This is a genomic window from Olleya sp. Ti.3.14 (assembly GCF_038154885.1).
Lineage (GTDB): Bacteria > Bacteroidota > Bacteroidia > Flavobacteriales > Flavobacteriaceae > Olleya.
In genome coordinates this window covers 1-57,671 of the sequence record NZ_JBAKAO010000004.1, presented here as the reverse complement: position 1 = coordinate 57,671, position 57,671 = coordinate 1, and the positions used below count along the sequence as shown (strand labels likewise).

Genomic DNA, 57,671 nt, shown 5'->3' with positions numbered 1-57,671 from the left:
AATTGTTGGAGCGCGCAAAAAAGGGAATTCTGTTTAAGCCAGAAATAAAAAAAATAGTAGGTCCTAAAATAGAAAAGCTTCCTAAGTATGAAGGTATAAAGCGAATTACTAAACTTTTAGAAATTCTAGAATTGTTGGCAATAACCAATGATTATACATTACTTAATGAAAACGGTTACGTTTTTGAAACCCAACCGCAAGACACTAATAAGATTGATAAAATTTATAAATACGTTAATAAAAATTTTCAAAATCATATTACATTAGATCAAATAGCGCAGGAGGTAAGTCTTACTGTGCCAGCTTTTTGTCGTTATTTTAAAAAGATTACAGGAAAAACATTTACGCAGTTTGTAAACGAATATCGTGTCTTTTATGCTACAAAATTACTAACAGAAAGCCAAAGTAGTATTACAGATATATGCTTTGAATGTGGTTTTAATAACTTTTCTCATTTTAACAAAGTCTTTAACGAAGTGGTTGGTAAAAGCGCATCAAAATATAGAAGCGAAATAAAATCCATGGTGCAGTCTTAAATTTGTAAATTTTGTTATTTTCGTGACTTATTTAATAATTTAATCAATCAATAATTTATTTATGAAACTAAAATTACAAATTACATTACTTACTGTTTTAGCTGTTTTTATGAGCTGTAGCGAAGATTCTGCTACAGAAGAATTTAACCAAGCAAATCAAAATGCATCAGTTAAATTAATCACTAATTTGTCTGTTGTGTCTGCTCAAGATGCTTCAGAAAACCAATCTGTTACCATTAATTATAACGGAAATAATCAGGTCGCTAACATCACAGATGGTGTAGAAACTAGCATATTAGTTTATGACAATGACAACTTAACAAATGTAACAGGAGAAGGTGAAACATTAAATGTAGAAGAATTGTATGAATCGCCTTATGATGCTTTTGAAACAGGAGAAGTTTTGCAATATGATAGTAACATGAATCCTGTTAGTATTAGATTTTTAGAAGAAGAGTTTGACTTTGTTGCCAATACAATGAGTGTAGTGGAATATTTTGCAGAAATTGAATACGACGCAACACCAAATCCATTTTTTTACACGCTAGAAGCAGCCGGAATTATTGATGTGTTGGATAATGTAGATTTAAACTTTAGTATGGATGTTCAAGCACCAGAAATTGTACAAGCTAGATTATTATTACCTACAAATAACATTAAAAAAATTACGTATAAAGATGAAGATTTAACACCAATCTATCAGATTGTTGCTAATTATGTTTATGATGCTCAAAATTACCCTTCAACAGGAACTGTAACGTCTACAGATTTAGAGGATGATAGCGTAAGTGTATATACAACTACTTTTACTTATATGGAGTAAGCACATTTAATCAGTAAAAAAGGTTATTTTAATGTTAGTATTGACTAACTTAAAATAACCTTTTTTTATTTCTCACCTTCCCATTCTGCATCAAATTGTTTTAAAAAGTCTACATAAAGCTTATTCATTTTTATTATCTGAACTGGTATTTAATTTAATCCGTTCAACCAATTTTGACGCTATTAAAAAAGTTTCAATTTTATTATATAAATCTTCATATTTATGAATTGTATCTTTTAATTCAATATCAAATTTATAATTCATGTATGGTTCTATTGGATTAAATTTATAATTACCATCACTCTTGTTTTTGCTCCATTCTAAAGATTTTAATAAAAACAAGACTTCACTACTTTCAGAGACTATTGAATTTTTATTTGTCTTAGGGAAAATATTTACTTTGGAAGTTGATTTACTAACTCTATTCCAAGTAACTTTTAATTCATTATTTTCAAAATGGTTTATTTCAGTATTTGGAAAAAATAATATATAGCTCATAAAGACTACTGGGCAGAGATTCCAAATAGCATGAAAAATCATAGATTTAATAATACTAAAGTTAATACAGATCCAAACTAAAAATAAGCCCATAGCAAATCTTATAAATAGAGGCGCAAATATATATTCGATATTATTTATATAATCATTGTTTAAATGCGCAAATGAAAACAGCAAAGCATTTAATAAAATTAAGATATTAAGACTAACATTGTTTTTTTTAGAATTGTAATAGAATAAAGAAAGTATATAGGGTACAAAAACTATTTTTAATGCAATAGTATTGCTGAAAACTACTAATAGTATTATTGCAATTAATGAAAACCATTTTAATATTTTGTTTTTAGTAAATACACCACGGAATGTAATTTCTTCTAATATTGGAGCTATTATTAATGCTGCAATTATAAGAAAGTTATATGGTATTGAAAAAAAAGAACTGTTTGGTTGGATGCTACTTGAAATAGGTAGTGACTGCGAGAGGTATAAAGCCAATAGACCTAGGGTTAAAAAAAATAACCCTAAGCTCATTAGCCAGTTTTTTTTAAACAATTTAAATTTCATTATTTAGTTTGGTATACAATCTAAGCTACAGCTTTCTCCACCAAAAAAACTAGATGAAGCCTGCATATTTGTTGGAGTACCACCAGATTGAAAACAAGCTTTGATTTGTTCTAAACAAATTTTTGTCATATCAATACCGCTGCCTGTAGAAGTTACAGCATCTATGATAGAGTCAAGAACTAAACCAGCAATTATTTCAATACAAGTCCAACAATACTTATCTAAAGCTGGATTTTTATCATCTGTATTTGTACTTGTTAAAATAGTTTCTGATTCAAAAGTTAAGTTATTTAATTCAACACCATTGCTTGCTAAAACACTAAAATTTAATTTATTACCATCAATTACTTCAAAGTTAAAGTATGTCAAAGTTTCAGTATTATCTAAACTATTATGTAAAGTAATTGTATAATCTTCATTTTTTTTATCGTTTATTACTTCTGTTTTTAAATCACTAATAATGTCATAATCAAAATTACCATTATTAAATTTTCTAATTTTATTATCTTTGAATATTATATAATTATTGTTTTGAAATGATAATACTCCTTTTCTATCAATTTTTAAACTTTCTTCAAGTGACAAGTCTGTACGAGTGTCATCTGTTTCTGTTTTTTCTGTAGTGCATCCAACTGTCAATAACGACAGACAAAATACAAGTATAATACCTTTGATATATTTATTTTTTTTCATTTTGTTAAATTTAATAATTAAAGTTTTTCATTTTGTTTGATTTTATCGCGCGATATTAGATTTAAAAATAAAGTAGATTTTTTAATCTTTATTTTAATAACTTAAACAATAGTAAAAAAAAAAACGACTTAATCAATTTTTTTTCATTTTGTGCTTTTTATCTGAAAATGGTTTTGTTATTACTATTAAAATGGTGAATAGTTGAAAATTTCAGAATCACTAAACTAGTATAATTTATTTCTCACCTTCCCATTCTGCATCAAATTGTTTTAAAAAGTCTACCATATATTGGTGTCGTTGTTTAGCAATTTTATAACCAGTAGTGGTATTCATTTTATCTTTTAAAAGCAGTAATTTTTCGTAAAAATGATTAATTGTTGGAGCGTTAGATGTTTTATATTCTGCTTTAGTCATATTTAAATTTGGTGCAATTTCTGGATCATACATAGTCCTGTTTTTAAAACCACCATAATTAAAGGTACGTGCAATACCAATTGCGCCTAAAGCATCTAAACGGTCAGCATCTTGTACAACATCCAATTCTAAAGATTTAAAGGCTTTTTCTGTACCTATATTAGAACTATAGGAGATGTTTTCAATAATTTTTATAACATGATTAATGGTTGCCGAGTCTACGTTGTATTTTAACAAAAAAGCACCAGCAACTTTTGGACCAATGGTACTATCACCATCATAAAACTTAATATCTGCAATGTCATGTAGTAAAGCGCCAAGCGCAACAACTAATGGATCAACTATTTCGCCTTTAGCTATTAGAAGCGCATTTTTATAAACACGCTCCACATGAAACCAATCGTGTCCACCTTCGGCATCTTTTAAAGTGTCTTTTACAAAGGTTTTAGTGGCTTCAATTAGCTCTTGGTTAAACATAAACTATAGTTTGGCTGGTTCAACCCATTTAAATTGATAAGAGTTTTCTGGGATTTTAATTCGGTCTGCCAAACGTAACATTCTGTCTGGAAGTTTCATTAAGTAATCACGTGCTTTTTCAGCGTCGTCGTTAAGGTCTGTTATTTTGTCAATTTCCCAACGTTTAATTAATTTTTGTAAAATGTCTATGTAGTCCATAGATGTATAAACACCTATACGTTGTGCAGTATTAGAAAACTCGTCAAAAACAGTGCTAATTTTACCTCCAGACTCTCTTAAAAAGTGAGCAGGCATTGTAATTTTTTGCTTCATCATATATTGAAACGCTAGCATCATTTGGCTTGGATCTACTTTAAAAATGCGCTCTACAAACTCGCTATAAGCATGGTGGTGTCTCATCTCGTCTCCCGAAATTATTTTACACATTCTAGCCAATTGCTTATTACCTTTTTCTTTGGCTAATTTTGCTACACGATTGTGTGAAACATAAGTTGCTAATTCTTGAAAACTGGTATAAACAAAGTTTTTATAAGGATCTCTAGCTGTACCAATATCAAAACCATCTGCAATAAGGTGTTGTGTGGTTTGTTCTATCTCGCGCATGTTAACACGACCAGAAAGGTATAGGTATTTGTTTAAAACATCACCATGACGGTTTTCTTCGCCTGTCCAATGTCTAATCCATTTTGCCCAACCATTTTTACCATCTTGTTCTACACCTTCTATATCCATAAGCCAAGATTCGTAAGTTGGTAATGCTTCTTCTGTAATCATATCTCCAACTAAAACCACCCAAAAATCATAAGACAATTCTTTAGACAATTCTCTAATTTCTCTTACCTCTTCAAAAAAGTTAGGACCTTCAGAGTTTGGTAAAAAATCAGAAGGTTGCCAAATTTTTTCAACAGGGATTAAATATTTTTCTATTAAAGCATCAATATCTTTTTCTAAAAAAGACATGACTTCTAATCTTACATTTTTTGATGACATAACGTTATATTTTTATGCTATTTTTAATGGTAGTTTCTATGTGATTTAATAACGCTTCAGTAGAGTCAAAATCACTAGGTTTAACCGGTTTGTGTGCTGTAAATGTGATGTTATTTCCAATTCCCATAGGGAATTTTCCATAACGCAAATTTTTCCATGAATTATTGATAGTTACAGGAATAATAATTGCACTAGGCACATATTTTATTAGGGTTTCAAGACCTTTAGTATGGAATGGTTTAGGTTGTCCATCACGACTTCTGGTGCCTTCCGGAAAAATAACAGCAGCACGATTAGTCGATTCTATATAATCTGCAAATTTCCTAATAGCGACAATCGCTTGCCTAGGATTTTTACGGTCTATTAATACAGAGCCACCATGACGTAAGTTGTAGGATACACTTGGTAGTCCTTTTCCTAACTCTTTTTTACTAACAAATTTAACATGGTGTTTTCTAAAATACCACATTAATGGAGGTATGTCTGCCATACTTTGATGGTTAGAGACAATTAAGACAGGTTGAGAATTATCTAAAGGATAAGGGTTTATAAATTTATGTGTTGAGCCTAATAGGTTTACGCATCGCATTAAACAAAACTGAAGGTAATCCACACTTTTTTTATGTGCTTTATATCCAAAAACATTAAAACATATCCATTGTATTGGGTGAAAAACAACTAACGTTAACCCAAAAAACAGGAAATAAATAACAGATAAAGGATAGGCAATAATTTTTCTCATTTTGTAATAAAAATTCTATCTATCAAAAATAGAAAAACCACGTTTAAAAAACGTGGTTTTTCTGTAATACTTAGCTTAAGTTGTCCTTTAAAAAAGGCTTAACAATGCTCGTTATACGCATCAATAAGGTTTTCAGCAATTAATTCTGCTGGTCTTCCTTCAATATGATGACGCTCTAACATATGTACTAATTCTCCATCTTTAAATAAAGCCATACTTGGTGAACTTGGAGGAAAAGGTACCATGTGTGCTCTTGCTTGATCAACAGCCTCTTTGTCAACACCTGCAAAAACCGTTACTATGTGTGTAGGTTTTTTGTCATTTGCTAAACTCATTCTTGCTCCTGGTCTTGCGTTAGCAGCTGCACAACCACAAACCGAATTTACAACCACTAAAGTTGTCCCTTCTTTTGCAATTGCAGTATTTACTGCTTCAGCTGTATGTAATTCTTCAAAACCTACGTTAGTTAAGTCCTCACGCATTGGTTGTACTAATTCTGCTGGATACATATTCTTGTAATTTTTTATTTATAAATCTATCTCATGCAAAGATAATCAAAAACCATGCAAAAATTATTATGGCGTTACCTTATAACACTTATGGTGTCATAAGGTCAGGCTATCGCTACTCGCTCTCTGTGAGGAGCTCAGACAGACCGCTCCATCCTTAACGCACTAAACAGCAAACAACAGTAACAAAAGCAATTAAAAGTATACCAACAAAGTAGTATATTTACTTTTTAAAAAATTAGAACAAAATTTATGGCTGGATTAAAATGGATAGGTGCAACTTTAGGATGGACATTAGGTGGTCCAATTGGTGCAATTATAGGGTTGGCAATTGGTAGTCTAGGAGATGCTATGTCAGAAAAAGGAAACCTTTTAGGAAATGGTAACCCAAACAAACAGCAAAAAAGAGAACCAAATTACAGAACACAACCTAATTACAGAACCCAACAACAACGTCGTGCGCAAACAACGTCTGGAGATTTTGAGGTAAGTTTACTAATCTTAGCGTCTGTAATTATAAAAGCAGATGGTGTACAAGACCAACGCGAATTGGATTTTGTGCGTAACAAATTTGTTGAGCTTTATGGAAAAGATCGTGCTAATAAGGCTTTTAAATTATTTAAAAATATAAGTAATCAAAACGTGTCTACAAGAGATGTCTGTGGGCAAATCCAACAGATGATGGACCATGCATCACGTTTGCAATTATTACATTTTTTATTCGGAATTGCAAAAGCAGATGGCATGGTTACCGATGATGAAGAGGATCAAATTAACCGAATTTCTAACTACTTAGGCATTAGTAGTCGTGACTATTCTAGTATTAAAGCTATGTTTTATAACAGTAGCAATAATGCTTATACTATTTTAGAAATAGACAAAACAGCCACAGTAGATCAAATTAAAAAGGCTTACCGTAATATGGCTAAAAAATACCATCCAGATCGTGTGGAGCATCTTGGAGAAGAGCATAGAAAAGGAGCAGAGGATAAGTTTAAACAAGTCCAAAAAGCTTACGAGTTTTTACAAAAGGAGAGACGATTTTAATAAAACTATAGGAGACCTTTTTATGTTTTGACCATTAAAGAATAAAGATATTTTATGAATGATAAAAAAATATTAGAATTCTTTAAAACAGGTCAACGCGACAAAGCGTTTAAACAACTGTATAGTTTATATCCTAGAATAGAAAAACTAGTCTTATCCAAAGGTGGGAAACAATCTGATGCGCAAGATGTGTTTCAGGAAGCATTAATAATCCTAAATCGTAATTTAGAAAAATCAGACTTTAAATTAACAGCTTCGTTTTACACCTATTTATATTCCGTATCTAGATTTGTTTGGAAGGATATGCAATCTAAGTTTACTACTCAGGAGCTTCACGATTTAAAAGATAACGAAGTCTCAATATTTCAACATGTATTAGAAGAAAAAAAATATCGCTTTGCCGAGAACGCTTTTCGCGAATTAGGAGAACGATGTCAGCAGTTGTTACAACTGTTTTATGTACAAAAAATAACTTTTTCAGTCATTGCAACGATGATGCAGTTTAAGTCAGAAAAAGTGGCTAAAAACCAAAAGTACAAGTGCTTGAAAAAAGCGAAGGACATCTATCAAAATAATACCCAATCTTAATTCGGAACTATCATGGAAAAGCATATCTCGCAAATAGAACTAATCAACCAATACATAGACAAGCAATTGTCTGCAACTGAAAGGTTAAATTTTGAAAATCAATTAGAATCTAACCCAGAGTTTAACACAATTTACCAAGAGCAACTAATTTTTATTGAAGGCTTAAAACGCATACAGCTTAAAGCTGAAATTGCATCTGCTAAGCGTAGTTATATTAAGACAAAGTGGCTTAAAGTTTCAGGTTTAGTTATAGTGACTTTAGGGCTGTTACTATTGTGCTATTATTTGTTTTTTAATCAATCAAATGGTGAGAATCAAAAGGAGACTTTTCAAAATGAAAAACGTATTGGTACAGAAACTTCAGTAAAACTAACGGACTCTTCAAAACACAAATTTGTTGTTATTAAAAAAATTACAAAATCAATCGAAAATATAGAACAGACAAATGTTTATGGAGGAATTACTATTATTCAAGACACTATTTTAATAGAGAATTTAGGTTATTTCTCTAAAGCAGAATTTGATAGTAAATTCCCAAAATTAGCAAAACTAAAACCAGTTAATGATACTTTAGTAATTAATGAAACGGTAGCGTATCAAAAAACAGTTTCAGAAGTAAAATCAACAAAAGGACACAAGGAAAATACAGTTTCGGTTAAAGAAGGTGTTGCGGTTTCAAAAACATCTAAAAACACAAGTAAAAGCCTTATTTCGTTTTATAATTCAGTAAAAAAAGCACCACAGATTATAGAAATTAATACAGAAAAAAAAACGACTCTAACCTGTAAAGAAGGTACAGTTTTAAACATTCCAGCAAAATGTTTTATTGATGCAAACGGGAAATTAGCTAGAGGAAAGGTTAATATAGAAGTTACAGAGTTTTATAAATTGTCAGATATGTTATTGGCTAATTTAACCACAAAATCTGATGGCAACCAATTGGAAACAGGAGGAATGCTGTTTGTAAAAGCATTAAAAGATAATAAACAATTACAGTTAAAATCTGGAAGTAATATTGAATATGTATTCTCTTCACGTGGAAGTAAGAAAAAAGATATGCAGCTTTTTTTAGGTGAAGAAATTAAAGATGGCGTTAATTGGACTTTAGATAATATCACACATAAAAGTAATGCTGTTTTAACTACTTCTGAAATGGTTTTAATTGAAGAAGAAGACGTGGAAGTACCGATTCAATATGTAGAAGAAGTTCCTGTGTTTCCTGGATGTGAAGATGGTACAAACACAGCGAAAAAACAATGTTTTGATCAAGCGCTTTCAAAACTAATATCCAAAAATTTTAATGCAAGTATAGCTGAAGATTTAAAGCTAACTGGAAAACATAAAATTTTAACATCGTTTAAAATTGATAAAGAAGGAGAGGTTGTTGATATTCAAGCTTCTGCAGCGCATACTTTATTGGCTAAAGAGGCTATTAGAGTTTTAAAATTGATACCAAAACTAAAACCAGGTAAGCAGCGTGATTATACTGTAATTGTACCTTATAGCTTACCAATTAATTTTAATGTTGATGGTAGCACAAAAAATAATCCAAGTGTTATTACTATAAAGGATAAAACGTCTTTTGAGAAAAAATTTGAAGAGCGATTACAAAACAAAGATTCCACGACCACAGGATTAGTTGGTACTATAACAGCTAATGATGTGTCTAGATATGCTTTTTATGGTTCAAAATTAGGTTGGATTAATTGTGATCGTTTTATTAGAAGTAATAAAGATGCTATAAAATTTAAACTAAAAATAAAGGATGCAAACGGAGCAGATGTCAAAATAGTGTTTAAATCTTTAAACTCGATTTTACCAAGTAGAAGCGTTGGTGATAGTTATGATTTTGGAACAGTAACAGCAAATGAAGCAGTTATTTTAGTCGCTATTAAAAAGGTTGATGATAGACTGTTTTTAGGACTTAAAGAGGTGAGCACAAAGCAAATTACAATGTTAGACTTAAGTTTTAAAGAAGTTAGTCTTGACCAATTAAAAACAGAATTACGAAATTTAAATAAGGATTTTAATTAGCCTCTAAACAAAAAGAAATCGTCCTTCATATCTTCTATCTGCGCATCTTTATTAGTGATAATATAATCAATTGCTTTGGAGGTAAAGGTGTCTCCCTTTTTAGTCAATGATACAATATCATTATTAACAACAATCATATTATTTTTAAGAGCCAATTCTAATACAGTTTTGGCTCTTACTTTTTGCCAATTTATATGTTCTCTTAAGTGGTTTACGTGACGTTCTTCAACCTCATTATGGTTTTTTAAATGCAGTAAAAAGGTCAATAGGCTAACTTCTGTACGTTGTTGTTTTTCGCGATACATAACAGCTATTACACCTTTGCTAGGTGCAAATAAATACACAGCTAAAAACAATAAGCCTAACATCGTAGTAATAGATCCTGCAATGGATGCGTCTAATAAATGCGCTAACCAATAACCAGAAATAGCGCTAAATACTCCAAAAAACACTGCTAAAGCTAGCATCTTTTTTAAGTTGGTAGTTAGTAAATATGCGGTTGCAGCAGGCGCAATCATTAATGCTACAACTAAAATGGCTCCAACAGCATCAAAAGCACCAACGGTTGTCACGGAAGATACTGTCATTAATCCATAATGTATAATTGCAGGAGAGAAGCCTAATGAAGCAGCTAAACCTTTATCAAAGGTGCTTACTTTTAATTCTTTAAAAAAGGCAATCAAAAGCGTAATTGTAATTAGCAATATTATGCCAATAATCCACAACGATTTTGGGCCAATATCAATACCAGAAACGATTAGTCTATCAAAAGGAGCCAAAGCCAATTCACCTACCAAAACAGCATCAACATCTAAGTGGACATCGTTAGCATTTTTAGCTATTAAAATAACGCCAATACTAAACAAAGCAGGAAATACTAAACCTATTGCTGTATCCTCTTTTACTAAACCTGTTTTTTGGATATATTCTACTAATACCACTGTGATTACACCTGTTAATGCAGCTAATACAATTAGTAATGGCGAATTTAAATCTTGCGTAATAAAAAAACCAACAACAATTCCTGGTAAGATGGAATGACTTATTGCATCGCTTATCATTGCCATTTTACGTAGCACTAAAAAGGTACCAGGAATAGCACATGCAATTGCGACTAAACTAGCAATTAATTGTATTTCTATTTGAGCACTATTCATCTTCTGTTGATTGTTTTGTGTAAAGGTTGGAAGCAGTTTCAAACCCTGTTTTTGTCAAACTCCACATGTTTCCATCCAAAGTAACATAATTTTTTTCTACTAATTTTTGTAGTGTTTTACGTGTATAACCTTGAAAACTATTTAGTAATTTAATAGTATGTGGATGCGAAATATTTTCGTGTGTTTCAGCAATATGATACATAAAGGCTAAGGTTTTATGAAGCTCTAAATCGCGTCTATTTTTTATGAATCTAATTTGTTTAAATAATAAACCTCGGCTTGGGGAAAATACAAACGAGAATACTACAAACACAGCAGCTACTAATACAATAACAGGTCCTGTAGATAGATTAGTTTGACTAGCACTTATTGCAGTTCCAAAAACTCCAGAAAAGGCTCCAAATATAGCTGCTAGAAGTACCATTTTTGATAAGCTATTAGTCCATTGTCTTGCAGCAGCAGCAGGAGCTAGTAACATAGCGCTCATTAAAACAACACCAACTGTTTGTAGTCCTAAAACTATGGCTAAGACTATAAAACTGGTAATTAAAATATCAATGACTTTAGTGTTAAAACCTAAAGTTTTAGTGTAATCAGCATCAAAGAGTAAAATTTTAAATTCTTTCCAAAATAGTAACAATACAAATAAGCATAATCCTGTAACTATAGCCATTAGCCAAACATCGCTTTCTACCAAAGTAGCTGCTTGACCAAATAAATATTTATCCAAACCTGCTTGATTAGCATTGGGTTGTTTTTGAATAAAAGTCAGTAATAACATACCAAACCCGAAAAAAAGCGATAATATTAATCCTAAAGCGGTATCACTTTTTAGATGTGTTTTTTTTACAATACCTCTAATCCAAAAGGTTCCAATTAATCCACTTACTAAGGCTCCTAAAAGTAAAGTATTACTGTCTTTTGCACCTGTAATTAAAAATGCAATTGCAATTCCTGGTAAGGCAGCATGTGATATAGCGTCTCCTAATAAACTTTGCTTTCTAAGCACAGCAAAACTACCTAACATACCAGTGACTGCACCTAAAATTGCTGTTCCAAGTGTAATGGTTCGTAGTGTGTAGTCGCTAAAGACTAATGAAAAATATTCTTGTAAATCCATTATTCCTGAATACTTACTTTATAGTTAATACCATAAGTCTTGGTTAAGTTATCATCATTAAAAATGTCTTTAACTGGACCTGTTGCTATTTTTTTTACATTTAAAAAAGTAACCCAATCAAAATATTCAGGAACGGTTTGTAAATCGTGATGCACCACAATGACTGTTTTTCCGGCTTTACGTAATTCTTTTAAAATATTAATAATAGCAATTTCTGTGGTTGCATCTACACCTTGAAAAGGCTCGTCCATAAAATAAATAGATGCATTTTGTACTAATGCTCTAGCTAAAAATATACGTTGTTGTTGTCCGCCAGATAATTGGCTAATTTGTCTACCTTTAAATGGTAACATGCCTACTTTTTCTAAAGCTTCCAGTGCTGCTTTTTTTTGTTTTTGTCCTGGACGTTTGATCCAACCCAAACTACCATAAGTTCCCATGGTTACAACATCTAAAGCTGTTGTTGGAAAGTCCCAATCTACACTTCCTTTTTGAGGTACGTAAGCGACTAGTTTGCGTTGCTTGTCATAGGGTTTGCCATAAATAGTGACGCTTCCTGCTATAGGTTTTAATATGCCTAAGATAGATTTTATTAGTGTTGATTTTCCAGCTCCATTTGGTCCAACAATAGCCATAAGGACGCCTTCTGGGATTTCTAAATCAATATCCCAAAGTACAGGCTTGTAGTTGTATGCTACTGTTAGGTCATCTACTTTTACTGCTATATTTCCTGAGGAAGCAGTAGTTTTGCTCTTATTGTCACTCATGGTTTTTAATTTATTTTTATTCATTTTTTGCTTGTCCAAAAAACGAACCAAAAAAGGACATCCAAGCCAAGGAATTTTTCAGTTGTTAAACTGAAAATCAATTCGAAAACTTCGCGTCGAACTGCGTTCTCCTATTTTTCGAAGCTTTTCTTCATTTATTCTTCGCCTTGGCTCTCAATTCTTCGAATTGAAATAGGACATTACTTTTTATAAAATTATTGGTTAATCCTATTTTTTACTAACTACTAACTTATTTCAAAGCATTAACTATAGTGTTAACATTGTATTCAAACATACCAATATAGGTGCCTTCTAAAGTTCCTGCGCTTCCTAAAGCATCAGAATATAATGTACCTCCAATTTGTACATTATGTCCTTTTGAGTTTACTGCTTTTTGAAGTGCTTCAATGGTTCGTTTTGGTACAGAGCTTTCAACAAAAATAGCCTTAAGTTGTTTTTCAATTATAAAATTAGCTAAATTTTGAACATCTTTTACTCCAGCTTCAGTTGCTGTAGATAAACCTTGTAAGCCTACGACTTCAAATCCGTAGTTTTTCCCGAAATAATTAAAGGCATCATGTGCAGTTACAAGTATGCGTTTGTCTGCAGGAAGTGTTTCAATTTTAGAGGTAATTGTTTTTTGTAGTGTATTTAACTTTTCTATGTATTCATCTTCATTTGCCTTATAATATTTTGAGTTTTTTGAGTCTTTTTCGATTAAAACAGCAGTAACTTTTTGAGCAAATTGCTTAAAATATTCAATATTGAACCAAACGTGTGGATCGTAATTAGAAGCAAAATAATCTGAACCTATCAATGTTTTTTTGTCAATGTCTTCTCCTAAAGCAATAGGTGTTTTGGTTGTGTTTCCCATTTTTTCAAAGACTTCTACAAGCTTTCCTTCTAGGTGTAATCCATTGTAAAAAATGATATCTGCATTTACAAGTTTGGATACATCACCTTCGCTTGCTTTGTATAAGTGTGGATCCACACCACTTCCCATTAAACCATTAACATTTATACTGTCTTTACCAATATTTTTTACTAAATCAGTAATCATTGTGGTTGTAGTCACAATATTTAACTTCCCGTTATCTTTTGTAGTGTCATTACAGCTAAAAAAAACTAAGGTTATTAAGGAAAGGAGTATTAATTTTTTCATTGGTCTAAATATTTATTACGAAAGTACTAAAGTACAAACAATTAGTTTAATGTATACCTTATACCTAGGAAAACTCGTCTGCCTTGGTTTGGTCCATATACATATGAAGGGTCAAAGGTTAACCCATAAGGGTTGTCTGGTATTGCTTGTGCGTTACCTTGCGCATCAAATTGTACATTATTATCAAAAGGATCATCTGCTCTGGCAATGATAAAAGGGTTACCGTTATTTGGTGTCCAATTTAGTAAGTTTTTAATGCCTCCATAAATTTCAAAATTTTCAAGTCCATCGTAAGTTGCTTGAATGTTTTGAATACTCCACGTAGGTGAATATTCTTGTCTAGGATCTAGATCGCTTAATAAGGGTAAGCGCATTGGTCCATAAATGTTTCCTGTGTAGTCAAAGGTTAAATTTGTTGGGTAGTTTTTATATGAAAAAGACCAAGTACCTGTGAATTTTTCGGTTAAAATTTGTCTGGTTGTTACGTCGTTTTCAGTTTGATTTACATCTTGAAATGTGACACCCAAACTCCCTTTTATACCACTACCAAAAATAGCATCAATATTTAAACTAGCTCCTTTTGAAGTTGAGTAACCATTTAAATTATCATAAATTATTTGATTAGGATTTGTGTCATAATCTGGTATAATTGCATTTGTAAAATGTGTGTACCACATGGACGCATCTACAGTAAAAATCATGCCTTTTGTTGTGTATATTTTTTTTAGATAGTTAAGGTTGATGTTGTACGATTGTTCAGGATTTAAAGTTTCTTCAATAACAACCTCTCTTGATCCTGTTAATGCAGCATGCTCTTCTGTAAATAAATTGACAACCCTAAACCCTGTACCTGCATTAATCCTAAATATATCATTGTCTGTTGGTTTGTATCTGTAAGCTAACCTTGGTGTTACTATAGAACCATGTCTTTTATCATAGTCATACCTAAGTCCTAATAATAGTTTTTGTTTTTCTGTTAATGTTATTTCATCTTGAATAAATACTGAAGGAATAAATATCTTATCAGCCTCAATAGTTGCTGTTGTGTTGTCATTGTAGTAATTGTATCGTCCTGTTATACCAAATAATAAATCATTATTTTTTATTGGTTTGTCCCACGTTAATTGTCCAAAAGCAATACGTTGTTGTGCTAAGTATGGCGTGTCACCATACACTGAGTTTTGGTCATGGTCTGAATATGAAAATTGAAAATTCATGTTTTCTTTTACAGGAAGTTGGTATTCAGCTAGAAGTTCATACCTAGTTGTATAAATACTTTCGCCATAGACTTCGTTTCCTCCTCTGTAACTTTTGTTCCATTGTAGTTCTCCTCCCCAACGATCTTCATAAAAAAAGCGACCAGCTACAGATAATTTTTTATTGCTTTTACGTTTAAAGTCCCATTTTTGAAAAACAGAAATTCGGTTTTGTTGCGTGACATCCGTAAAATTATCGTTGTTATTATCAATTGGATTACTATAGTTAAAATAATTGACGCCTACCAAAACACTTGCGTTTTTACCAACATTAGTTTTAAAACCAACATCTGTATTTACTTCTCCCCAACCACTAATATTGCTGTCAGCAAAAAATATAGGAGCATTGTCAGGATGTTTAGTAATGACATTTATTAAACCACCAACCGCTTCACTACCATACAAAGATGACGCTGGACCTTTGACAATTTCGATTTGATCTATTAATGAATTTGGTATTCCTGACAAGCCATAAACCGTAGATAAGCCACTAACAATTGGCATTCCGTCTATTAAAACTAAAGTGTAAGGACCTTCTAAACCATTTATGTGGATGTCTCCAGTATTACATACATTACAGTTTAGTTGAGGTCTAACTCCATTTACATTTTGAAGCGCTTCAAAAATATTTGGAGTAGGGTTCTTCTTAAAAAAGGCGCTTGTATATACTTCAACAGGAACAGGACTTTCTAATCTATTAACTGCTTTTAAAGTGCCAGTAATAACGACTTCATCTAACGATTGATTTTGGATTAATTCAAAATTTATTTTTAAATCATCTATAACCTCAATTCTTTTTTTAAAGGTATTAAATCCAGTATAAGAAGCGGTAAGTATGTATTGTCCTTCTGTTATATTTTGGATAGTAAAGGATCCATTACTTGATGTTGTAGTTCCTTTTGTTGTGCTTTCAAGATAAACGTTTGCAAAGGGTAGTGGTAGTCCGTTTGAGGTAACTACACCTGATATTTCAAAAGCATTTTGGGCTTGACTGTAAGCTGAAAAACAAAACATAATTGCAATTATATACTTCATGTCTTAAAATATTTTTTTACAAATGTAATAATAAATTTAGATTAGTCTAAATTTATTATTTATTTTATTTAATTCTTATATTTGTCTGATATCCATATAAGGTTTATGATTACACTTACAGAAGAAAATTATATTAAAGCAATTTATCATTTAGGTAAGCAAGGTGCAGAGGTTGTTAGTACTAATGCTATATCAGAATCTATACAGACTAAAGCGTCTTCGGTTTCTGATATGCTTAAAAAATTATCTGAAAAAGGATATGCTAACTATGTAAAGTATCAAGGTGTTAATTTAACCGAAAAAGGTCAATCCGTTGCTATTAATATTATTAGAAAGCATAGACTTTGGGAAGTGTTTTTAGTAGAAAAATTAAATTTTACTTGGGATGAAGTCCATGAAGTTGCTGAGCATTTAGAACATATCAGATCAGAAAAATTAATTGATGAATTAGATGCTTTTTTAGAGTATCCTAATCATGATCCACATGGAGATCCAATTCCGGATAAACATGGAAATTTTAAACACATCGAAAAAATCATGTTGTCACAAGCCATTATTGGTAAAACTTATAAATGTGTTGGTGTGGATGATACTTCTTCAGCATTTTTAAAATACTTGGATAGCAACAAAATTGCTTTAGGAACTAAGATTATTGTTACGCAAAAAGAGCCTTACGATAATTCTGTAAAAATCAAATTTGAAGACAATGAGTTAATGGTGTCTCAAAACGTGGCTAAAAATTTATTTTTGAAGGAGGTTTAATTGTCAGAAATAGTATGCTCTTTATCAACAACTGTAAGTTATTGTAAATAAGTTGTTTGATTTTTTTATTTTTTTTGCCATAGCGTTTGGGTATGATTTTTGATAATTAACTAAAAATCAAACGTATGAAACCATTTGTAGTTATCCTGTTTTTTATTTTTGTAACCTCTTGTATCCCTGTAAAAATTGCACCTACCATTGAAGGGGATAAGATTATGGTTGCTAAAAAGTTTAAACGGAAGTTGCCTAAGCAATATTCGTTAATCTTTGAAGATCCTAAAGAAGCTAACGAGTTCTATAATTTTATCAATACAAAGTATCAATTAAATCATGTAAATGTTGAAAGTAATGTTGCTTTTAAGATTGAAGATCAACCGTTTTATTTTTCGTTTTATGAAACAAGTAAAGATACTAAGACTATTAATTTAGTGCCGATTTTAGTAGATGCTAAAAGAGATGCAAACGGGAATGACCCTTTGTTTTTTGATAAATATAGCTCCAGAAAAGGTAAGTGGTATGTGGTACTTACTGCTACTGATTATGATAGTAATGATTGTTTAAATCCTAAACATGCTAATTCTAAAATAATCGAAAAATATCTTAGAGATTTAAGAGTAGAATATCTTAATACTAGTAATTATATCGAGTCTATGTTGCGAAACAATTAATGACAACCACAGTCGTCCGTTCCGCAGGCTTTTTTTGATTTCGTTTTAACGAAATATTTTTTATAAAGAAAAAATAAAGCAAACCCTAGCGTGATAAATACCAGTATATTTTGGATAATTGCATTCATAATATTATTTTAAAAATTGATATGCTATTAATGCCGAAATGTATGCTATAGCTGTCATGATTACTAACTGCAGCGTTGGCCATTTCCAGGTATTGGTTTCCTTTTTAACAACTGCCAAAGTACTCATGCATTGCATTGCAAAAGCATAAAAAAGTAATAATGAAATCCCTGAAGCAAAATTAAATAATGGACCACCTAAAATTGGATTGACTTCTCCAGCCATTCGGTTTTTAATAGTGTCTTCATCATCGTTACCAACACTATAAATGGTTGCTAAAGTACCAACAAAAACTTCTCTTGCAGCAAAACTACTAACTATTGCAATTCCTATTTTCCAATCGTAACCTAGTGGTCTAATTACGGGCTCGATAGCATGTCCTGCAATACCAATAAACGAATGCTCTAGTTTGTGAGAAGCGATTTTTTGATTTAGTTCTTCTTCATTTAAATTTTGCGCAGCATACTCTGTACTAACAATATTTTCTGCATTATTAAATTGTTCTCCTGGACCATAAGATGCTAAAAACCAAAGTATAATTGAAATTGCTAGTATTATTTTTCCAGCTCCAAAGACAAACGATTTTGTTTTTTCTAAAACTGTAAGCGCAACGTTTTTAAATAATGGTAATTTGTAGTTTGGCATTTCAACCACAAAAAATGTTTTGCTTTTTATTTTTAATACTTTATTTAAAATATATGCCGAAATAACAGCAGCTCCAAAACCTAGTAAATACAATAACATTAAGGTTAAAGCTTGGTAACTTAACCCTAGAAAACGTCCTTCCGGAATAACTAATGCTATTATAATTAAGTATACAGGTAATCTTGCAGAGCATGTGGTAAAAGGCGTTACTAAAATAGTAATTAATCGTTCTTTCCAACTTTCAATATTTCTGGTAGCCATAATAGCAGGAATAGCACATGCAGTTCCTGAAATTAAAGGCACAATACTTTTTCCGCTTAAACCAAAACGACGCATAATTCTGTCCATTAAAAAGACAACGCGACTCATATAACCGGTTTCTTCTAAAATTGCTATAAACAAGAATAAAAAGGCTATTTGAGGAATAAATATAACTATTCCTCCTAAACCAGATATGATACCTTCGGCTAGTAAATTTGTAAAAGCACCTTCAGGAAGTGTGTTTTTAACCCAATCACTTAGACTTGCAAACACACTATCAATAAAATCCATTGGTACTGTTGACCAGTCATAAATGGCTTGAAAAATAGTTAGTAGTATAAAAAAGAAAATAACATAACCCCAAACTTTGTGCGTAAGTATGCGATCAAATTTAGTGCGTAAATCCTTAGCTTGACTAGCATCTATGGTTTGTCCTTTTTTAAGCGTGTTATTTATAAATTGATAGCGCTTAATGGTTTCTTTTTGTTGTAAACGTTTTAAGTCGCTTTTAGATTTAGTTTTAAAACTAGCAATAGCTTCGACTTCATTACGATCCATCTTACCAAAATTTACATCTTGGGTAATTACTAACCATAATTTGTAAAGTAATTGGTTAGGGAAGGCTTTTCTTAATTTGTCAAAATATTCTTTATCTATTTCCGATGCATTTAGGCAAGGCGTAGTTGATAGTTCTTTATAATTAGAAATTAAATGTTTTAAGTTATCTATACCTTCATTTTTTCTGGTACTAATAACCGCTATTTTAGTTTGTAATTCTTTTTCTAAATGCTCAATATCCAATGAAATCCCTTTGTATTTCATCCTGTCAGCCATATTAATGACTAGGATTGTAGGGATTTCTAAATCTTTTATTTGTGTAAAAAGTAGTAGGTTTCGTTTTAAGTTTTCAACATCACTAACTACGACTGCAACATCCGGAAAATCTTTATCGTTTTTGTTTAGTAATAATTCTATAACTACGTTTTCGTCTAAAGACGATGCGTTTAGGCTATATGTTCCAGGAAGGTCAATGATGTGTGCTTTAACACCTCTAGGTAATTTGCAAATCCCTTCTTTTTTCTCAACGGTTATTCCAGGATAGTTTCCTACCTTTTGGTTTAAACCCGTTAAGGCATTAAAAACAGATGTTTTTCCAGTATTTGGGTTACCAATTAAGGCAATGTTGATTTGCTTACTCATTAAACTTCTTTTTCGATAATGATATGAATAGCGGTTTCTTTTCTAATGGCTAAATGACTTCCATTTATATTTAAGTACAATGGGTCTGCAAATGGAGCGACCTGAACCAGCTCTACACTATTGCCTGGTAAACAACCCATTTCTAGGAGTTTTAATGGTATCAAATGTGAAGACACGTCTATAATTATAGCGCGTTCTCCTCTTTTTAATGTGTCTAATGTATGGCTCAAGCTTATTTAGATTGATTTTAAAGAAGCAAAAGTATGGCAAAATTTCAGCTTAAAAAAATTGAAAGCCAAAAACTACTCTTTGTATTCTTTTTTTAACTTTTTAATATCGTTTAAAAGTGTGGTAATATCTTCTGTTTTTGTACCATCGTAATATCCTCTAATTTGACCTTTTTTATCAATTAGCATAAAGTTTTCAGTATGGACCATCCCATAATCATCAGGCATTCCGTCGTCTTTTACCGCTAAATAGCTTTTTCTAGCTAGTCTATATATTTCACCTTTATCTCCAGTTACTAAGTTCCATTTTTTATCATTAACTCCTTTTTTTATAGCGTAGCTTTTTAACTGCTCAACGGTATCAATCTCTGGAGTAACAGAATGGGATAGTAACATAACATCATCATCATTAATAATCTCTTTCTGGATTTTTTCCATATTGTCAGTCATTATTGGACAAATGGTTTGACAAGTAGTAAAAAAGAAATCTGCTACGTAAATTTTATCCTTATAATCTTCTTGAGTAATTGTTTTACCGTTTTGATTAGTTAAACTAAAGTCGGCTATTTTATGATAATTAATTTTATGTTGGATTGTGCTATCAACCAACTCAGTATTAACCATTGCTGGTTGAAAAATTGGTAAAGGCTTTTCTACTTTTAGAATATTGTAAAAAATAGAAATTATTATTATTGAAATTATACCAAAAACAATAGCAAACAACTTATAATCCTTGAAAAAAGAAAGCATTTTGTAGGTTTTAATTTTATAATGCAAAAATACGATGAAAAGTTTAGCAAGTCCCATGACATTACTCATAAAATTTGTTAATTCTTAAAACCATTAAAGCTATTGTTTTTTAAACTAAGTGTAAATACTTACTTTTGGCGATTATTAAAAAGAATAGAAACACTACATGGAGTTTATTATAAAAATTGGACAGTTTTTGTTAAGTCTGTCATTATTAATTGTTTTACACGAATTAGGACATTTTATTCCTGCTAAATTATTTAAAACAAGAGTTGAAAAATTCTACTTATTTTTTGATGTAAAATACTCTTTATTTAAAAAGAAAATCGGAGAAACCGTTTATGGAATTGGTTGGTTGCCTTTAGGAGGTTACGTTAAGATTGCAGGAATGATTGATGAGAGTATGGATAAAGAGCAAATGGCTTTACCACCTCAACCATGGGAATTTAGATCTAAACCGGCTTGGCAACGATTAATTATAATGTTAGGTGGTGTTTTTGTAAACTTTGTTTTGGCATTAGTAATTTATATTATTGGATCTTTTGCTTATGGAGATACAGATATAGCTGCCTCTAGTATTAAAGGTGGTTTTTTAATTGAAAACCCATTATTAACAGATTTAGGCTTTAAAACAGGTGATCAAATTATAAAAGTAGACGATGTTGACATCATTAATAGATCTGACATTAGCAAAAATATAATTGGAGCAAACAGCGTGACTTATAAAAGAGAAGGCGTTACTAACACAATAGACCTTCCTGTAGACTTTTTAGGTCAATTGTCTTCAAGTAAGGATAGAAGCTTGTTTGGGATGCGTAAACCTTTTATTGTCAATAAAGTTTTAGATACCTCGTTAAATAAAAATGTGGATATTAAAACTGGAGACATAATGTATGCTTTAAATGGTCAGCCTGCAGAGTTTTATGACCAAATAGAGCCAATTTTAGAGGCTAATAAAGGTCAAACGATAAGTGCTATTTTTAGAAGAGGAAATATGACTGTTGGTAGACAGTTAATCGTTGACGATAAAGGTAAATTAGATATAATCACGTCTGCAAGTGCTAAAGAGTTACAGTCCTTAGGGTATTATGATATAGTAAGACAAGAATATGGGTTTTTTGAAAGTTTTGGAGTAGGAGCTACAAAATTTAAAAGTCAAATAGTATCTTACTTTGGACAATTAAAAGCTATTTTTAATCCAAGCACAGGTGCATATAAAGGTGTAGGAGGTTTTAAAGCTATTTACGATGTGTTTCCAAGTACATGGAGCTGGCCAGACTTTTGGGGTTTAACTGCATTTTTATCAATTATGTTAGGTGTGCTTAATTTACTTCCAATTCCGGCTTTAGATGGAGGACATGTTATGTTTTTATTATACGAAATGATTTCCGGACGTAAGCCAAGTGAAAAGTTTTTAGAGAAAGCACAGCTAGTTGGATTCTTCATTTTGATTGCTTTAGTGCTGTTTGCAAACGGTAATGATATCTTTAAAGCAATATTTAATTAAAAAAAATTAATTTTTGTTTTGCAGAAGTCAAAAAACGTTTTATATTTGCACTCGCAATAGCGAAAAACACTCCTCCTTAGCTCAGTTGGTTAGAGCATCTGACTGTTAATCAGAGGGTCCTTAGTTCGAGCCTAAGAGGAGGAGCAAGTTATAAATCCGATACAGAAATGTATCGGATTTTTTTGTTTACAGTGTTGATTTAGATTACTCTAGCACTATTGATTAAAGCTAGTTAATAGAAGTATTTAGAATGCTAAAGTAGAAGACATAAAAAAAGCCACTATAATTAGTGGCTTTTTTAACTATTTTTAAATGATAAACTATTCTGTAAATAAGATTTCACTTTTAGCAGAAATTCCATTTTCATTAAAAGCTTCTACTTGATAATAATAACTTTGGTCTGTTGTTAACGCTCTTAATTCGTAATTAGGCGAATCGTACATTAAAGCAGAAAGATTTAATTTATCTTTCGAGATTCCCCAATAAATAACATAACCAGTTGCATTGTCTACCTTGTCCCAAGTTAAATTGGTGTTTCTGCGATCCGCTTGTCTTTCTACCTTAAAATTAGCTGGTGTTTGCGGTACAGCTTCAAAACCATTTCCAAAAATTCTAAATTCAGAGATTGATAAATAATTATTGCTACAGTAGACATGATTATATCTAACATACCTTGCATTCATAGGTTTGTTTAGTTCAATGTAACCATGAGGCATGTCACGAGTGTTTTTAGAGTAGTCTGAGATGGTTTGCCATGATTTACCATCAATTGACCCTTCAATAACAAATTGCTGTCTTAAATCGTCTGGTCTTCCATATATGTCGCTATTAAAATCTTGAAAATTAATTTGAATGGCTTTAATGCTCATTTTCTTTTCTAAATCAACTTGTACGTAAATAGAATCGTCATTGACCTCAGATACCCAATAAGACCTAATTTCTTCATCATTAATTTTAGAAATATCAAATTCTCTAATCTGACCTAACATATAACCACTATCACTTTCATCCACAACATTTATCTCTTTTGTCACTAATCCAGAATTGGTGGTTACTGGTTTATTGTAAGACAATAGCATCCAGCCTGTAAAACGCTCTTTATGCTTGTCAACCTTTGTGTCGGGTAAAAAGTGTGGGTAATCACCATAAGCAGTATTAACATACATTTGACCATTGTCTTCAAAACCTGCAGGATACATACCTATTCTGCGTTCAAATTTATAGTTGACAGAAATTGCCATAGTTGCATAATGCCAATACTGACCATTGTTATCCTTTACTGTGCTTCCGTGTCCAGAACCTTTTAAAAAACCACCTGGTTTATAAGATATTGGATTATAAGGTGCATACTCAAAAGGACCAAACGGACTTTTACTAGTTCTTACACCATCTGCATAAACATTCCATTGTGTACCAGGTGCACCATATTCTAGATAATAGGTATCATTATGTTTTACCATCCAAGGACCTTCTAAATAAGGCTCGATGTCTGATTTGTGGTCTTGTCCAAAACGTTCCCAACCATATTTATCAGGATGCAAATTAAATAAATCTTGTTGCTCTCCTTTTGGGACGTAATAGTTATCAGCATCAAGTTCAACCACACGAATTGGATAAAGGTTAGAGGACTCCTCGTATAAATATACTTTACCATCGTCGTCCACAAACAAATCAGGATCTTGAATGCCTCCAGGCGGATTTAAAACCGCATATTTAGTTTTCCAATCGCCTAATTCTGGATTATCAGTTTCTATAATTGGACCTCTTCCAGAAGGATCGCCATAGACTATTATTTTACCGTCTTTTACAGCTGCTGCAGGAGCATTACTACCTTTAAAATACCAGTTTTGAGGTGTTATAAAAGTCCAATTACTCATATCGTCACTCATCCAATACCCATGAGAGCGTGTGACAAACATGTAATACTTGCCTTTAAAATTTACTAAAGCAGGATCTGCACCAGAACGGTAAGACACTTTATTTTCTGCTCTGTAATGTGACATGTATGAATAATCTATGTCTACTGGATTACAATAGGTTTTGTAATTTCTTTTATTACCATTATTTGCGTTTGATGACTGTGTTGTTTGATTGTCTTTTTCTGATATACATGAAAAAATTACTGTTGCTATTAGTAAAAGCGAAAGGCTTCTTATAATTATATTTGTTTTTTGCATAAATCTGTTGTCTTATATGTATTAATCTATCAATTCAAAGCTAATTGCAGCTCCTCCACCAGGAGCCAGCTTTAACTTTAAGTCAGATTTGCTAGTGACTTCTTTAGTTATTATTTGATAGCTTTTAGGGTTGTCTTTCCAATCTGCATCTTTACCGTCTAAATATAGCGTTGCTTTGTACTTTTTTCCGGTAGTTAAAAAGTCTAAAGAGATACTTGTTTTTCTAGCGTTATAATTGGTTATAGCGCCTAAAAACCAGTTGTCTGAATGTTTGTCTTTTCGGACTACTGTTAGATATTCGCCTGGTTCTGCTTCTAAGTAAATCGAGTTTTGCCAATCCAATGGTACATCGACTATAAACTGAAATGCGTCTAGGTGTTTTTGATAATTTTCAGGCAAGTCTGCTGCCATTTGTAAAGGTGAATACATAGTAACATATAAGGCTAGTTGCTTTGCTAAAGTGGTATGTACTTGTTCTGTTTTAGTGCTATCGTAAGCATTCATTTTAATTTCAAAAATACCAGGCGTGTAATCCATTGGACCACCCAATAAACGTGTAAAAGGTAAAATGGTTTCGTGATCTGGTGGATTACCATTGCTCCATGCATTAAATTCATTTCCTCTAGCAGCTTCTGCAGCAATGTAGTTTGGATACGTCCTGCTGTATCCTGTAGGTCTAACACTTTCGTGGGAATTAATCATAATTTTAAAATCTGCAGCACGTTGTGCGACAAAATTAAAGTGATTAACCATTGTTTGTCCATCATGAAACTCGCCACGCGGAATTATTTTTCCAACATATCCTGTTTTAACTGCAGGATAACCATACGTTTGCATTAACGAGAATGCACGATCTAAGTAGCGTTCGTAATTTGCAACAGATCCAGAGGTTTCGTTATGCATTATCATTTTGACGCCTTTAGACTTAGCGTATTTTGAAATTGCTTCAATATCAAAATCAGGATATGGTGTTGTAAAATCAAATACATCCTCTTTCCATTTGCCATACCAGTCTTCCCAACCAGTATTCCAACCCTCAACTAAAACACCATCAAAACCATGTTGTGCAGCAAAATCAATATATTTTTTAGTATTCTCTGTTGTAGCTCCATGTTTTCCGGACGGAATCATTTCACCAAAAGCAGTACCAGCATTTTGTGCATTTTGACTTCCAGCATAATCCCAAGTGGATAATCCTACGTGCATTTCCCACCAAATCCCAATATACTTCATAGGTTTAATCCAAGAGGTGTCTTCAATTTTGTTGGGCTCATTTAGATTTAATATCATTTTAGAACTAACAATATCTCTAGCATCATCACTAACCATTAGTGTTCGCCATGGTGATACAGAAGGTGTTCTTAAATAGGCTTTGTCTCCTAATGCATTTGGCACTAAGTTAGAAGTAAATTGAAAATTATTTACATCAACATCCAAGTGCATTATGGGATAATTAACAACAGCTGCTTCAAAAATATTAATATATAAGCCATCACTAGATTTAAGCATTAATGGTGATTGTACACGATATTGACTAGTAATAGATTTTAATCCAACACCATTGTTTAAGTCTATTTTTGAATTATCAATATCTGATATTTTAGTTTTATTATAAGCATATTCTTGACTGTCATAATCTCCAGGAATCCAAAATACGGTGTGGTCACCTGTTAGATTAAATTGTGTATTCTCGTTGGAAACAGTAAAATAATTTACAGTGTTGTCCAACGGAAACTCATATCTAAAAGCAACACCTTCATCATAAATTTTAAAAACAATATTTAGCTTATTATTGGTCTCTTTTTGGTTTAAATAAATTTTGGTTTGATTGTACGTATTTAAAATTGAGGATTGCTCTCCTAAAACCGGTTGCCAAGATTCAGAAAAAGAAAGGGTCTCTGTTTTAGTAACTTCAAAATCATTAGTTAAGTTATTAGCATCTTTAATGGATAGACCCATTATACTAGGTAAAACAACTGGATTATTTTTATAATTGACCTGATAAGTTGGCTGTCCTTTTTTATTGATATTAAAAGTTACTTTAATATTTTTTGAAGGCGAATACATGTCTTGTGCATTCAATCCTACAAAAATCAAACCTAATAATAGAGTAACTATTGTTTTTTTCATCGTTGAAATTATTTAGTTAATTTAAATGAAGTCTTTAAGGATGCATCCGAATTTGTACCAACAAAAATCTCAAAATCACCAGGTTCAGCCACGAAGTCTAAATCGTAATTATAAAACTTTAAGTCTTCTATAGAAATATCAAAACTTACTGTTTGAGTTTCACCTTTTTTAATAAATGCTTTTTTAAATCCTTTTAACTCCTTTACAGGTCTAGTTACAGAGCCTACAACATCTCTAATGTATAATTGTATGACTTCTTTTCCATCATAATTTCCAGTGTTTGTTACGTCTACAGTTATGTTGATTTTTCCATCCATTGTGATAGTGGAATTGTTCATTTTTAGGTTATTATATTCAAACGTGGTATAGCTTAAACCATAACCAAAAGGGTATAAAGGTTCGTTTCTGACGTCTATATAATTACTTTTAAATTTTTCAAATTTACCTTCTTTATTTCCTAAGGGTCTTCCTGTGTTTTTATGGTTATAAAAAATTGGAATTTGACCTACGTTTCTTGGGAATGTAGCTGTTAGTTTACCTGATGGATTAACATCTCCAAATAAAACATCTGCTATTGATAAACCAGCTTCACTACCAGGAAACCATACATTTAATATAGCAGGAACGGTTTCGTTTTCTTCGACTAAAACTAATGGTCTACCTGTAAAAAGAACTAAGACAACAGGTTTACCTGTTTTTAATAAGGCGTTTAGTAAATCTTTTTGAGCTTGCGGAATTTCTAAATTAGTACGACTACTGCTTTCTCCACTAAACTCGGCTGTTTCGCCTAATGTTGCAACAATAACATCTGCTTTTTTGGCTATTGCCAACGCTTCGTCCAATAATTGTTTGTCTGATCTTCCATCACGCGGAATATCTTTCCCAAACATGGTAGCTCTTTTTTCAAGTTCTAAATCGTAATCTACGTTACTTCCTTTAGCGTATAAAATATTAGCTTTATCGGCAACCACCGATTTTAAACCGTCTAAAACTGTTTTAGATTTTTCTTGATCTGTGGCAACGCTCCAAGTACCAGCCATATTTACGCTTGTATTGGCCAATGGTCCAATTAAAGCAATTGTACTAGATTTTTTTATAGGTAATGTTTGGTTTTCATTTTTTAAAAGTACCATGGATTCTGCGCCTACTGTACGCGCAAAATCTCTATTTTCTTGAGTAAAAATTTCTGTTTTAGCTCTATTTATATCACAATATTTATAAGGATCATCAAATAACCCTAGTTGGTACTTAGCTGTTAAAATACGTTTAACAGCAGTGTCAATATCGTTGATGGATACTTTACCTTCTTCTAAAGATTGTTTTAGTGTGTTTAAAAATCCTTCAGCAACCATATCCATATCAGAGCCAGCTTTTAGTGATTGTGCAGATACTTGTTGTAAGTCTCCAACACCATGATAAACCATTTCTTCTATTCCTGTATAATCTGTTACGACAAAGCCATCAAATCCCCAATCATCTCTTAACAAATCTGTTAATAACCACTTGTTTCCGGTAGCAGGAACACCATCCACTTCGTTAAATGATGCCATTACAGATCCAACACCTTCATCAATTGCTGCTTTATATGGAGGAAGATATTCGTTGTACATTCTAATACGACTCATGTCCACAGTATTATAATCTCTTCCTGCTTCTGAGGCTCCATAAAGCGCAAAATGTTTAACACAAGATAATAGTGTATTATTTGCAGTCAAATCGTTTTGCTGATAACCTCTTACCATCGCTCGTGCTACTTGACTTCCGTAATAGGTGTCCTCTCCACTACCTTCAGATACTCTTCCCCAACGTGCATCTCTTGAGATGTCTACCATAGGAGAAAAGGTCCAATTGATTCCATCTGCACTAGCTTCAGTAGCTGCAACTCTTGCTGTTTTCTCAATCATTTCCATATCCCAACTTGCGGATAATCCTAACGGAATTGGAAATGTTGTTTTGTAACCGTGTATAACGTCCATTCCAAAAATTAAAGGGATACCTAGTCTACTTTTCTCGACAGCTATTTTTTGAACTTCTCTAATTTTCTCTACAGTTTTTATATTGAAAAGACCTCCAACTTTACCTTCTTCAATATTTTTAGCAACATTTGAACTTTCAGAAGCTCCTGTAGTGATATCTCCAGATGAAGGTAGATTTAGTTGACCAAGTTTTTCTTCAATAGTCATTAAATTTAGGATAGAATCTACTTGTGCTTCAAAAGGGTTTTCTGAATTTTTTTTTGTTGAATTACTATTAGTATTGCAAGAAAAAAGGGTTGCAGTAACTAATACTATAGTTGCTGTTTTTAAGTTAAATAGTTTATTCATTTTTAAATTTTGTATTAGAGAATAGCCATGATAATAATTCTGTTTCAGCAAAAGTTGAGTCCCAACTATTGTGATTGTCTTTAGCGTATAATGTAAAGTTTGGTGTGCCACCTGCTTCTAAAATAGCGTTAACCATTGCTAAGGATAGTTGAGGTTTTACAACATCATCCTTTGCGCCATGATAAATGGACATTGGTACTTTTTTGGCAAATAATTTTGCGGTACTTGGATTACCACCACCACAAATAGCTATAGCTGCTGCAAAAAGGTCTGGTTTTCTGTAAAGAATTTCAAAGGTTCCCATGCCACCCATTGAAAGACCTCCAACATATATTTGGTCTTTATTTACATAAGGTTTTTGAGTCATATCTTCCATTAATTGCATAACTAAATTTAATGCATTAGTAGGAGGAAGGTCAGATGGAAACGTAATTGTTAAAGGATAGGTAGTCCTGTCTACCTCTGCATTAGCCCAATAGTCATTTTTTGGACATTGTGGAAAAATTACTATTGCAGGAAAAGAGTCTCTAGCTGTTTGACTTAAAAATAATTTACTGCCATGTGCTAGTTGTTTTTGGTTGTCGTTACCACGCTCTCCTGCACCATGAAGAAACAAAACAACTGGGTATTGTTTGTCCTTGGAAAAATCTTTTGGTAATAATAGCCTATAATTTAAGGTATCATTTTCTTTGATGTAGGATTGTTCTGTAAAAGTTTCGGTTTGTGCATTAACCAATGTAGTAATGCTTACAAAAAGGATTAGTAATACTATTTTTAATTTCATTTTAAATGATTTTAATAGTTAAAGCCTAGCGTGTTTAGACCATTTTGAACGTCCTGATTTTGCATAAAAAGATTCCAAATCAGACCTGTCCTGTAGTTTTCAATCATAATTATTTGCGGACCTTGATCTATCGCTAAATAAGCGTCTGCTACCCAATAATCATCTTTTGGGCTAAAGGCATCATAAAAACCTGCAGGTCCCAGTAAAATGTCACTTTTGCTATAAAAAAATTGCATTGCTGCTAAAGATTTTTCTGGTGTATATGGTATAGAGCTAATGGCAGCAGTTGGAGATATTACTCCAATATCGTTTCCTGGTTGATGTGCTAAATATCCAATGGTACCATCATCATTACGTGAGTAGCTGGCTGTTAAACCCCAACAATCTGTGCCATATTTAAAATAATTTAAAGGATTATCAACGCAATAAGCGTAGTTAATGTCTGTGTGGTTTTTGTTTAAAGTCCAATAGTTTGCATATTGGTCTGATAAATTTGTTGGGTTTAGTCCTAAATAGGAGTAGTGTGCCCAAAATAAAGGTCCAGTGCCTGATCCTGCATGATCTAAAATTATTGGGATATTATATTGTGTTTCGGCAGTTGTTATACTTCCATTAGATGCCCAACCTTCTGTGTATACAGAGTTTGGTATGCTGTGTTCTGGTGAGGCAGCGCCAAGTATGAATGCAATTAGTGTTTCGTTATAGCCTTTTAACTCTAGGTTTAACGCAAATTGGTTTGTAGGACTCCAATGCCAATATAGTTTATTTTGACCTTGTGTGTACCAATCCCATTCCACACCTTTCCAAAGGAGATCTGCTTGATTTGCTAAGGTTTGTTCTTGCGTTGATCCGTTTTTAAAATATTCTTTTACACAAATTAGTCCTTGTGCTAAAAATGCTGTTTCTACTAGGTCTCCACCATTATCCTCAGGACTAAAAGGGATGACTTGTCCTGAGGCTCCATCAATCCAATGTGGCCAAGCGCCATGAAAACGGTCTGCGGTTTCAAAAAAATCAAGTATGGTAGTTAGTCTTTGTATGGCTTGGTCTCTTGTAATATAGCCTCTTTCAATACCAATAATAATAGCCATTAAGCCAAAACCACTACCTCCTGTAGTTACTACATTTTGATTTAATGACGGGTTATTTGGATGATAACGCTCCTTGGCAGCTCCAGATGGTGAGTTTGCAAAATCCCAAAAATACTTGAAGGTTTTTTCTTGCACTAAATCCATTAGTTCTTGATCTGTTAAAGGCTCGATGACTGGATTGTTACTGTTTGGTATGTATGGTTCTTGGTAACCAGGACCTTCGTCTGATGCGCAAGAAAACAGTAGCACTATAGTAAGTAATATGAGGTTTATTTTTTTCATCTTTATATTGAGTTTTTGATACTGAAATCTAGTTTGGCGAGTCCATTTTGTAAATCCTTATTACCCATAAAAAGTTTCCAAAACAATCCTGTCCTGTAGTTTTCTATCATTACAGGTATTGGTCCTTGGTCAATTGCTAAATATCTTGGCAAATACCATTTGTGTTCTAAACTAAAAGCATCATAAGGACCATATTTGCCTATTAAAGTATCTTGTTTTGTATACATATATCTAAGCATTTGCATACTTTGTTTAGGCGTATAGGGAAATGAAGATAATGCAGCAGTTGGACTAATGACTCCTAAATCTGCTCCTGGTCTATGTCCTGAATATCCTTTCATGGAGTAACTAGATGTTAGTCCCCAAAGACTATCTCCATAGCCTTTATATTTTTTAGGGTTTTTAACAGCATATTGATAATGTATCTTAGCATGATTTGTTGTTAATTGCCAATAGTCTGCATATTTATCCTTGATTATTTTAGGGTTTAAACCAAGGTAGGAGTAGTGTGCCCAGAATAATGGTCCAATAGGTGAGTCATTATGTTCGTAATAATTTAGAACCAATGGAATATCGTACATGCTGTCTGATGTTACAATGTCTCCTTTTTTAGCCCAACCATTATGATAAACTGATTTTTTGATAGGATGTGTTGGCGAAGCAGCTGCTAGTACATACATAATCAAACATTCATTGTAGCCTCCCACGGGAAAATTCATTTCCCATTGATATTCTGGTGACCAATGCCAGTATAGTACATCTTCTCCATTTTTTGTATACCAATCCCATTCTACATCTTTCCACAATTTGTCTATTCTGCTGACTAACTGTTGTTCTTTTTGGTTTCCGTTTTTAAAATATTCAGAAACCGTTAGTAGTCCTTGAATTAAAAACGAAGTTTCTACTAAATCACCACCATTATCTTTTTTGCTAAATGGAATTACTTTTCCAGTTTCACCATTTAGCCAATGTGGCCAAGCACCATGAAATCGATCGGCTGTTTCTAAAAAAGTAACTGCTTTTATATATCTATCTAGTGCTTGTTCTCTTGTAATCCATTGTCTTTCTATCCCAACTAAAATAGCCATTAATCCAAACCCACTTCCTCCAGTTGTTACTGTGTTAATTGGAGTAGTTGGATAGATGTTGTCCATATGAACTCTTTCTCTGGCTAAGCCAGAATTTGGGTCTGAAGCTTCCCAAAAATAATCAAACGTTTGTTTTTGTATGGTGTCTAATAATTGGTTATCTGTTAATTGTAATTTGATTGGTTTAAAATCGGATATAGGTGTTTCTTTTTTACTTTTACAGCTTGTTAACACTATGAAAATTAAAAAGATAAGGGTAAAGTGTTTAGGGAGGATTTTCATTGAGTTTTGAGATTAATTGCCTCAGCTGTATTAAAACCATAATACAGCTAAAGCATAGGAGAACTAAATCAAAATAAAAAGGGTGCTATTAATAAATATTATAACATAGACTGGATTTCAGTCTGTGTAAGGGTTGTGTTATATATACGTAATTCGTCCATTAGACTACTATCAGATAGGTGTCCCCAATAATCAAAGGTTGGTCCACCAGCACCAATAACCATTTGTGTACAACCAGTCCAATCAATACTTGCTCCAAGAGTAGATGTTAGGGTTTCGGCTCCATTGATGTAAATTTTACTTTCAGTAGGAGATACTGTTAAGGCTATGTGTACCCATTCTCCAGCAGTAACATCTATTACGCCTCCATCATTCCAACTTTCGGCAGTACCTGTTCCGATATTAACTTTTATACGTTGTTCTGTCGCGTTACCTTCTCTAAATAATCTAAAGCCTTGGTTTCTGTCATCAGCATCATCGCCAACGGTTAAAATTCCGGATCTATCAGGTGTTGCATTTACCTTATACCAAAAGGTTGTGCTAAATTGGTCGCTACCAAAAAGATTATTTGTAGGGAATGTTAAGTATGAATCTGTTGTCGCTGTAAAAGCGTCGCTTCCAGAATAACTGTCAGATGTTGACTGTGGTGTTCCTACTTCTGAAGCAGTTTGTAAGGTGATTAAATCGGTATTACTGCCATCAAAAGGCATGTAAAATGTTTCGCCATTATAGATTGGTGTATATGGATTAGTCACATTAATCATGTTTTGGATTTCTGTTTGTGTCATTGCTATGTTGAATAACCTTAACTCGTCCATTGCGCTATTATCCGATAAATGATCCCAATAGCTAAATGTTGGACCTCCTGCACCTATGTTAATATCATTACATCCAGTCCAGTCTATAGGATTTGATAAGGCTATAGTGTTTACTGGTACTCCGTTAAAATAAATAACACTCTCTATTGCCGAAATTGTAAATGCAATATGGATCCACTCTCCAGCAGTAACATCTATTACGCCTCCATCATTCCAACTGTCCGAAGCTCCTGTACCAATATTTATTTTGATACGTTGTTCTGTTGCACTACCTTCTCTAAATAATCTAAATCCTTGGTTTCTATCTATTTCATCATCTCCAATAGTTAAAATTCCAGATCTATCAGGAGTAGCATTAACTTTATACCAAAAAGCTCCAGTAAATTGGTTGCCTAAATTGGTTTGATCTAAAGGAAATGTTAGATAAGAATCTGTTGTTGCTTTATAAGAGTTTGTACCTAAAAAGCTTTCTCCTGCAAATGAAGGATTACCTGTTTGCGCTGGATCTGTAATGGTTACCAGCTCAGTAAATGTTCCATCAAATGGCATGTAGAAAAATTCTCCATTAAATAAAGGCGAATAAGGAGGCTCTTTGCTAAAATTAACTAATGTACTAGTTATGTTTCCTGAGATATCTGTAGCGCTAACCTCTACAGTATGTTCACCACTTGTGATTCCGCTATGTGGTACACTTGCATTGAAATTGCGATAGTCTAAAAACGAATTAAAGGTTGCAATTTGATTACCATCTACTTTAACAGAGATGATTTGAATTTCGATATCATCCGAAACTTCAAACTGAATATCAATTGCGCTTTCAATTGCTATGTCTTGAATTGCTGTACCTTCTGTTGGAAAAATCACATTTACAGTGGGTGCTCCAGCATCTGGTCCAGGATTAACCTCTGTTAATGGGTCTATACCTTCGTAGCAAGATGACATTAAGACTAATACAACTAGTGATACTATATATTTACTAATATTTTTCATGATTAAAGGATTTTAATATTATTCTAATGGAAGTAAGTCAAGTTGTGCTTGTGGGTAAGGTAAAAGCTCGTCTTGAGCGGTAAATGTCCTACCTTCGTAGCTTAACTCATCATACTTATTAAGTCTAATCATATCAAAGTATCTGATTCCCCATTCCATACCCAATTCTGCAAATTTTTCATCCATTACATCATCTGTAGTTACTCCAGATAAGGGACTCATTCCTACACGATTTCTAACCATGTTGACTGCTTGGTCAGCTGTCATAATTGAGCCTGATGCACCATGAGTTAGAGCTTCTGCATACATTAATAATATTTCTGAATATCTTATAACGTTAAAGTTTTTACTAGACCCATAATCGTTTCTTCCAGGAGTTAACTGGTTAGATGGTAAGTAGTGTTTACCACTTGCAAACATTGCTCTAGTGTAGTCATTGAATACGTCTCCATCTGGAGTTGTGTTACTTATATAGCTAGGTAAAGTTGAGTAGCTAGGATCTAGCATAATCTCTGCAATACCACGTGGTGTAAAACATACGCTGGTCACAAGACGCGTTTCGTCATCCCTATCTATCATAAATTTAATATACTTTAAGCTTGGCTCATAAAAACCCCATCCACCAGAAGCTGTAGACACTGCAGGTGTCCAACTAGAAGGTCCAAAAGGTGCATAAAGATGGTTGTTTGTGTTACCTGTATCAGTGTTATAATCTGAAAATTGTAATTCAAATAAACTTTCGTTGCTTAGTTTTCCTGGTTTTTTAAATAATTCATAAAAATCAGGAAATAAAGTAAACTTATTAGAGCTAATAATTTCTGCAGTAATATCTGCAACAGCTTGATAGTTTTCAAGTTCTAAATTTGCTAAAGCTTTAATGGCTAAGGCTGTGTATTTAGTAACTCCACCAGGAACATCTGTTCTCTCGTTTGGTCTCATGTCAGATAAAAACGGTATGGCTTCATCCATAAGTTCTGATACGTAAAGCATAACGTCTTCTTTAGTATCTACACCATTATCTATGTCTGTAGACACGTTAGAGTTAGTTATAATAAAAATATCTCCCCAAAGACGTGACATTTGTAAGTGTTGAAAACCGCTTAATACTTTAGTTTCTGCGATATATTGATCAGCTAAACTTATATTGTCTCCAGTAGCAAACTCTTTATATTTAAGTATTGTTTCTCCAGAGTTTACGATATCTGTAATATCTCCATAAAAGTTTTCCCAAACTTGATTGTACATCCAATAACCATTATCATAATTGTAAAGGTCAGCGTTAGTAAATCCTCCTTGAGCATCTCCGACACCACCAGCGTTTACGTCATCACCTCTTACGCCTATTAATAATGGATCTTCCCAGCCTCTCGAATAGGTTTCAGAATAAGCACCAATTAATGGTAATATCATGTCTTCTGATGCAGTAAAATCTAAATCATCTGCAGACAATTGACCGTCATTTTCCTCTAACTTGTCACTACAAGATACTGTGGTGATAAATGCAACTAACAATAATGCTAGTGGCTTTAAAAGTTGTTTTAAATTTTTCATTTTTAGCATTTTTATATTTTAATATTAACACCAACAGTATAAACTGCTGGGATTGGATATGTTTGTCTGTCTACACCATTTGCAACTTCTGGATTAAATCCATTGTAGCTAAAAGATGTAAATGGACGATCTGCTGTAAAAGTTATTTTAGTTTCTGGTAAGTTTTTACCGTCAATTAACTTAGAAGGGATAGTGTATGCAAGTTGTATGTTTTGTACACGGAAGTAAGATCCATTTTCAACAAAGAAAGAACTCATTTTTTGGTTCCAACCTTTTCTTCTGCCTTCAGAAGAAGGATAGTCATTACTTGTGCCTTCTCCATGCCATCTGTTTATGGCAAAATCTGCATCGATGTTAGTGTCATTAGTAAATAATACTTCACCTCTTTTTCTGTTTAAAATTTCATTACCACTTTGTCCAGCTATTGCAACAGAAAAATCGAAGTTTTTGTAGCTTACTTGCATATTAGCACCATATGTAAAATCAGGTAAATATGACCCTAACACCACTCTGTCATCTGCATCAATTTTACCATCATTATTTTGGTCTTTATAAATAAAATCACCAGGTACAAGTTGGTTACTGTTTTCTGAAAGCTCATACTGAGCTGTTGGATCTGCAGCTACTTGTGCTTCGTTTTGATAGACTCCGTCAATTTCCCATCCATAAAAAGCATTTACAGGCTCTCCAACCATTAATCTTTGTCTAAATTCTGCACTACCAGTATCATAATAGCCTTGGTCTGTATTTATTTTTTTTACTTTATTGTCTAAAGTTCCAAAGTTTCCACCTACAGAAAAGCTCCAATTATCATTAATTGTTTGGCTCCAATTAGCAGCAATTTCTAGACCTTGGTTTCTCATTTCACCAGCATTAACCAGTAAAGTGTTGCTTACAATTGCTTGATCCACCGGAACGACTAGCTTTTTAGTGTCTCTGATAAAGTAATCTGCTTCCAATGTTAATTTGCTATTAAATAACCTTGCACTAATACCAAAATTAGTCTCTTCTAGTATTTCTCTTTCTAAATCTGTAAAGTTGCTAGAGCTAATAATTCCATTAGTTTGTGTGTCATCGATTGCTGTTGTTAATTGAGATACTGTTCTGGTACCAGCACTTCCACCTAGTTGTCCATTAGCTAATTGGCCCCAACTTGCACGTAGTTTTAGAAAATCTATAACATTACTATTTTGCATAAAATTTTCTTTAGAGACAACCCATCCTACACCAAATGCAGGTGTTGTTTCCCATATTTTCTTAGGAAATTTTGCATCACCTTCACGTCTAACTGTAGCATTTAACAAGTACTTATCTTTTAAGCTATACTCTAATCTTCCAAAATATGCTAAAGTGTAAAAGCGGTCTCCAATTTCGTTAACTTGACTAGCAAAAGAGGTTGGGTCTGCAAAATTTAAATACCAAGAACTTTCTAAATCTATTCCTTGTACGTCGTTACCAGTAGCGCTAAAACTATTAGTTTGCTCGTCACCATAAGAGGACCCAGCTAATAACTTAAAACTGTGGTCACCAAAGTTGTCTTTATAAGTAAGGGTGTTGTCCCAATACTGAGTAGAGTAGGTTAGATTTGCTCTTCTTATAGAAGACGTCTCTCTTTGTGAGTTTTGTGAAATAAAATATGGTAACCTTACATTACGCTCTGCTATTGTAGAGTAGTCGTGGCTGTAAGATGTTTTAAAAGAAAGCTTGTCAGGAACAAGATCATACTCTGCATAAACACTAGCTAATATTTTTTTAATCTTTAATTGGTTGTTATTGTAGGTCATTGAAGGAAAAGGGTTTTGAGATCCTCTGTAACCTAAAAGCGTAGCGTCTGAAAACGGAATTGGCGATGCGTCTGTATTTGCATAGTCATAAACTGGAAGAATTGGCACTGCAAAATAGGCTTGAAACCATGCGCCATTTTCTGGATTATATTTAGTAGCATTACTAAAAATAGAATTTACGCCAATTTTTAATCTGTCTGAAACTTTAAAATCAAGATTGGATTGAAGGTTAAAACGCTCGTATTCGTTTTTCATATCTAAGATACCATCTTGAGAAAAATAACTTGCATTGACACCATAAGATGTAGACTCGCTACCACCATTTATAGCAATATTATGACTTGTAATTGTCGCGTCTCTTAACACTTCGTTATACCAGTCTGTATTTACATTTGGTACGTTAGGATTGATTCTGCTTCTACCAAATCTTTCAATTGCATTTTGTACAAATTGAATATCAGATTCTGATCCAGACTCGTAAGCCATAGTTACAAATTGTTCGGCATTAGCCATTTTTACCACATTTTGTGCATGTTGTATTCCTGTATATCCACTATAAGTGATTTCTGGTTTTTTCTCAAATTTACCACCATTTGTTTCTATGATAATAACACCATTAACACCACGTCTTCCAAAAATAGCAATTGATGACGCATCTTTTAAAACAGATACGCTTTGTATTTGGCTACTGTCTAGAAAATCGATGTTGTCGTAAAACATTCCGTCAACAACAAATAGAGGTGTTCCACCTGCAGCGTAAGAGTTAACACCACGTATTCTAATAGAAGGCGAATCTCCTGGAGATCCAACGCTTGTTACCTGCACACCAGCTACTTTACCTTGTAAAGATTGCATTACATTACTGTTAGGTGTTTTTTGTATGTCTTCTGAGTCTATAGTAGTAATTGCTCCAGTTACATCGGCTTTTTTTTGTGCACCATAACCAATAACGACAACCTCTTCTAAGGATTGTGCATCCACTTCTAAAGCGATGTTTATAACGTTATTATTAGCAATAGTAACATTTTTAGTTTTAAAACCAATGTAACTAAATTCTAGTATATTACCTTGAGAAAGTGTGATAGCATAGTTACCATCAAAATCAGTACTTGTTCCTTTAGCTGTACCCTTTACTATAACATTAACGTTTGGTAAGGGTAAACCATCTTCCGCACTTGTAACAACTCCTGTTACAGTTTTGTCTTGAGCTAAAATACTAATGCTCAATAAAAAGAAGAATAGAAAATTAAGTTTTAATTTCATGTATTTTTATTTTAGAATGTTAGTGAAGTAAAATTACTATCTATTTATCTTTAATTTTAAAATACAAATACATTTTGATTACGTCAAGGTTAAGTTAATGTTAACAAAGCTAGTGTTGACGTATTGTAATCCATGGTATTAATCAATAAATAGTACACTAAAACGATATAGTGACGTAGTATTGACGTAGTAATTTATGTTATAATTTAGATAAAAATGCGTTTAAATGAAGCTGTTTAGATAGTCTGTAAGCGAGTCTTCTGAGCTCAAATTTAATTTTCGTTTTAAACGATATCTATGTGTTTCAATTCCTCTGGTAGAAATATTCATTAAAGGAGCAATCTCTTTTGTTACTAAATTCATCTTAATATATGCGCATAATTTTAAGTCTTTATGCGATAGTTTTGGATGTTTAATTTTTAATTGATTGAAGAATTTTTCATGCACCTGATTAAAGTTATATTCAAATATTTCCCATTCGTCTTTATGACCAATGGTGTGATCAATTTTTTTCTGAAGACGTTTGCTAACTTGTTTATTTTGGAACTGACCTTCGTTAATTTGAAGTTCTTTTTTAATTTCCAATAAAGCTTCATTTTTCTTAACCAATGCAATAGCTGTATTTGCTAATTGCTTGCTTTTTAATTTGATTTCGTTTTGAAGTGATTCATTTTTAAGTTTAATAATCTTACGATCATTTTCAATATTTTTTTCTTTTAAAATCTGTTGTTGCTCTTTTTTAAATTCTATTTCTAGTAGTTTTTGTTCTTTCTTCATTTTTCTTTTATGAAGTAAATACATTATACCTAAAGCTAAAATTAAGGCTAATGCGTATATTATAAAACCTGTACTAGACTTGTACCATGGTGGTAATACATGAAGATTTATTGTTTTTACTGGAGAGGTTTCACCTGCTTTATTGGAAGTCCTGAATAATATTGAAAAGTCTCCATTTTTGATGTTGGACAATACTAAGTTTTCATTATCTACTTTGTCCCATTTAGTAGGATTTGTGCTTAAACTGTATTCAAAAAAATGATTGTTAGAGTTTGGAGAGGCTATGGATATGCTTAGTTTTCCGTTATTTGGTAACTCTATTATCGAAGTGTCAATCTTTACTCTGACGTCGTTTACTTGTATTTTTTCGATTAGTGGTTTAACTGGTTTTTTAACGGTAAAATTTTGGTTTGCATTTAGTAATAAAAAGCCATTATTTAAGTTAAGCGCATAAATAGAGTCATTAATTTGTGATATGTTTTCATACCCAACAATTAATCTGTCATCATAATAATCTCTAGTCAAGACCAATTTATCGTTGTTAGTGGCTTTAAATTGAATGATGCCTTTGTGGTTTTTAAAAAACAAGTTATTAGTTAAGTCTTCTGACACGACATCAGATTGAGGACCTATTTTGTCGTTTAAAAATTTATATGGAATTATGCTATCAGCCAATGGCTCGTAGGTTTTCCATCCATCATTGGTTTTAAAGCAAATATTGTTTTTAATTTTATAGACTTTAATATTGTAGTCGGAAGCAGTTGCATTTGTGTTATATTCCTTATAATCAATAATGGAATCAAAGGTGTTATTTAACTTTACTTTTATTAAGCCTTTGTAAGCATGTGCAGCCCAAATATTATTTTTGTCTTCAAACTCCAAATATTTTATTGGGATTGTTGGTTGTCCTAAGTAAGATGCAGACCAGCTTTCTGCTGTTTTATTAAATTTTACTAATCCACCATAAGTACCTTGAACATAGCTGTTGTTGTCAGGTATTTTTTTGATTGTCCAACCTCCTGTAAAGTTTGATATTAACTGTATGGTGTTATTTTTTACTAAAAAAGTACCATCATTATGTCCACAAAATAATTGATTATCTATCACTTTAAGATCCCATACTTGTCCTTGAGAGCCTTCAATAAATATTAATTGATGTTGATTGTTTAAATAATATAGACCTGTGTTGCTGCCAATATAAATGGTGTCATTATACTTTATTACATCGTAAACTGCACCTAGTTTACCAGAAACATCATTATAGTATGTTATGTTGTTTTTTAAATTTATTTTGGATAATCCATTGTCTAAACAAACCCAAATATTAGCATCATTATCTGCTATTATATTTAAAACGGTGTTGTTAACTAGTCCATTTTCTTTATTAATATTAAATATGACTTGCCCTAAGTAGTCTGTAACATAAATTCCATTTTTTATAGTTCCAAACACCATATTTCCGTTTTCTAATTTTAAAAAACTATTAAGTTGATGTTTTTTTATTATATCATTAATTGGAAGCTTAGTTGGTTGTAGGTTGTTATTTATTAACGTAAAGCTTCCTTTTAAAGCAGTTGTAATTAATAAACTATTTTGGTAGTTGGCTATTCCAATAATTTTAGCGTCAACAAGATCATCGCTAAATAAAAAAGGTGTTAAGGTATTGTCTTTTAGTGTAAATATTCCGTTGGTTAATGTATTAACATAAACCGTATCGTTAGATACAGAACAAGAGATGATTGTATCAGTAGATTCAATTTTTGAAATGCTATTGTTTTCTAAAACATAGACATTTAAAAAAGATCTAAATATTATTTTGTTATCGTGTTGTAGAATTTGCCAAAACTCCTCATTAAGTGATTTGTTTTGATTAATTAAATGCGACAACGAATGATAAATTAGTTCTCCTTTGTTGTTGTATTGCCAGTAGCCAAACTCTTCATACGAGCCAGTATATATTTTGTCTTTAACAACTAAAACAGAACGGATTGTAGTTTTGTTGGGTAAGCTGTTTAGTTCCCAATTTAAACCATTATATACTAGTAAACCATTATTATTTGCAACATAGACTTTCCCGTTTTCAGCTTTAGAAACGCCCCAATTTTGGTTTCCTGCATCATATTGCGAAAACGAAAAATTCTCAAAATAAGGAGTATATTGTGCTTGAGCAAGTTGACTTGCTATTAGTACAATAAATAACAGATATATCCTTATTTTCATTATAATTAAACGTTTATTTCGATAAAGTATAAATTTAGTTAGAGATTCTTTTTTAGGTATTTATTTAACTATCAACAAATTAGATTATTTAATACAGCTAAGACTTTTTACTTAAATTGCTTAGCATGTCTTTGGTTATTCCATCTAAATCAAATTGATGTTTCCAATCCCATTGTTCTCTAGCTTCAGTGTCATCAATACTACTTGGCCAAGAGTCTGCAATTTGTTGTCTAAAATCAGGCTTATAGCTGATTTTAAATTCTGGAATCTCTTTCTTTATAGACTCTGCAATCTCTTTTGGAGTAAAGCTAATTCCAGAAAGATTATAAGAAGATCTAATTTTTATTTTATCAGAATCTGCAGACATAATATTTACAGTAGCCGTAATAGCATCATCCATGTACATCATTGGAAGCGCTGTGTTTTTAGTTAAAAAACACTCGTAATTTTTATTTTTTAAAGCTTCATGATAGATTTCTACAGCATAATCTGTTGTTCCTCCACCAGGTAGCGTTTTCCAGCTAATTATTCCTGGATAACGTAAGCTTCTTACATCTACATCATATTTTTCGTGATAATATTCACACCAACGTTCACCAACTTGCTTGGTAATTCCGTAGACAGTAGTTGGTTCCATGACAGTATATTGAGGAGTGTTTTCTGTTGGAGTGGTAGGTCCAAATACAGCAATACTAGAAGGCCAAAATACTTTTTTAATAGCTTTAGCTTTAGCTAAATTTAATACATGAAAAAGTGATTGCATGTTTAAATCCCAAGCTTTCATTGGATACTTTTCTCCTGTAGCACTTAATAAAGCTGCCATTAGGTAAATGGTATCAATATTATGTTTTTCGCAACATATTTTAATGGATGCATAATCCATAGCATCGATAATCTCAAATGTACCAGAATTAACTAAATCTAGATTATTGTAATTTAAATCACTTGCAATAACATTAGCATCACCATGAATAGCTCTAAGTTTGTAGGTTAATTCTGAACCTATTTGTCCTCCTGCTCCAATAATTAATATTTTTTCGCTCATTTTGTTGGATTATGTGTAAAATATGCGCTCAAAAGTAATAACATTTTAAAGATTTATTAATAAAAAAATTATAAAAGTGGTCAGAATAAACAATTTTAAGTTTTAATAATATTTAACTCTTTAATCTAATATATTTGTGTGTCAAACATTTAGTTTTAATCATGAGATTTATAAAATTATTAGTAATTACTGTGTTATTATTTACATCTTGTAAAAAGGAAAACACAGAGATAACAGCTGAAGAGGTGTCAAAGCAAAATACAGTTGTAACGGATTCGTTAAAATTAACTAAGAAGGATATTTCTAAAGTTAATTATAAAGACATAGGCTTAGATGCAAAGACTAATAAGGTTATTTCAAATTGGCAACCTTACTTGAATGTCGTTAACGGAATAGAAAAAATCAAACTTCCTGATTTTTCATTTTTTAATGCAGATACAGATTTGTTTGTTTCTAGCCTTAAAGATTTAGAAGAAACAATACCTGAAGGTATCAATACTGAGCCTATAAAAGCTAGAGTTTTGGTTTTAAAAACCATGCTTTTTAAGTTTCAAGAAATTGAAAGTTTAAATACAAGTTCAAAAAAAGATAAGTTATTGGCAATACAACAAGTGTTTGTTGCGCTTTCTAATTTAAACCTTCAGATAAACAAAAAGATAGAAAAAGATAGTCAAACTATTATAAAGCCTTATTAAAATGAAATACGTAATTTTTTGTCTAATAGGTCTTACCCTATTGTTTTCTTGTAAAGTAGCAGAAGTGCAAGTGGATGTTGTAAAGCAAAAAGAAGATATAAATTATAGTTTGGAAGCTTGGCATAAAGCTGCTGCAGAAGCCAATTTTGATGCTTATTTTAATTTAATGACAACAGATGGCGTTTTTATAGGTACAGATGCAACCGAAAATTGGCAAAACAATCAATTCAAGGCATTTGCTAAACCTTATTTTGATAAAGGAAAAGCATGGAGTTTTACTACAATATCAAGAAATATTTATGTGTATGAAAATCAAAAATTAGCGTGGTTTGATGAATTATTAGATACACAAATGGAAATTTGCAGAGGGTCTGGAGTTGTTGAAAAAGTCGGCGATGTGTGGAAGGTTAAACATTACGTCTTGTCAATAGCAATACCAAATGATAATGTAAGTGAAGTGATAAATTTAAAAAAGGCATCAGATAGCATTTTAAAGTTAAAATTATTAAAAAACTACTAAATACTCATAAAAGAGTGTATTTTGTCGATGTTTTTTGTTAATACATCAGTAATTAAATAAAAAACATCTATTTTTGATTTTAAAATGTTAGTAAAAATGAAAAAAATGTTACTCTTAGTTTTTGTGCTTTTTAGTACTTTAACTTTTGCTCAATTTAATCAAGATGCTCCATGGATGAGTAGTCTTAAGCAAACTTCAGGTGATAAATCAAAACCTGCAAAATTTCAGGATATAGTTGACGCCTTTAATACCTATTGGGAAACTAGAGATCCTAATCAAAAAGGGAGTGGTTATAAACCATTTAAAAGATGGGAAACGTATTGGTCAAACTATGTAAAACCAGACGGTACTTTACCAACATCTTTGGAGTTGTGGAATACTTATTTAGAAGTTAAAAGCACCAAAACTAGTTTAAGAAGCAGTAACGTTATGGTGGATGAAAGTGATTGGCAACCGGTAGGTCCTTTTACACATTCTAACACTGGATCTTGGTCTTCTGGTCAAGGTCGAGTAAATGTTGTTGTGCAAGACCCTAATACACCTTCAACAATTTATGCAGGAGCGCCTGCTGGTGGTTTATGGAAATCTATAGATTCTGGTTTGTCCTGGACAACTACAACCGATGATTTACCGCAAATAGGTGTGTCAGGTATTGCAATAGATGGCAGTAATAGTGATATTATATATATAGCTACAGGAGACGATGATGCAGGAGACTCCTATAGTGTTGGTGTCATGAAATCTTTAGATGGTGGTTTAACTTGGAATACTACAGGATTAAATCCAGGTAATTCTCCGGACTCATTGAATGATATCTATATCCATCCATCAAACTCTAATATATTATGGGTTGCTACAAATAATGGTGTTTATAAAACTACCGATGGAGGAGTAACTTGGAGTAATTTTAATGCTTCAGGTTTTTCAAATGGAACAGTAGGTTTAAATATTAAGGACATAAAAGTTAAGCCAACAGATCCAAATACACTATATGCTGTTTCTAATAACAGATTTTATAAGTCTGTAGATGGTGGAGAGTCTTTTGCATTAACATCAAATGGTGTAACATTTAATGGCGTGTCAAGAATGGTTATTGACGTAACACCTGCAAACCCAAATGTAGTTTATGTATTGATTTCTGATAATAGTTATGGTTTTAGAGGTGTTTACAAGTCTTCAGACTCTGGGGCTAATTTTACACAAGTAGCCTCATTAGCAAGTAATGGAGATGTTTTTGAATCTACTCAATCTTGGTTTGACCTTGCTTTTGCTGTTTCTGATACTAATGAAAACGAAATTTATACAGGTGTATTAAATATTTGGAAAGGGCTAGTAACAGGTAATCAAACAAGTTTTACTAAACTTAATAATTGGAATGCTCCATTTTCATCTTCTTACACTCACGCAGATATTCACTTTTTAAGATTTTTTAATGGTGATTTATACGCAGGAACAGATGGTGGTTTTTACAAATCACAAAATGGAGGTATCAGTTTCACTGACTTGACAGAAGGTATGCAGATTAGTCAATTTTATAGAGTAGCTGTTTCTAAACAAAGCTCAAATAAAATGGTTGGAGGTTTACAAGATAATGGTGGTCACGCCTATAATAATGGACAGTGGCAAAATTATTATGGAGCAGATGGTATGGATACTGCTATCGATCCAGCAAATTCTAGTAATTATTATGGATTTACACAAAATGGAGGTGGACTATACATTTCTTCAAATTCAGGTGGAGCTATAACAGGAAGTGTTGGTTCTCCAGCAGGAGAAAATGGAAATTGGGTTACGCCTTTAGCTATGAGTAGTAATAGTGAGTTATATGCAGGATATAATTCATTATATAAATTAGTTGGAAATAATTGGGTAGCAGTTTCGTCCCCTTTTGGATCAAGTAATATTAGTGCAATAGAAATTGATGAAATTAATCCCGATAATATATATGTTGCCATAAATTCTACTTTAAGAAAAAGCACTAATGCAGGTGGTTTGTTTATAAATGTGGCATCATTTGCTAATAATATCACTTCTATTGAAGTTAATAATTCTGATAGTAATATAATTTACGTAACAACGTCTGGCGTTTTTGGTCAGGTCTTAAAATCAGTTGATGGCGGAAACAATTTTACAGACATATCAAGCGGTTTGCCAGCAGTAACAAAAAACAGCATTAAACATCAAGCATTACACTCTAAAAACCCATTGTTTTTAGGGACAAGTTTAGGGGTTTATAGATATGATGATGATACCTTAACATGGGATTTATTTAACAACGATTTACCCAATGTTGCTGTAACTGATGTAGAAATTAATGTTTTAGATGATAAAATTACTGCAGCTACCTATGGTAGAGGTATATGGCAATCTAGTATTCCAACCGAATTGGCAGCTACAGATGTTAAATTAGTAGCGCTTAATGGTATTAGTGCAGCTGTAGATTGTAATGCTAATATTGTACCTCAAGTAGAAATTAAAAATAATGGGTTAAGTCCTATAACATCTGTAGATTTTAACTACTTAATCGATGGTGTTTCTAATGCTTATAATTGGACAGGTAATTTACTATCGGAAACATCAACTTTAGTGGATTTACCAGTACTAAATTTACCTAAAGGAATTTATACATTTAAAGTATCATCAACTATTGCTGGTGATGCTTATGCAAGTAATAATGACTCTGAAGAAAAAGTTATTTATGTTAATGACAGTGGTGTAACACAAGTGGTAAACACATTTGAAACACCTGAAGAAGAACTATTAGTTATTGACGAAAGTGCAGCAACACAATATTGGCAACGAGGCGTTCCAACAGGAGCAGTTTTAAATAACCCATCTTCAGATCTATCTAATCAAGTATATGGTACAAACTTGGTGGGAGATTATGATAATAATGTAAAAAGTTATTTAGTGTCACAATGCTTTGATTTAACAACATTAACAAGTCCTGAGCTTAAATTTGATATGGCTTTTCAGCTTGAAGATGATTGGGATCTATTATATATGGAGTACTCCATTGACCAAGGATTAACTTGGACTGTTTTAGGTGCAGCAACAGATCCAAATTGGTACAATAATGATACTGCGCAAGGCGAGAATAATACGTGTTTTAACTGTATTGGATCACAGTGGTCTGGAACAGATGCACAATCTGCTACAATGTCAGAGTATAGCTATGATTTAACAGCATTAAATACAGAGACTAGTATCATGTTTAGGTTTGTGTTTCAGTCTGATCAAGCTGTTCAGGAAGAAGGTGTTATAATTGATAATTTTGTGATCAGAGGAACTGATAATTTAAGTGTTGATCAATTTAAAACTAACAATTTTATGGTGTATCCAAATCCATCAAAAGGCTTATTCAATATTAAAACACATTCTAATCAAAGTTTTGATGTTGCGGTTTATGACCTTACAGGTAAATTAATTTATAATAAATTAGAAGCTAAAACTAATAATAATTTGTATCAATTGGATTTAAGTAGCTTTTCAACAGGAGTCTATTATTTAAATTTACAAACTAATGTTGGCAGAATAACTAAAAAGCTAATTGTTAATTAAAAGTTAATTTAAACTTAAAAAACGCGCCTTACTACCAGCTAGTAGGCGCGTTTTTTATACCTTAAACAATTATTATACGCGTAATATAAACACTATCAAAAAATGAAAATCAACCTTAAAAAATCAACTGTAATTGGTATAGTTGGCTGCTTAACCATCATGGGATGTAAAGAAGACAAGCCAGCAGAACCAACTGCAAAATTAGAAGTCGTTCCAGGAATCAATTTAGATTACATGGACAAGTCAACACAACCTAAAGAAGATTTCTTTAGATATGTAAACGGAAAATGGTTAGACAATAACGAGATTCCGGATGATCAAGCTACTTGGGGAAGTTTCCAAGAATTGCGTAAAAAAACAGATGCTGACGCTTTGGCAATTTTAAAAGCAGCAATGTCTGATAATAAAGATCTTGAAAACATTAAAGTATTACCAGGTTCTGACCAAGAAAAGGCAGTGTATTTTTACCAAACTATTATGGACACTATTGGTCGTAATAAGTTAGGTATTGAGCCAGTAAAACCATATTTAGCTAAAATTGAAGCTATAAAAAACATCGAAGACCTACAGGCTTACATGATTGAAATGGAACCTCAAGGTGGAGGTGGTCTTTATGGTTTTGGTGTAGGATCTGATCCTAAAGATAGTAATCGTAACGTTGCCTATTTAGGAGGAGGTAGCACAGGTTTACCAGACAGAGATTACTACATTAAGGATGATGCCGACTCAAAAGAAAAAAGAGAAAAGTATGTAGCACATATCACTAGAATGTTTCAATATTTGGGTGATAATGAAGCAACAGCTAAAACACAAGCAGAACAAATTTTAGCTTTCGAAACAAGATTAGAAGAAGCTAAAATGGATAAGGTAGATCGTCGTGACGCACGTAAGCGTTACAATCCAAGATCAATTGCAGAGGTTCAAAAAATGGTGCCTGCAGTTAATTGGAAAAACTTTATTTCTGGTATAGGTGTAAAACAATTAGATACTGTTATTATAGGTGATCTAGGTTACTTTAATAGACTACAAGAAGTATTGGCTGATGGTAATGTTAGCGACTGGAAAGCTTACTTAAAGTGGCAAACATTTAATAGCGCTGCTGGTTATTTAAGCACAGATATTGAAACTGCTAACTGGGAGTTTTACGGTAAAGAATTAAATGGATCAAAAGCACAACGTCCAAGAGAAGAACGTGCTTTAGGTGCATTAAACGGGACCGTAGGAGAAGCTTTGGGTAAATTATATGTTGACAAAAAGTTTCCTGCGGAAGCTAAAGTAAAAGCTAAAAAAATGATTGAAAATGTCATCTTAGCGTTTGAGCATCGTATAAATAAATTAGACTGGATGAGTCCAGAAACTAAACAAAAAGCAATCGAAAAACTTAAAGCAACTAAAGTTAAGATTGCTTATCCAGACAAATGGAAAGATTATTCCGAATTAAAGATTAATAGTGTTGAAGAAGGTGGGTCTTATTTACAAAACTCTTTAAATGCTACTGCATGGAATTTTAAAGATGATATTCAAAAATTAGGAAAACCAGTTGACAAGTCAGAATGGTACATGGCTCCTCAAGTAGTAAATGCTTATTTTAATCCAGCTTACAACGAAATTGTTTTTCCAGCAGCTATTTTACAACCACCTTTTTATAATTATACTGCAGATGATGCTGTAAATTATGGAGGGATTGGAGCTGTAATTGGACATGAAATTTCACATAGTTTTGATGATTCAGGATCACGTTATGATAAAGATGGAAATCTTAACAATTGGTGGACAGATGAAGATTTAAAACAATTTGAAGGTTTAGGAAAAGCATTGGCTGATCAATATTCAGGTATTGAAGTATTACCAGAAACCAATATTAATGGTGCTTTTACATTAGGTGAAAACATTGGAGATTTAGGTGGTGTTTTAGCTGCTTATGACGCTTTACAAATGAGTTTTGAACAAGACGGAAGACCCGAAGATATTGATGGTTTTACAGCAGAACAACGTTTCTTTATGTCTTGGGCTACCGTTTGGAGAACCAAAATGCGCGATGATGCATTAAAAACAAGAATTAAAACAGATCCACATTCTCCAGGGATGACTAGAGCTGTACAACCTTTATTAAATATTGATGCATTTTATAAAGCGTTTGATATTAAAGAAGGAGATAAAATGTTTATCGCACCAGAAGATCGTGTAAGAATTTGGTAAAGATTTAGTAAGAAATTTCTTTTTAAAAAAAAGGGCAACTATTTAGTTGTTCTTTTTTTTTGTTGTTTTTTTTGTCGGATTTTTAATACACTTTAACGAATTTAATTTTAAAAAAACATAATGTTTAACAGACTTTTCTTAAATTTTTAACATTATTGTATATAAAATCTAATTTGTATAACCTGTGCAATACTAAATGGTTAAACAAATTGGTAATTTAAATTTCAAGAAATATGACCCCAAAAAACCTACTTTCCATCGGCCCGAACTATTTTATTTTAAAAAGTAAATTAAATCTGTTGTGGGCATTTAAGCAACAAATTATTAAGCTTGTTTTCCAAAACAGATACACGATTTCACGTCATGAATCGTGCGCAACATTAAAATTTAAATTCTAAGTTTATGAAAAATAATTACACTAATTCTTTAACTTTTATAAATGCTTGGAGCAAAAAAAGTTTTTTACTTTTAGTGCTTTTTGCTTTAAGTTTTGTTACTTCATCCTTTGCTCAGTTTGATTATGCAAATGACGATTTCGAGGTTACTTACCAACCTACAATTTTATCCTCTGATGCAGGTGTAGGTATTGGTATTGGTAACGAGTCATTTAATGAGGTTGCTATTACTTCATTAGGATCTAACACGAATTCAGTTTTGGTTACTATGCATTTACCTCCTGGTGTTAGCTATGTACCAAATACTGCAAATATAAAATCATCAAATCCAGCAGGACAATTTGTTATTTTAGATTCAAGTACTTCAACAGATTTAAATAATCCGGTTTTTGAAATTAATAGAGGTGTCGCAGCAACTAATTGGGGAGCAAGTAGTTTTGTTATTTTTGAATTTCAACGTACCGCAGACTGCCCAGCAGTAGCACATAATGAAGCTCAAGGTACATTTAAAGATTTTATTGAGCTTAATTACTCTGGAGGAGAAGGTAGCGGAGAAGATACCAATGAAACAGTGGGAACTTATAACTTAATAGCGCCTTCTTTGTTAGTTGACTCTCCAATATTGTCAGTGCCTGCATTAGTTGGAGGTACACACACTAGAGATGTATCTGATATTAATGCTGGTAACTCAGGTACGCAAACGGGTTATCATTCTGTGCTTTTAGGATCTCAAGTTAGTAATTATAGGTTGTTTTATGCTGGAGAAGAAATTTTTCCTGTTGATTATACTGCTAATCCTTTAATATATAATTATGATATGAATGTTTTTCCTTTTAAAGACAATCCTAATGTTGATCCTGCTTTAGAGGATAACAATGGTGTTTTTGACGATGGCGAAACTTTACAATTTACAGAACAATTTAGTTTGCTCTCTTGTGGAGCATCAACAGCAGATACAAACATTGATCACAGAGCTGGATGGGATTGTTATTTGTCGGATCAAGTGGTAGGATCAGTTCTTTTTGGATCAGCAGTTCCTACATTAACTTTTACGGTAGTTGATAGACCAAGAGAAATTTGTGGTACAAATACTGTCGTAATAGAAATACAAAATACGGGTTCTGGTCCTGCAGCTTGGGCTAAAGATGTTAGATTATCCTTTGGTTTAGGATCCAATGGTCAATTATTAAATATTGGTTATGATTATAACAACCGTTGGCCAAGTGAATTTTATGATCAAAAATTATTTACTAATTTTAGATTAGGTGTTGGTGCAGAGCAAAGTGATGTTTCGTCTTTTATTTCAGGATGGACGCCAGATAATCCAACATATGCAGCTTATGGAGATACTCAGATTTTAAGTGAAGACACCCTTTTAGCAGACCCAGATGGTCCAGGAGGGTTTTCAGATGTTGATGGAGATTTGCGTTTTGATGACATAGCAGCAGGAGATACAGTTACCTTAACTTATGATATTACTTTTGTAGATGATGATGTGTTTTCTTGTGGATCAGGAGATGATAGATTACAAGATTGGGAACATTTATTTTTAAATGCTTTAGCCAAAACTCAGTGTGATATTCCTAGAATTGCAGGAACAGATTTAGGTTATGGTAATATTGGTAGAGATTATTTATTACCTACTTTAAGAGAGCAAGATACAGATACTTCAGATGGTGAGGTCTTTGAAGTTGCAATAAGTCCTTATTTTAGAAATGCTGGAACTGCTTATCAACATAATGGTCATGCAATACTTAATGGGGACGCAGATAATGAAATGATAATTGAATTGGATGTTCCTGCTGGTGTCACTTTGGATGCTTCGGCAGACCCTACATTGTTTAGTCAACCAGGAGGTACAGGTACACCTGTTTATTATTCAACAACTGATTTGTCAAATGGATATAGTAAAGGTGGGACAACTGCCGAATATATTCGTTTTCCATTAGTTGCAACTTGTGCAACACCAAATCCAATTGTAATTCCTTATAAAACAACATATAATTGGTATGATTCTTTTGGAGATATTTGTAAAACAAATGAAGTTCATTGTGATGATTTTTTACCAATATTATTACATAATTGTGCACCTTGTCAAGGACCAAATATAACAGCATTTGATTCCTTCAGAATAACACCTGGATACACGGATAATACTATGACTACATTAGTTACATTAGATCCAGCTATCCATGAATTAGACCAATATTTAGCTGGTGATGACATGCGTGTAGTAGCCGAAGGTTTTATGAATAGTTCTGCAGGAGGTATTGTAGGTGATGATTTACATTTTAGACAAAAGTATGACTTGCCAACTTCGGCATCTTTAGGTCAAGAAACTATAAGATTCGTAGAAGGTCAAGTATACTTTATAGATGCCTCAACAGGATTAACAACCCCTGTAACAGCCTTAAATCCTCCAGTCATTATTCCAGAACCAGGAGGAAGCAATGATTTTATTGCAGACTTTGATTTTTCTAACGCTATAGCTTTATTGGATTCTGGAACTGTAGATAATGGTGATCAATTTTTTATACAAATGGATTGGCATTTTATGTTAGATACATTTTATCCAAACAATTTTAACGTAATGGGCTTTAGAGGACGTTTTTTTACTATCGAGCCTGGACACGTTAACGCAAATTCAGCAAATGAAGTTAGTTGTGATGATTGGGGAGATTCTGTTGAGTTTACTAGACCTAATCTAATAACTGGAGGAGCTAGTCAAGTGTTTGCAGATTGTACAGAGTTATCGGCAATTGATTATAATAATTATATAAGAGGATCAATAGGACACTTACATCCTGGAGAGTTTAGACCAATTACAGCAATTAAACAAATTGATTACCTTGTGCCTGATGGTATTAGGGTATTAGATGCTAGCCAACAAACTACTGAAGGAACTTTCAGAGCAAGTGATGGTGATTTACAACTAGTTCAAATAAGTGATAACACTTGGAGGGCAATTCCAGTCCCTGGAAGTAACTATAGAGACACTGATCAAAGAGGTCAAGCTGCTTACAGAACTGTTTTAACAGTAAAAGGAACTTGTGAACTTTTAGAATCTACAGAAATTGATGTGTTTACAACAATGGATTTATATCCTTGGGCACACAACGTATATGCAGATCCAAGTAAATATGGAGAAGACCTGACAAGAATACAAAATGTAGTTTTTTCTGATGATGGAGATAGCACTAACGACTTAATAAACGCAGCTGGTAATACTGATGCAGGAGCTGCTGTTAGATTAAATTATAGCGCTCCAACGTATAACTTCCAACCGTTAATAGGTTCAACAGTTGATGGTTATGGACCAGAAGCCTTTTTTGATTTACAAATTATAAATACATCAACAACAGAAATTCCTTTTCATTGGGTAAAAGTGCCAGGACAGGATATAACAGTTACCAATGCAAGTATTGATGTAGCAGCGGATGGTTCAGGTGGAGGAACACCTGTTGACCCTGCAACAGAAATTATAACTGATGCAGATGGAAATAGTTATGTGCAAATTGGTTCAATTGCAGCAGGTGCTTCTAAAAACATTCGTATTGCAGCGGTTTACAATTTCTGTGAGCAAAGACCAGTAGATTTTTATCTAGGTTACGATTGTGATGCATATCCAGTAGATTACTCAACTACAACAGATTTTTGTTACAAGGAAATTGCTACAATAGCTTTAATTCCTTCATCAGCATTAATTCAGCAAACTGTTAATTCTCAGCCTTCAGCTCCAGTTAATAATTGTGCTCCTTTTGTTATGGTAATGGAGTATAATGCAGGACTTAGAGGTACAGTTGTTAATCCATTATCTACACTTGAACCTTTTGGAGGTACAGATGCAGTAGACATAATATTAGTAGAATCTGAATACCCTAGAAATTCAGGCAATTGGGAAGATATTACAGCATCAGTAGTAGATGTAACTACAGGTTATGAAATTCCGTTAGCGCATCCTGATATGGATGTTTATGGAGGATTGCCTGGTACTGGTGCAGTTGGAGTAAGTGAAGATGATAGAAAAATAATGATACGTTATACATTACAGACAACTTGTGATTATCAATCTAACTCACCTATTAGTTTCAAGATAAATGGAAATGCACCATGTGGAGACCCAGCACAAGGAAATAATACAAAACTTCTAACCGAAGGCGTAATTGTTGAAGGTTTAGACGCACCATATAGAGCTTTTCCGGAATTAACTGTTCCAGACCCAATTGATGGTTGTGGAGCTAACTTTACTGTTATAAATAAATCAACAATATCAGATATCGCAGGAGGAAGTACTTCGGCTATAACAGGTACGGAAGATTTTGCAAAAGTTATAATCCCAGTTGGTTTAGAGTATGTTCCAGGAACACTTCAAAATACAGGTGGTGGTACTGATAATATTGTTATTAATACCGAATCTCCAAATGAATTAATTGTTCAGTATCCTGAAGGGATGACTAATGGAGACACTATTGAATTTTCTTTTGAAGTAACTCCAATTAATGGTATTTGTTCAGATGCAGCATCTGTTACAGTTAGTAATTATATTGAAAGTACAGGTACAACTTGTTCAACAGGAACAGGTGTGACATGTACTTCAGCTATTATTCAAACTGGAAGTAGGCAAAAAGATGTAGAAATTCGTAAACCTACTCCAGCAACATTAAATTCTTCTGATGCAACGTTAAGTGAAACAATTTCTACATTTGGTTACTCAATAGCAACAATAACAATTGAAAACACAGGTGAATTAGAAATGCCTGCAGGTGCAGAATATGATTTTTACTGTGCTGATGTATCAGGAAATCCGACAGGTGCTAGTATATATACAGGTAATTTAGTCGGAGCGATACCAGCAGGAGGATCACTTACAGAAGCTATTGAATTTAACGGTTCAGAAGCATGTGACTCATCAACAGGAATAGTATTTGTTATGGAGCCAAGTGACGCAAATTGTATGTGTGGTCCTACTCAAATTAAAATGAATTTAACTAGAGCTGCTATACAAGCCATGCCAGATGATTTTATCACAGCAATCGATCAATCTATTGTAGCTAATCTATTTAATGCAAATGATGGATTTGGTGAAAATCATGATGATGAAGATATTTTAGGAGAAGGTAATACAGTCGTAACCAACTATGCGCAACCTGCTAATGGGACCGTAATATTAGATGATGATGGTTCAATGACATTTATTCCTGCTCCAGGATGGTCTGGAGAAACTACTTTTGAATATACAATTCAAGATCAAGACGGAAATGAAAGCACTACTACAGTTACAATTCGTATACCTGATGGACCAGTAGCTGTGGATGATGAAGATTTAAATAATCCAGCAGGCCCTGTAACAATGGACACTTTAATTAGTGATAATGATATACCTAATACATTGGCTGATCCATTAAATGCAATTGACCCATCAACAGTAAACTTTGTTGATCCTAATGCTACAGATAGTAATGGTGACGGATTTAATGATACATTAGTAGTGCCAAATGAAGGTACATGGGAAGTAGATTCTTCAGGAGAAGTTACTTTTACTCCAGCACCAGGATTTACAGCAGATCCAACACCTATAAATTACGAAGTAAACGATACAGGAGGTTTAACTTCTAATGAAGCTACTTTAACTATAACTTACGTTATTGTTCCTCCAGTACCGCAAGATGATTATGATTTAGATAATATAGCAGGTTCAACAGTGACAATTGACGTTTTTGCTAATAATCAAGATCCATCTAATCCAAATCCTTTAGTAGATGCAGATGCAGATGGAAGTGTGGATGTAACTAGTGTTAGTTTAATCATACCTCCAGGAGCAACAAGTATTAATGTAGTAAATGGAAATGTAACAGGATTTAATGTTCCTGGTGAAGGTAATTGGAGTGTTAATCCTTTTACAGGAGAAACAACTTTTACACCATTATCAACATTTACTGGTAATCCAACACCAGTTGATTATACAATTCAAGATAACGATGGAAATATTAATTTACCAGCAGACAATGCAACAATAACAATTACATACTTATGTAATTTGCCTGTGCCTACAACTACAGACTCGACTCCAATTTCGTGTGAAGCAGATGGAAATACATTAGCAGATTTAATTGTAAATAATACGCCATCAGGAGCAACAGTAATATGGTATGACGCAGTAGGTAATGTAATATCAAATACAACACCATTAACTAATGGAGTAAGTTATTTTGCAGGATTTGCAGAAGATGCACCTTCTACATGTACTTCTGCTGTATCAGATAGACTAGAATTTGTAGTAACTGTTAACCCAGAACCGGAAGATCCAAATGGTGATTCTCATCAAGAATTCTGCGAGTCCGAAATGGCTACAGCAACTTTAGCTGATTTGGAAGTTACAACAGATGGTCAAACATTAACATTAAACTACTACGATACTTTAGCGGATTATGAAGCCGACCCTAAAGTGCCTTTACCAGAAACTACTTTATTAACTGCACTGACAGATAACTTAGTGGTTATTAGCCAAACAAATGCATCTGGTTGTGAAAGTATAGATTTACTTACAGTAGTTGTAGATTTCGTACCACAAGCTAATCCTGGTGTAGATGGAGCAGTAACTGCAACATGTGATGCTATAGATTTATTCGCAGCTTTAGGTACTGCAGATGCAGGAGGTACCTGGAGTCCTAATTTAATTGATGGAATATTTGATCCAGCAGTTAACAATGGAGGAGTTTACACATATACAATTAGTCAAGAGCTACCATGTGAAGATGTTTCTGCATCAATAACTGTTACTAACAATTGGCCAACTGCTGATTGTGATGGTGATGGAGTATCAAACTCAGATGAAGTTGCAGATGGAACAGATCCAGATGAAGCATGTGATTATATAGTATCAAGTGTTACTTTAACTCAATCAGGAGCTTGGTTAACCGAGGACTGTGATGGTGATGGCGTAACCAACGAAACAGAAGTTACAGATGGAACCGATCCAAACGATCCTTGTTCTTACGATCCAGCAAATGTTACAGAAACTCAATCAGGAGACTGGTTAGCAGCAGACTGTGATGGTGATGGTGTAACTAATGAGCAAGAAGTTATAGATGGAACCGATCCAAACGATCCATGTTCTTATAATACAGCAAACGTAAC

At 32.8% G+C, this 57,671-nt stretch carries 38 protein-coding genes and 1 tRNA gene (1 of these 39 running past the window's edge); 14 read left to right on the top strand and 25 right to left on the bottom strand.

Going from position 1 to position 57,671, the window contains the following annotated elements; translation table 11 throughout:
- Positions 1–536 carry the 3' portion of an AraC family transcriptional regulator gene (locus V6251_RS07605; protein ID WP_339807596.1) on the top strand. Its footprint begins 337 nt before the window's first position, so the window shows 536 of its 873 coding nt (coding positions 338–873); the start codon falls outside the window, past its left edge; it ends in the stop codon at positions 534–536.
- 61 nt (positions 537–597) lie between these two features.
- On the top strand, positions 598–1,359 hold the full coding sequence (locus V6251_RS07600) for a hypothetical protein (RefSeq protein WP_145004648.1): 762 nt from the start codon (positions 598–600) through the stop codon (positions 1,357–1,359).
- Between the two features lie 120 nt (positions 1,360–1,479).
- Here the strand turns inward: V6251_RS07600 and V6251_RS07595 are convergent, their stop codons facing one another.
- The 6 genes from V6251_RS07595 to V6251_RS07570 form a co-directional block, all read right to left on the bottom strand.
- Complete coding sequence (locus tag V6251_RS07595; RefSeq protein ID WP_341587681.1) at positions 1,480–2,352, bottom strand: CPBP family glutamic-type intramembrane protease; 873 nt, start codon at positions 2,350–2,352, stop codon at positions 1,480–1,482.
- 72 nt (positions 2,353–2,424) lie between these two features.
- On the bottom strand, positions 2,425–3,114 hold the full coding sequence (locus V6251_RS07590; RefSeq protein WP_341587680.1) for a hypothetical protein: 690 nt from the start codon (positions 3,112–3,114) through the stop codon (positions 2,425–2,427).
- Between the two features lie 234 nt (positions 3,115–3,348).
- Positions 3,349–4,005 (bottom strand): HD domain-containing protein, encoded by a 657-nt coding sequence (locus V6251_RS07585; RefSeq protein ID WP_341587679.1) that lies wholly within the window; start codon positions 4,003–4,005, stop codon positions 3,349–3,351.
- Between the two features lie 3 nt (positions 4,006–4,008).
- Positions 4,009–4,995 (bottom strand): acyl-ACP desaturase, encoded by a 987-nt coding sequence (locus tag V6251_RS07580; RefSeq protein WP_292948810.1) that lies wholly within the window; start codon positions 4,993–4,995, stop codon positions 4,009–4,011.
- Between the two features lie 4 nt (positions 4,996–4,999).
- A complete protein-coding gene (locus V6251_RS07575) occupies positions 5,000–5,737 on the bottom strand; it encodes a lysophospholipid acyltransferase family protein (protein WP_341587675.1) in 738 nt (245 codons plus the stop codon).
- Between the two features lie 98 nt (positions 5,738–5,835).
- A complete protein-coding gene (locus tag V6251_RS07570) occupies positions 5,836–6,246 on the bottom strand; it encodes a BrxA/BrxB family bacilliredoxin (RefSeq protein ID WP_341587674.1) in 411 nt (136 codons plus the stop codon).
- A 252-nt stretch (positions 6,247–6,498) separates the two neighbouring features.
- On the opposite strand from V6251_RS07570, the gene V6251_RS07565 reads away from it, so the two are divergent.
- Genes V6251_RS07565 through V6251_RS07555 form a run of 3 tightly spaced genes read left to right on the top strand, consistent with a single transcriptional unit; the run spans position 6,499 to position 9,915 of the window.
- Positions 6,499–7,293 carry a TerB family tellurite resistance protein gene (locus tag V6251_RS07565; RefSeq protein WP_145004626.1) on the top strand — a complete coding sequence of 265 codons (795 nt, stop codon included), beginning with the start codon at positions 6,499–6,501 and terminating at the stop codon, positions 7,291–7,293.
- 54 nt (positions 7,294–7,347) lie between these two features.
- Entirely contained in the window at positions 7,348–7,881 is a 534-nt protein-coding gene (locus V6251_RS07560; protein WP_341587671.1) for an RNA polymerase sigma factor, read from the top strand.
- A 12-nt stretch (positions 7,882–7,893) separates the two neighbouring features.
- Entirely contained in the window at positions 7,894–9,915 is a 2,022-nt protein-coding gene (locus V6251_RS07555; protein ID WP_341587669.1) for a hypothetical protein, read from the top strand.
- Here V6251_RS07555 and V6251_RS07550 read toward each other — a convergent pair.
- From V6251_RS07550 to V6251_RS07530, 5 genes are all read right to left on the bottom strand, one after another.
- Positions 9,912–11,072: a metal ABC transporter permease gene (locus V6251_RS07550; RefSeq protein WP_341587854.1), complete on the bottom strand. Its 1,161-nt coding sequence runs from the start codon at positions 11,070–11,072 to the stop codon at positions 9,912–9,914. The two genes, V6251_RS07555 and V6251_RS07550, sit on opposite strands and share 4 nt — an antisense overlap.
- A complete protein-coding gene (locus V6251_RS07545; RefSeq protein WP_341587668.1) occupies positions 11,065–12,192 on the bottom strand; it encodes a metal ABC transporter permease in 1,128 nt (375 codons plus the stop codon). Before V6251_RS07545 ends, V6251_RS07550 begins: the two co-directional genes overlap by 8 nt.
- The gene (locus V6251_RS07540) at positions 12,192–12,959 is read right to left on the bottom strand and encodes a metal ABC transporter ATP-binding protein (RefSeq protein ID WP_341587853.1); all 768 of its coding nucleotides are present in this window, start codon (positions 12,957–12,959) and stop codon (positions 12,192–12,194) included. Before V6251_RS07540 ends, V6251_RS07545 begins: the two co-directional genes overlap by 1 nt.
- Before the next feature lie 250 nt (positions 12,960–13,209).
- The gene (locus V6251_RS07535) at positions 13,210–14,121 is read right to left on the bottom strand and encodes a metal ABC transporter solute-binding protein, Zn/Mn family (protein WP_341587667.1); all 912 of its coding nucleotides are present in this window, start codon (positions 14,119–14,121) and stop codon (positions 13,210–13,212) included.
- A 41-nt stretch (positions 14,122–14,162) separates the two neighbouring features.
- Positions 14,163–16,412, bottom strand: a complete 2,250-nt coding sequence (locus tag V6251_RS07530) for a TonB-dependent receptor (RefSeq protein WP_341587665.1) — start codon at positions 16,410–16,412, stop codon at positions 14,163–14,165.
- 105 nt (positions 16,413–16,517) lie between these two features.
- Here V6251_RS07530 and V6251_RS07525 point away from each other — a divergent pair, with 105 nt between their 5' ends.
- Both V6251_RS07525 and V6251_RS07520 read left to right on the top strand, forming a co-directional pair.
- Positions 16,518–17,174 carry a metal-dependent transcriptional regulator gene (locus V6251_RS07525; protein ID WP_341587663.1) on the top strand — a complete coding sequence of 219 codons (657 nt, stop codon included), beginning with the start codon at positions 16,518–16,520 and terminating at the stop codon, positions 17,172–17,174.
- A 125-nt stretch (positions 17,175–17,299) separates the two neighbouring features.
- The gene (locus tag V6251_RS07520) at positions 17,300–17,842 is read left to right on the top strand and encodes a hypothetical protein (protein WP_341587661.1); all 543 of its coding nucleotides are present in this window, start codon (positions 17,300–17,302) and stop codon (positions 17,840–17,842) included.
- Between the two features lie 132 nt (positions 17,843–17,974).
- Here V6251_RS07520 and feoB read toward each other — a convergent pair whose 3' ends face one another.
- The 3 genes from feoB to V6251_RS07505 all read right to left on the bottom strand — a co-directional run bounded on the left by feoB (position 17,975) and on the right by V6251_RS07505 (position 21,051).
- Complete coding sequence (feoB, locus tag V6251_RS07515; protein ID WP_341587660.1) at positions 17,975–20,074, bottom strand: ferrous iron transport protein B; 2,100 nt, start codon at positions 20,072–20,074, stop codon at positions 17,975–17,977.
- Positions 20,074–20,304 carry a FeoA family protein gene (locus V6251_RS07510; RefSeq protein ID WP_099568540.1) on the bottom strand — a complete coding sequence of 77 codons (231 nt, stop codon included), beginning with the start codon at positions 20,302–20,304 and terminating at the stop codon, positions 20,074–20,076. Before V6251_RS07510 ends, feoB begins: the two co-directional genes overlap by 1 nt.
- Before the next feature lie 72 nt (positions 20,305–20,376).
- Positions 20,377–21,051 (bottom strand): SCO family protein, encoded by a 675-nt coding sequence (locus V6251_RS07505; RefSeq protein WP_341587650.1) that lies wholly within the window; start codon positions 21,049–21,051, stop codon positions 20,377–20,379.
- 166 nt (positions 21,052–21,217) lie between these two features.
- Between V6251_RS07505 and rseP the strand changes: the two genes are divergently transcribed.
- Together rseP and V6251_RS07495 are read left to right on the top strand one after the other, a co-directional pair.
- Positions 21,218–22,558: an RIP metalloprotease RseP gene (gene rseP, locus V6251_RS07500; RefSeq protein ID WP_341587649.1), complete on the top strand. Its 1,341-nt coding sequence runs from the start codon at positions 21,218–21,220 to the stop codon at positions 22,556–22,558.
- A 70-nt stretch (positions 22,559–22,628) separates the two neighbouring features.
- A tRNA-Asn gene (locus V6251_RS07495) sits at positions 22,629–22,702 on the top strand.
- 176 nt (positions 22,703–22,878) lie between these two features.
- On the opposite strand, the gene V6251_RS07490 is transcribed toward V6251_RS07495, so the two are convergent.
- The 11 genes from V6251_RS07490 to V6251_RS07440 form a co-directional block, all read right to left on the bottom strand.
- A complete protein-coding gene (locus tag V6251_RS07490; RefSeq protein ID WP_341587648.1) occupies positions 22,879–24,735 on the bottom strand; it encodes a family 43 glycosylhydrolase in 1,857 nt (618 codons plus the stop codon).
- Positions 24,736–24,756: 21 nt separating this feature from the next.
- Positions 24,757–26,865 carry a glycoside hydrolase family 97 protein gene (locus tag V6251_RS07485; RefSeq protein WP_341587647.1) on the bottom strand — a complete coding sequence of 703 codons (2,109 nt, stop codon included), beginning with the start codon at positions 26,863–26,865 and terminating at the stop codon, positions 24,757–24,759.
- An 8-nt stretch (positions 26,866–26,873) separates the two neighbouring features.
- Positions 26,874–29,189: a beta-glucosidase BglX gene (bglX, locus tag V6251_RS07480; protein ID WP_341587646.1), complete on the bottom strand. Its 2,316-nt coding sequence runs from the start codon at positions 29,187–29,189 to the stop codon at positions 26,874–26,876.
- Positions 29,182–29,973, bottom strand: a complete 792-nt coding sequence (locus V6251_RS07475; protein ID WP_341587645.1) for a carboxylesterase family protein — start codon at positions 29,971–29,973, stop codon at positions 29,182–29,184. Before V6251_RS07475 ends, bglX begins: the two co-directional genes overlap by 8 nt.
- Before the next feature lie 11 nt (positions 29,974–29,984).
- The gene (locus V6251_RS07470; RefSeq protein ID WP_341587644.1) at positions 29,985–31,346 is read right to left on the bottom strand and encodes a glucoamylase family protein; all 1,362 of its coding nucleotides are present in this window, start codon (positions 31,344–31,346) and stop codon (positions 29,985–29,987) included.
- A gap of 2 nt (positions 31,347–31,348) precedes the next feature.
- A complete protein-coding gene (locus V6251_RS07465; RefSeq protein WP_341587643.1) occupies positions 31,349–32,716 on the bottom strand; it encodes a glucoamylase family protein in 1,368 nt (455 codons plus the stop codon).
- A gap of 98 nt (positions 32,717–32,814) precedes the next feature.
- Positions 32,815–34,524, bottom strand: a complete 1,710-nt coding sequence (locus V6251_RS07460; RefSeq protein ID WP_341587642.1) for a LamG domain-containing protein — start codon at positions 34,522–34,524, stop codon at positions 32,815–32,817.
- Positions 34,525–34,542: 18 nt separating this feature from the next.
- A complete protein-coding gene (locus V6251_RS07455; RefSeq protein ID WP_341587641.1) occupies positions 34,543–36,075 on the bottom strand; it encodes a RagB/SusD family nutrient uptake outer membrane protein in 1,533 nt (510 codons plus the stop codon).
- Positions 36,076–36,086: 11 nt separating this feature from the next.
- Positions 36,087–39,122 carry a SusC/RagA family TonB-linked outer membrane protein gene (locus tag V6251_RS07450; RefSeq protein ID WP_341587640.1) on the bottom strand — a complete coding sequence of 1,012 codons (3,036 nt, stop codon included), beginning with the start codon at positions 39,120–39,122 and terminating at the stop codon, positions 36,087–36,089.
- A 222-nt stretch (positions 39,123–39,344) separates the two neighbouring features.
- Positions 39,345–42,119, bottom strand: coding sequence for a helix-turn-helix and ligand-binding sensor domain-containing protein (locus tag V6251_RS07445; RefSeq protein ID WP_341587639.1), 2,775 nt, complete (start codon positions 42,117–42,119; stop codon positions 39,345–39,347).
- 97 nt (positions 42,120–42,216) lie between these two features.
- Positions 42,217–43,164 (bottom strand): NAD-dependent epimerase/dehydratase family protein, encoded by a 948-nt coding sequence (locus V6251_RS07440; RefSeq protein WP_341587638.1) that lies wholly within the window; start codon positions 43,162–43,164, stop codon positions 42,217–42,219.
- Positions 43,165–43,325: 161 nt separating this feature from the next.
- On the opposite strand from V6251_RS07440, the gene V6251_RS07435 reads away from it, so the two are divergent.
- From V6251_RS07435 to V6251_RS07415, 5 genes are all read left to right on the top strand, one after another.
- Entirely contained in the window at positions 43,326–43,859 is a 534-nt protein-coding gene (locus tag V6251_RS07435; RefSeq protein ID WP_145004504.1) for a hypothetical protein, read from the top strand.
- Position 43,860: 1 nt separating this feature from the next.
- Entirely contained in the window at positions 43,861–44,379 is a 519-nt protein-coding gene (locus V6251_RS07430; protein ID WP_341587637.1) for a nuclear transport factor 2 family protein, read from the top strand.
- 105 nt (positions 44,380–44,484) lie between these two features.
- Positions 44,485–47,940 (top strand): T9SS type A sorting domain-containing protein, encoded by a 3,456-nt coding sequence (locus V6251_RS07425; protein ID WP_341587636.1) that lies wholly within the window; start codon positions 44,485–44,487, stop codon positions 47,938–47,940.
- Positions 47,941–48,042: 102 nt separating this feature from the next.
- Positions 48,043–50,139 (top strand): M13 family metallopeptidase, encoded by a 2,097-nt coding sequence (locus V6251_RS07420; protein ID WP_445933617.1) that lies wholly within the window; start codon positions 48,043–48,045, stop codon positions 50,137–50,139.
- Between the two features lie 402 nt (positions 50,140–50,541).
- Positions 50,542–57,671, top strand: a 7,130-nt coding sequence (locus tag V6251_RS07415) for an Ig-like domain-containing protein (RefSeq protein WP_341587635.1), incomplete at its 3' end; no start/stop codon positions are given.

What these genes read in the sequence shown, in the direction of transcription:
- V6251_RS07600 (WP_145004648.1), top strand. Translation starts at nt 598, where the DNA reads ATGAAACTAAAATTACAAATTACATTACTTACTGTTTTAGCTGTTTTT.
- V6251_RS07590 (WP_341587680.1), bottom strand. Translation starts at nt 3,114, where the DNA reads ATGAAAAAAAATAAATATATCAAAGGTATTATACTTGTATTTTGTCTG.
- V6251_RS07585 (WP_341587679.1), bottom strand. Translation starts at nt 4,005, where the DNA reads ATGTTTAACCAAGAGCTAATTGAAGCCACTAAAACCTTTGTAAAAGAC.
- V6251_RS07580 (WP_292948810.1), bottom strand. Translation starts at nt 4,995, where the DNA reads ATGTCATCAAAAAATGTAAGATTAGAAGTCATGTCTTTTTTAGAAAAA.
- V6251_RS07575 (WP_341587675.1), bottom strand. Translation starts at nt 5,737, where the DNA reads ATGAGAAAAATTATTGCCTATCCTTTATCTGTTATTTATTTCCTGTTT.
- V6251_RS07570 (WP_341587674.1), bottom strand. Translation starts at nt 6,246, where the DNA reads ATGTATCCAGCAGAATTAGTACAACCAATGCGTGAGGACTTAACTAAC.
- V6251_RS07565 (WP_145004626.1), top strand. Translation starts at nt 6,499, where the DNA reads ATGGCTGGATTAAAATGGATAGGTGCAACTTTAGGATGGACATTAGGT.
- V6251_RS07560 (WP_341587671.1), top strand. Translation starts at nt 7,348, where the DNA reads ATGAATGATAAAAAAATATTAGAATTCTTTAAAACAGGTCAACGCGAC.
- V6251_RS07555 (WP_341587669.1), top strand. Translation starts at nt 7,894, where the DNA reads ATGGAAAAGCATATCTCGCAAATAGAACTAATCAACCAATACATAGAC.
- V6251_RS07550 (WP_341587854.1), bottom strand. Translation starts at nt 11,072, where the DNA reads ATGAATAGTGCTCAAATAGAAATACAATTAATTGCTAGTTTAGTCGCA.
- V6251_RS07545 (WP_341587668.1), bottom strand. Translation starts at nt 12,192, where the DNA reads ATGGATTTACAAGAATATTTTTCATTAGTCTTTAGCGACTACACACTA.
- V6251_RS07540 (WP_341587853.1), bottom strand. Translation starts at nt 12,959, where the DNA reads ATGAGTGACAATAAGAGCAAAACTACTGCTTCCTCAGGAAATATAGCA.
- V6251_RS07535 (WP_341587667.1), bottom strand. Translation starts at nt 14,121, where the DNA reads ATGAAAAAATTAATACTCCTTTCCTTAATAACCTTAGTTTTTTTTAGC.
- V6251_RS07530 (WP_341587665.1), bottom strand. Translation starts at nt 16,412, where the DNA reads ATGAAGTATATAATTGCAATTATGTTTTGTTTTTCAGCTTACAGTCAA.
- V6251_RS07525 (WP_341587663.1), top strand. Translation starts at nt 16,518, where the DNA reads ATGATTACACTTACAGAAGAAAATTATATTAAAGCAATTTATCATTTA.
- V6251_RS07520 (WP_341587661.1), top strand. Translation starts at nt 17,300, where the DNA reads ATGAAACCATTTGTAGTTATCCTGTTTTTTATTTTTGTAACCTCTTGT.
- feoB (WP_341587660.1), bottom strand. Translation starts at nt 20,074, where the DNA reads ATGAGTAAGCAAATCAACATTGCCTTAATTGGTAACCCAAATACTGGA.
- V6251_RS07505 (WP_341587650.1), bottom strand. Translation starts at nt 21,051, where the DNA reads ATGCTTTCTTTTTTCAAGGATTATAAGTTGTTTGCTATTGTTTTTGGT.
- rseP (WP_341587649.1), top strand. Translation starts at nt 21,218, where the DNA reads ATGGAGTTTATTATAAAAATTGGACAGTTTTTGTTAAGTCTGTCATTA.
- V6251_RS07490 (WP_341587648.1), bottom strand. Translation starts at nt 24,735, where the DNA reads ATGCAAAAAACAAATATAATTATAAGAAGCCTTTCGCTTTTACTAATA.
- V6251_RS07485 (WP_341587647.1), bottom strand. Translation starts at nt 26,865, where the DNA reads ATGAAAAAAACAATAGTTACTCTATTATTAGGTTTGATTTTTGTAGGA.
- bglX (WP_341587646.1), bottom strand. Translation starts at nt 29,189, where the DNA reads ATGAATAAACTATTTAACTTAAAAACAGCAACTATAGTATTAGTTACT.
- V6251_RS07475 (WP_341587645.1), bottom strand. Translation starts at nt 29,973, where the DNA reads ATGAAATTAAAAATAGTATTACTAATCCTTTTTGTAAGCATTACTACA.
- V6251_RS07470 (WP_341587644.1), bottom strand. Translation starts at nt 31,346, where the DNA reads ATGAAAAAAATAAACCTCATATTACTTACTATAGTGCTACTGTTTTCT.
- V6251_RS07465 (WP_341587643.1), bottom strand. Translation starts at nt 32,716, where the DNA reads ATGAAAATCCTCCCTAAACACTTTACCCTTATCTTTTTAATTTTCATA.
- V6251_RS07460 (WP_341587642.1), bottom strand. Translation starts at nt 34,524, where the DNA reads ATGAAAAATATTAGTAAATATATAGTATCACTAGTTGTATTAGTCTTA.
- V6251_RS07455 (WP_341587641.1), bottom strand. Translation starts at nt 36,075, where the DNA reads ATGAAAAATTTAAAACAACTTTTAAAGCCACTAGCATTATTGTTAGTT.
- V6251_RS07450 (WP_341587640.1), bottom strand. Translation starts at nt 39,122, where the DNA reads ATGAAATTAAAACTTAATTTTCTATTCTTCTTTTTATTGAGCATTAGT.
- V6251_RS07445 (WP_341587639.1), bottom strand. Translation starts at nt 42,119, where the DNA reads ATGAAAATAAGGATATATCTGTTATTTATTGTACTAATAGCAAGTCAA.
- V6251_RS07440 (WP_341587638.1), bottom strand. Translation starts at nt 43,164, where the DNA reads ATGAGCGAAAAAATATTAATTATTGGAGCAGGAGGACAAATAGGTTCA.
- V6251_RS07435 (WP_145004504.1), top strand. Translation starts at nt 43,326, where the DNA reads ATGAGATTTATAAAATTATTAGTAATTACTGTGTTATTATTTACATCT.
- V6251_RS07430 (WP_341587637.1), top strand. Translation starts at nt 43,861, where the DNA reads ATGAAATACGTAATTTTTTGTCTAATAGGTCTTACCCTATTGTTTTCT.
- V6251_RS07425 (WP_341587636.1), top strand. Translation starts at nt 44,485, where the DNA reads ATGTTACTCTTAGTTTTTGTGCTTTTTAGTACTTTAACTTTTGCTCAA.
- V6251_RS07420 (WP_445933617.1), top strand. Translation starts at nt 48,043, where the DNA reads ATGAAAATCAACCTTAAAAAATCAACTGTAATTGGTATAGTTGGCTGC.